This is a genomic window from Rhodococcus daqingensis (genome assembly GCF_042665615.1).
Classification (GTDB): Bacteria; Actinomycetota; Actinomycetes; order Mycobacteriales; family Mycobacteriaceae; genus Rhodococcus_G; species Rhodococcus_G daqingensis.
Map to the genome: position 1 here is coordinate 55,760 of NZ_JBHTCS010000012.1, position 57,671 is coordinate 113,430.

Consider the following 57,671-nt stretch of genomic DNA (forward strand, 5'->3'; position numbering starts at 1 on the left):
ACTCGACCCGACCGAGGCGTTCGCCAGCGAGCTCGCGGCGCTCGACCAGCCCTACGGGTTCGTCTTCCGCACCGGCGACCTGTGCACGGGCATCATCCTCACCGTCGCGGGCGTACTCGGCCTGACGCTGCGCCCGCGCCGGGCGCTCACCACCGTCGGATGGGCGGCGCTCGTCGTCTTCGCGATCAGCACCGCCGCCGATTCCCGGATGCCGCTCAGCTGCGCCGCGCACGCGAGCGCGCAGTGCGCGGCGCTGGAGGCGGCGGGCCTGAGCGAGAGCGCCCGGCTCCACGCCGTCACGAGCTGGTTCGCGGCGGTGTCCGCGGCGGTCTCCGGCCTCGCGTTCATCGCCGCCGCATTCCGCTACCGGTGGCCGCGGGGTCAGCGGGTGTTCGGTGTCGTGCTGCTGTGCGCCTACCTGGCGGGCACGGTGTGGCTGTACTTCGCGACCGGTGGCGGCGACGTCTGGGGTCTCGGGGTGGCCCAGCGGCTCCAGCTTGCCGCCACCACCGGCTGGCTGATCTTTGTGGCGCTGCACACGTCTCGGGGGCTGCGGGAGGGTTCCACGTGAAACCACCCGGCACGTTCGTCGAGGTCGGGGGCCGATCCGTGCACGTGCTGGTGGAGGGATCCGGTCCCCCGGTGGTCCTCGTCGGCGGCCTCGCCGGCAACTGGTTCGACTGGGACGCGGTCGCGGCGCTGCTCACCCGGGTCTGCACCGTGGTGCGGTTCGACCGGCCCGGGTTCGGGCTCAGCCCCGCCTCCGGTGAGTCGCCGACGGTCCGCAGCGAGGCCGACCGGATCGGCGCGGTGCTCGACGCGGTCGGCGTGCGCGCACCCGCAACGGTGGTGGGGCACTCGATGGGTGGCTGGTACGCCGAGGCGTTCGCGCGGTTGTACCCGGAGCGGGCCGCGGCGCTGGTGCTGCTCGACACCAGCATCCCCGCCCGGCACCCGGTCGCGCTCCCCCGCCGCTGGCGGTTCGGGCTGGCCGCCGCGCTCGCGAGGAGCGCCTCGGCGAGCGGCCTGCAGCGCCGGCTCGGTCCGGCGGTGCGCCTGCTCACCCACGGCGCGCCCGATCCGGGTGCCGCCGACTGGATTCGACCGACCTTCACCGCCCCCGACTACCTGCGCGCTGCGCTGATCGAGAACGCGGCGTACCCGTACCTGGGCGCGGAACTGGAGCGGCTCCGCCCGCTCGGTCCGCTGCCCCCGACCTTGGTCGTGGCGGCCGACTCCGGCCGGTCGCGGCGCTGGGTCCGCAAGCAGCAGCAGCTCGCCCACCGGCTCGGTGCCCAGTTCGAGTCGCTCCGACCGGCCCGGCACAACATGATGGCGGACCGTCCGGCCTCGGTCGCCGCGCTCATCGCGGGCATGACAGTCTGACCGGGTGCAACTGCTGCTGATCCGTCACGCGCTGCCCGAGCGCATCCTCTCCGCCGACTCCGCCGACGGGGCGGATCCCGGCCTCACCGAGGACGGCCACGCACAGGCCGGACGGCTACCCGACGCGCTCGCCCCGTACCCGATCTCCGCGATCGTCAGCAGCCCGCAACGACGGGCCCTCGAGACCGCGGCCCCGGTCGCGGCGGCCCGCGGGCTCACCGTGTCTGCCGACCCGGGGCTCGCCGAGTACGACCACCGGCGCGCGCACTACGTGCCGATCCACGAGGCCAAGACGATCGCCCCGGACGCCTACGCGCGCATCCTGGCCGGACACCTCCCCGAGTTCGTCGACGAGCCGGAGTTCCGGTCCCGGGTCCACGAGGGCCTGAACCGGGTGGTCGCGGGGGCCGACCACGACAACACCGTCGCCGTGTTCGCGCACGGTGGGGTGATCAACGTGTACCTCCAGGGCCTGCTCGGACTCGACCGCCCGCTGACCTTCCCGATCGACTACGCATCGATCACCCGAATCCTGGTCTCCCGCAACGGCAACGCGCGGGTGGCGTCGGTGAACGAGACCGGCCATGTGCGGGACCTGCTGGTCAGGCACCGCCCGTAGCGACCCGGCGCGATCGCCGGACTCAGGCCCCGATCGGCGTCAACGGGTGGATCTGCGGCGCACCCGCCAGGTGTGCGCCGAACGTGCCCATGGCGGCCTGCAGATGCGGCGTCGTCATGTGCGCCTGCAGCGCCTCCTGACCGGTCCACGTCTCGACGGTGACAAAGGTGCCGGGGGCCGCTGACGATTCGTACAACTCGTAGCCGAGGCAGCCGTCCTCGCCGCGGCTGGCGGCGGCCAGCGTCGACAGGCCGTCCCGCACGATCTCTTCCGACCCGGGCTTCGCGGTGATGGTGGCCACCACCTTCAGATCCGACATCGACTCCCTTCCCACGGCCCGCCCCGTGCGGCCCGTTCCGGTCACGCTGCTTGCCCGCGAGCACCGTCCGCGGGGTTATCCAAACCCCGAACTGGACGCTTGTACGTAAAAACTGGACGCTCAGTACAGAAGCGGGCCGATTTCTCGTACGGGCAGGCCGGTGGCAGGCCCGGCGATCCGCCCTAATGTCCTTGAACATGCCAGTGACCGCCATCACATATTGACCGCGCAGAGCGGCGTCCCCGCCGCGCGCACCGATGACGATCGCGTTCCCTGCGAAGCCCAAGGATGTCCACGTGACCAGCAGTGAAGTTGTGGAGTTTGTCAGTGCCGGCGACCGCGAGTTCGGTTCGACGCCTGCGCGGTTCGTCGACGGCTCCGCCGCGCCACAGCCGGGCCACCTCCCGACCACGGTCGATCGCCAGGAGATCCGCGGCACCAGCATGCAGTCGCGGATGCTGGCCCAGGCACTGCGAATGACGGTCCGGCCGGTCATCTCGATGTGGGCCAGGGCATCGGCGCTGCCCTGGCCGATGAAGTACCTCGACGACATGAGCGCCCGGGTGCACCCGCCCATCGAGGGGACCCGCAGCCACACCATCCTGCTCGACCACTGCAGCGCGCAGTGGGTCAAGGCGGACGGCGCCGACGGTGATCGCGTCATCCTCTACCTGCACGGCGGCGGATTCCTGTTCTGCGGGGTCGGCACCCACCAGCGCCTGGTCTCGCGGATCTCGGCCGCCGCACAGGCACCCGTCCTGATGGTCGACTACCGGATGCTCCCCACACACAGCATCAGTGACGCCGTCGACGACGGGGTCAACGGCTACCGCTGGCTGCTGGCCAAGGGCTACCGGCCCGACCAGATCGTGATCGCCGGCGACTCGGCGGGCGGCTACCTGTCCTTCATGATCCCGCTCGCCCTCCGCGACCACGGCCTGCCCGGCCCCGCCGGGATCGTGGCGCTCTCGCCCCTGACCGAGATGGACCCCGCCCGCAAGACCGAACACCGCAACGCCGGTCGCGACGCCATGCTCCCGAGCCACGCCCTCGACGAGCTCGCCAGGATCTCCGATCGCGTCGACTCCCGGTCCGGGGCGGTCCGCGACCGGATGTGCCCGGTCGACAGCGACCTGCGGGGATTGCCGCCGGTCCTGATCCAGGTCGGCTCCCACGAACTGCTGCTGCCGGATTCCGAGCTGATGGCCGACCGGCTCGCCGAGGCCGGCGTGCCCTGCGAGCTGCAGGTGTGGCGTCGCCAGGTGCACGTGTTCCAGGCGGCCGCCGATCTGGTGCCGGAGGCGCAGCGCGCCATCGAGGAGATCGCCTACTTCGTCCGGACCGCGACGCCGGAGCCGCTGAGCGTGGTCCGTTAGCCACCCGTGCCCGGGGCGGGCGTGTCAGGTCCCGCCTCGAGCACGGCCGCGCCGAGCCAATGACACAGCGCCAGCGCGATCTCGAGGTCGAGACGGCCGTCACGGAGCTTGTGCCCGAGCTGGTCCTCCGCCTTGCGGAGCCGATAGACCACCGAGTTCTTGTGCATGTTCAGCTGTTCCGCGGTCGCGGTGTAGCTCGCGCCGTTCGCCAGGAACACGCGGATCGTCTCGCGCAGCCGCTCGCTCGCGGCGTCGTCCACGGCCAGCGGGCCGAGCATGTCGCGCACCCACATCCGGGCCGCCGGCACGTCCGCAGCCATCAGGGCGACCGCCCCGACCTCCGCACTCGAGACGACCAGGGGGCCGCGGCGCGCGGAGTTCTGCGCCACCACCTGCGCCGACATCGCCTGCTGGTGAGTGCGCCGGAATCCCGCCGCCCCCTCGGCCGGCGCCCCGACCGCGAGTTTGACCGGCTGCTCCCACCCCGCCACGATCTGCCCGATCGCCGAGATGTCGACCGCGGGCCCGACCGCCAACCAGGCCCACGCCTCGTTGTCGGCGCGGGGCAGTATCAGCGGCGCCGCCGTGCACCCCAGCTTGTCCGCGAGGGCACCGACCGAGCGCTCGAGGAAACCCGTATCGTCCGCGCGGGACTCGGTCGGCTCGGTCCACACCGCCAGGGCGAGGTGCCGCTGGCCCAGCCGATACCCGAGGGCGAGTTCGGCGGCGGGCAGGTCGGTCGCCCGTCCCGTCAAGAGCTGCCCGATGCAGGCCTCGCGGGAGGCGTTGCTGCGGCGCAGCCACAGCTCACGCTCGGCCTCGTAGGCGGCCGCCAGCTGGTGGGCCACCCGATCGCCGAAGCCGGCGGTGTCGGTCATGATGAGCAGCGCCGCCTGGGAGACGACCGTCGCGTCGTCGCTGAGCAGTTCCATCTGTTCGAGGCACCACCGCATCACGGTGTCACTGGACAACCGATTCGCCCGCTCCATCGCGGCGGGCGAGACACCACGCTGGGCGAGCCTGCGCGCGTGCTCCACCGCCGTCGCCGGCACATCGGTGCGTCCCGCCTCGATCCGGTGCTGCAGGATCTGACGGATCGCCGCCAGCGACTCCACGGTGGCGGCGGCCTGCATGGTGGCGACCAGCGGATCCCGGGCCTCCTCCATCTCGGAGGTCAGCCGATCGATCACCCGCGCCTTGAGTTCCTCGCTCTGCGCCTCCATCACCGAGGCGAGCGCAACGACGAGCTCCCGCGCGGCCGAGGCCGAGTCACCTGAAGATCGCATGCCGCCGCTTCCCTCGCGCCCGGCCACATGGCCGGGCTGTCCGCCGTGTCGCAGGGCATTGTGCCGGACCCTCGGCCCCGTGGCCAGAGAATCTGGTGTCGCCCCTGGCCGGGGCGGGTCGATCACGGCGACGATGTCCCCGCTCCGATCGCACCCGGTCGCCGGCTGCGCTGGCCCGCGATCAGGAGCACGAGCAGCACCACCCAGGCGGCGAGGAAGGTGAGTACGCAGATCGAGGTGAGCGTGTTGCTCACCGCGATCGTGCCCGAATTGACCCCCACGACCTGCGTGAACACCGACTTCTCGGCGTCCGCGTCGTCGCCGACGTCCACGAGAAAGAACCCGAACCCGAACATCGCCGCCCACACCACCAGGTGGGTGGCCCACTTCGGCGGGGTGAGCCGGCCCGCGCTCGCGGGCACCCGCTGCGTGATCGCGAGGATGGAAGACAGTCCGAGGGCGAGGATCAGCACCGGGACCGCGGTGTAGGTGAGGATCACGATCCACCACCCGCCCGCGCCGAGGAACGCGCGGCCGATCCAGACCCACAGGACGAGTAGCAGGTTCAGCGGGATCATCACGTAGAAGGTGAACGCCCTGAGCTCGGTCATCGCCCGAATCTAGCCCGGCGGGCGCGCCCACCCACGACGATGGCGCGCCCGGAACAGCGGGCGCACCTCTGTCGGCCGCGGTCAGGAGCCGAACAAGCCCCCGATTGTCGCTGTCCCATGGCCCGAAGCGTCGAAGACCGCGCGGGCGGTGGTGCCTCCTTGACCGTCGATCTGTGCGCCGCAGAAGGTCCCGGTGGAATCCGAGACGATGCCGTCGAAGGTGACGGTAATGCTGCCCCGAACACGAATTTCTTTGAAAGCCTTCAGATTTGAGGGCTTCGTGGTTCTTCGAACACCTACCAGCCTCATGGATGAAAGAGCCGGGAGCCATCACCAGCGGGGCGGGAAGCCCTCACCCCTGCGGGGCAGATCAGGCCTTGGCGCGCAGCCAGCCCGCCAGCCACGCGGTCGGGGTGCTGCCCGCCGCGTCGACGGCGTAGCCCTGATAGTTCTGGTGGGCACCCGAACCGTAGAACGCCGCGAGCTCGTCGCGGCGCTGCGCGTTGGCCTGATCGCTCAGCTGGCCCTGCAGCGTGGGAACGCCACCGGCACCGAGCAACTCGTTCCAGAGCGCACCGGCATCCGGGCGTTTGAGCAGCTCGTCCACCGAGCCGGCGTCGGAGTTCTGGACCGTGACGCCCGCGATCCGGGTCACGAAGTCGTCGCGCTCGGTGGCGCAGTACAGGTCGCCGGGCGCGCAGAAGGTGACCGTGCGGTCGCCGACCGCGCCGAAGCCGCCCATCCGCGGACCGCCCGAGCCGAAGCCCGGAACCGGCGGGCCGATCAGCACGTCGGTCGCCGCGCGCCGCGGGTCGGAGAGCAGGCCGACTCCCGCCACCCTCTCGGGCCGCACCGGACTCAGACCGGAACCGATCTCCGCGGCCAGATCGCCCGCCGCGTCAGCGCCCTGGCTGTAGCCGACGATGCCGAACCGCGTGTTGACGCAGGTCCGCTGCATCGTTTCCAGCAGGCCGCGCGCATTGTCGACGGCCTGCCGCTTCGACGCCGCGTAAACCTGTGTCTCCCAAGGGAATGCGGTCGCGGCGTAGGTCACGTAGTCGGTTCGGATGGTCGGCGAGGCCAGCGCGCCCGTCACCGCGCCGAGCATGCCGGGAGTCGGCTGCCTGGCTGGTCCCGTCTCCCAGGTGCCCGGGATGGACACCACGTAGAGGCTCGGGCAGCCGGCACCGGGCGAATCGGCCTGGGCCACTCCCGCGGAGATGCCGATGGTGGCCGCGGCGACGGCGGACGCCAGTGCGAGGGTCTTCTTCAGGCTCATGGGTGGCGCTCCGTGGGCTCGTGGCAGGCGGATCGGGCACCTTCAAGCCTGATCGGCGGCGCGCACGGCAACCATCGCCACTGGGGTGGAGATCACTCACCCGTGGCGGGTTGCCCCGTTCCCCGGGGCAACCCGCGATTGGGTCACGCGCGGTCGCGCAGCCAGCCCGCCAACCAGGCGGTCGGCGTGTTGCCCGCCGCATCGACGGCGTACCCCTGGTAGTCCTGGTGGGCACCCGAGCCGTAGAACTTCTCGAGCTGCTTCCGACGGCCCTTGTTCGCCTCGTCGGTGAGCTGGTTCTGCAGCGTCGGGATGCCACCGGCGCCGAGCAGGTCGTTCCAGATCATCGTGGCCTCGTCGTCGTAGCTCGGCGAATCCGAGGAACCCGGATCCGAGTTCTGCGCGAGGAATCCGGCCATCCGGGTGACGAAGTCGTCGCGCTCGGTCGCGCAGTACAGGTCGCCCGGCGCGCAGAAGGTCACCGTGCGATCGCTGACCCAGCCGAACCCACCGATCCGCGGGCCTCCCGAGCCGATCCCCGGCACGGCCGGGCCGATCAGCACGTCGCTGTCCGCTCGCCTCGGATCGGAGAGCAGCCCGACGGCCGCCACCTTCTCGGGACGGATGGTGCTGGTACCGGTGCCGATCTCCGCGGCCAGATCACCCGCCGCGTCCGCACCCTGGCTGTAGCCGATGATGCCGAAACGCGTGTTCGCGCAGTCCCGCTGCATGGCCTCGAGCATGCCGCGCGCATTGTCGGTCGCCTGCTTCTTCGACGCCCCGTATACCTCCGCCTCCCAGGGGAACGCGGTCGCCGCGTAGGTGACGTAGTCGGACCGGATCTTCGACGCGGGAAGCGCGTTCGTCACCGCCGCGAGCATGCCCGGGCCGGGCCGCTTGTCGGGCGCGGTGGAGGTCTCCCAGGTTCCGGGGATCGCGACCACGTACATGCTCGGGCAGTTTCCTGCCGGAGCGGCCTGGGCGGTCGCGCCGGAGATCACCGTGCCCACCGTGGCAGCGGCGAACGCGGACAGGACCGCGATGGTCTTCTTCAGGCGCATTGTGCGAGCCCCCTCTTTCCTTCCGATTCCCGGTCCGGCCAGCACATGCTGCCATCGGGAGGTATCAAAAAGATGCACAGACGATGAACGAGACGGTACCGCAATCACCGGTGATCTCGCGCACCGATCCCACCCTCTGCGACGCCTTCGGGCCGGCCGCAGGCGAGACCCCGCTGCCGGGCAGAATCGGACCATGGTCGACACCCCCGTGATCCTGACGATCGTCTCCGTCTGCGTCGGGTTCGTCCTGTTCGTGACCGCCGCCAGCGGCGCCCGTGGACGCTGGCGCCGCGGCGTGGTGATCGCTCTCTTCGCGGCCGCGATCTGCTTCCTCACCGTTGTTCCGCTGACCGTCGCGCTCACCGCGGGCATCTAGGCGCTGACGCGCAGTGGCGCGGTTGCGGAGTGTGGGGACTCCGTAACCGCACCACTGCGGCGCAGCCGCATATCAGGAGCCGAAGAGGCTCTCCAGGCTGCCCAGTCCGCCGCCGTTCCCCGGACCGGTGGCGCCCGGCACCGTCAGCGTCTGCGGGGCCGAGGCGGAGCTGGTGAACCCGGCATCGCCGGTGAACTCCGCCGTGACGTTGTAGGTACCGGAGTTGTGGAACGTGGTGGGCAACGTCGCCACACCGTCGACCACGTCGACCGGTCCACCGATCAGCGAGGTGCCGATCTTGAACTGCACCTTGCCCTTGGCGTTGGCCGGGTCGACCGTCGCCCTCAGCGTCACCGGGACGTTCTTCTCCACGGTGCCGGGCGCCGCGAGGGTGGTGGTCGTCTCCACGTCAGCGGGCGCGGGCGTGGTGACGCTGACGGGGAACGCCAGGGAGGTCGACGGCGCGAAACCCTGAGCGCCGCTGAACTTTGCGACCACCCGATGGGTTCCGGTCGTGGTGAAGGTGTACGGCGCCACGGCGATCCCGTCGGTGCCGACCATGCCGGTCACCGGGGCCCCGCCGTCGACGATGAAGTTCACCGTGCCGCCGGTGCCCGCGGGGGTGACCCGCGCGGTGAGGTTCACGTCCTGGCCCACCTTGGCGTCGGCCGGGGCCTCTACCGTGGTGGTGGTCGCCGTGTCCGGCGGCGCGTCGGTGGTGACCTTGACGAGCTTGGCCGCCGAGGTGGATCCCACGAATCCGGACGCGCCGGAGTAGACCGCGGTGATCGAGTGATCGCCGTCGGTGGTGAACGTCGTCGTGATGGCCGCGTTGCCGGCTGCCAGCGGGATCGGGTCGCCGAGCGGGGCGTCACCGTCCTTGAACTGCACCGTGCCGCCGGTCGCCGCGGGCGCGACGTTGGCGGTCAGCGTGACCGGGGTGCCGTTCTTGGCGGTCCCCGGGCCGGCGAGGGTGGTGGTCGTGTCCTTGTCCGCCTCGGTGATGCCGGTCGTCGCCAGCGGGCCTGCGCCCGCGTTCAGGGGCGCGGTCGCGCTGTCACGCGGGGTGCACTGGGTCGGGGCCCACGCGGTGACGAACAGCGCCGTCGCCTTCGGCAGGAACGTCAGGAAGTTCGCGTCGTTGGCCCACTGCCCCGCGGACCCACCGGTCCGGAGCTTGATGTCGACGTTGCCGGACGCGCCGGCCCGCAGCCGGGCCTTGACCTTGGGCAGTTGGAAGGTGGTGTTCGCGCCGCCCGCCGCGGGCGCGACGATGCCGCCCTCGGAGCTCTTGCTGGAGGTGGGACTGTTTCCGATGACCGCATTGTTGCCCGAGAGCCGGATCACGGTCCCGTTCGGGTCGACGACGCCGTTCTCGTTGACCCGCAGCACATTGGGTGCGACGCCGCTGAGCCCGGAGCTGGTACCGGGCACGATGTCCGCGCCGAGGAACTCCGCATTCTGTGGGACGGCGACGTCGATCTTGATCCGCGAGACGTTCTGCACGTTCGCTCCCGACACCGAGTTGGGATAGGTGATCGGCGGGGGCGCGATGGTGACCTCGTACTCCTGGCCGGCGTCGACCGTCGTGGGGGCATCGATCGTCACCGAGGACGGCTGCGACTGCGTGGTCGGTCCGGCGACGGCCGAAGGGGTCGCGAGGCAGGAAGCTGTGAAGTTGGTGGTGACCGGGGCGGCCTGGGCGGGCACGCCGCCGAAGACGGTGATCCCGACGGCGGCCGCTGCGGTGATCGGAGTCGCCAGCCGCCGAATTCTCTTGTTCTGCATGAATTCTCCTGGGATAGGGAAGGCCTGGGACCCACCCGGACCGGGGCGTGCGCGCGGCACGCCCCGGGACCGGTCGTGGGTGTGGGTCGGGCTAGCTGCCGAACAGACTGGTGAGCGAGCCGGTGTCGAGGCTGCCCGTGCCCCCACCGGGGGTGCCCGCGGCCGCGACGTTCACGACGGACGGACCGGACACCGAATCCTTGAAGCCGGCGCCCCCGATGAAGCTGGCGGTGACGCCGTAGGTGCCCTCCTCGGCGAAGGTGTGCGACAGGGTGGCGACACCGCCCACGACGGCGACGGGGGCGCCGATCGGAGTGGTGCCCACCTTGAACTGCACGGTGCCGTTGGCGCCCGCGGGGGCCACGGTCGCCTTGAACTGCATGGCCTGTCCGACGGCCGCGTTGCCGGTGACGGCGAGAGCGGTGGTGGTGGCCTCGCGCGTGTCCGGCTCGGTCACGGTGACGGTGAAGCCACTCGAGGTGGACCCGGTGAAGCCGGTGGTCCCGGTGAACTCGGCGACCACGTTTGCGGTGCCCGCGGCTCCGAAGGTGTGCGGCAGGATCGCGACGCCGTCACCGGTGCCCACGGGTGCGGTGCCGACCTCCGCGCCGTTGACGAGGAACTTGACGCTGCCGCCGCTCGGGATCGGGTGCACGGTGGCCGAGAGGTTCACCGACGTGCCGACGACCGCGGTGACCGGCTCCAGGACGGTGGTGGTGGTGCCCCAGTCGGCGTCCTTGACGGTCAGCTCGGCCGGCGGCGACACCGAGTCGGTGTAACCGGCGGTGCCGGTGAAGACTCCGACGAAGCTGTGGGTGCCCGCCTCGTCGAACTTGCGGGTGATCGAGGCCGTGCCGCCCACCACGGGGACCGGTTCGCCGACGTTGGTCTCGCCGTCCTTGAACTGCACGGTGCCGACCGCGGTCGCGGGGGTGACCGTCGCGGTGACCTGGACGTCGTCGCCGACGAGCGCGGTGGCCTGGACCTGGATCGCGGTGGTGGTGTCGGCGGTGACGTCGACGGTCTTCACCCCGGAGGCCGAGTTGTGGAAGCCCGCACCCGCGGTGAACACTGCCGAGATGTTGTGCGCGCCAACCGAGTCGAAGGTGTGCGACAGGGTTGCGTTGCCGTTCGCCACACCGACGGGGCCGCCGATGTTCGCGTCACCGTCCTTGAACTGCACGGTGCCGACCGCGTTGGCGGGCCCCACGTTCGCGGTGAGGTCGACCGGGGTCCCGGTCTTGGCGGTGGCCGGGACCTGCAGGTCCGTGGTGGTGTTGACATTGGGGTCGACGACACGCACCCACGCGCCTGCCGGGTTGGCACCCGACTGCGTGCTGAACGCGTACACGTCGAACACGAAGCCCGCGTTGTAGTCGCCGAAGGCCTGGGTCGTGGGGATCTTGTAGGTGACGTCGAAGTTCACGTTGTCGAGGTAGCCCTTGGTGCCCAGGATCGGCACCGAGTTGCAGCCGCCGCCGGTGCACGTCGCCTTGACGCCCGCGGCGCCCTCGTTGGTGACGTTCGACTGCTTGCTGATCGTGTGCGAGAGGTACTCGAAGCCGGCGGGCTGGATCTGCCGGATCGCAGTCATGTACCGGCCGATGCCGGCGGTCTTCCAGATCTTGGCGGTGTAGGTCACGGTGTCGCCCGGGTGGACGACGTTGACGCCCGGCGTGGCGGGGTTGACCGCGGTCCCGTTCACGGCGGTCAGGCTGAGGTTCCACCGCAGGTTGTCGGCCGTCTTGTCGCCCGACGACGCGGGCGGCGGCGGTGTCGGATCGGCGGCTGCGGTGCCGGCGGCACCGCCGAGCAGCAGTCCCATCGCGGCCACGGCCGCGATGATCGGTGTCGCAGCGCGACGGGTCTTGGACAAGAGCACGGTTACCTCCTGGAGGGCCCACCGGAGCGGGCTGCAGTGGCGTGACTCACATCACAGATCGCGCGAAGCCTAACCGTCACAAAACGGATACGTCCCCCATTTTCTGAACATTCGTCCAAATGACCGACAGCACGAAAATGCCCATTACGCAGCAAACCCGCCGCCCCAACTGTCGGGGCGGCGGGTTGCCGTTCAATTGCAGGCCGTTACCGGCCAGTGATCATCGCTGCGGTGCCGCCGTGGGAACGATCGGCGACGGAAGCGAGGTCTCGCCCTCGAGGAACGTGTCGACGGCGGCCGCGCACGCGCGGCCCTCCGCGATGGCCCACACGATCAGCGACTGACCTCGACCCATGTCGCCGGCCACGAACACGCCGTCCACGCTGGTCGCCCACTCGCTGGAACGGGTCACGTTTCCACGCTCGTTCAGGTCGACACCCAGGTCGGTCAGCAGGCCCGGCTTCTCCGGCCCGACGAAGCCCATCGCCAGCAGCACCAGGTCGGCCTCGAGCTCGAAGTCGGTGCCCTCCTGCTTCTCGAAGCGGCCGCCGACCATCTTGACCTCGTGGGCCTTGAGCCCGGTGACCTTGCCGTCGGCGCCGTTGAACTGCTCGGTGTTGACCGCGAACACCCGCTCGCCGCCCTCCTCGTGCGCCGAGGACACCCGGTACATGAGCGGGTACGTCGGCCACGGGGTGGAGTCCGCGCGCGCCTCCGGCGGGCGCGGCATGATCTCGAACTGGTGCACGAGCTCCGCGCCCTGGCGCAGCGAGGTGCCCAGGCAGTCCGCGCCGGTGTCGCCGCCACCGATGATGACGACCTTCTTGCCCTCCGCGGTGATCGACGGCGCGTCCGCATCGCCGAGCTGCACGCGGTTGGCGATCGGCAGGAACTCCATCGCCTGGTGGATACCGTCCAGCTCGCGGCCGGGGATCGGCAGGTCGCGCGCCTCGGTGGCGCCGCCCGCCAGCACCACCGCGTCGAACTGCTCGCGCAGCTCGTCGGCCGTGATGTCCACGCCGACGTTGACGCCGGGCCGGAAGATGGTGCCCTCGGACTCCATCTGCACCAGGCGCCGGTCGATGTGGCGCTTCTCCATCTTGAACTCGGGGATGCCGTAGCGGAGCAAACCACCGATGCGATCGGCCCGCTCGAACACGGTCACCGTGTGGCCGGCCCGGGTGAGCTGCTGCGCGGCGGCCAGGCCGGCGGGCCCGGAGCCGACGATCGCGACCTTCTTGCCGGTCAGGCTGGACGGCCGCACCGGCTTGACCCAGCCCTCGTCGAAGGCGCGGTCGATGATCTCGACCTCGACCTGCTTGATGGTGACCGGATCCTGGTTGATGCCGAGCACGCACGACGCCTCGCAGGGCGCCGGGCACAACCGACCGGTGAACTCCGGGAAGTTGTTGGTCGCGTGCAGGCGATCGATGCTGTCGCGCCAGCGATCCTTGTGCACCAGATCGTTCCACTCGGGAATCAGGTTTCCGAGCGGGCAACCGTTGTGGCAGAACGGGATACCGCAGTCCATGCACCGGCTGGCCTGGGTGCGGAGGGTCTTCGAATCGAAGTCCTCGTACACCTCCTTCCAGTCCATCAGGCGCAGCGGCACCGGCCGCCGGACCGGCAGTTCGCGCGAGGTGTGCTTGAGGAAGCCGCTTGGATCACCCACGAGCTGCCTCCATGATTGCCTCGTCCACGTCAGTTCCGTTCTTCTTCGCGGTGTCGATCGCCACGAGCACCTTCTTGTAGTCGCGCGGCATCACCTTCACGAAGTGATTCACCTGCTGAGACCAATCCGAGAGGATGCGTGCGGCAACCTCCGACCCGGTCTCGTCGCGGTGCCGTTCGATGGCACCCTTGAGCCAGCCGAAGTCCTCGTGCTCGAGGTCTTCGAGATCGACGAGCTCGGTGTTGAGGTCCTTCTCGAAGGACTTGTCCGGGTTGTAGACGAACGCCACGCCGCCGGACATGCCCGCACCGAAGTTGCGTCCGGTCGCGCCGAGCACGACCACCTTTCCGCCCGTCATGTACTCGCAGCCGTGGTCGCCCACGCCCTCGACCACCGCCGTGGCGCCCGAGTTCCGGACCGCGAAACGCTCACCCGCGATGCCGCGGATCAGGGCCTCACCGCCGGTGGCGCCGAACAGGATCACGTTGCCCGCGATGATGTTCTCCTCGGCGACGAACCCGTCGGCGGTCTCCACCGGCGGGCGCACCACGATGCGTCCACCCGACAGGCCCTTGCCGACGAAGTCGTTGGCGTCGCCGTGCAGGCGCAGCGTCATGCCCTTCGGGACGAAGGCGCCGAAGCTGTTGCCCGCCGACCCGGTGAAGGTGATGTCGATGGTGTCCTCGGGCAGACCCGCGCCGCCGTACACCTTGGTCACCTCGTGGCCGAGCATGGTGCCGACCGTCCGGTTGACGTTGGTGATCTTCGACTCGAACTTCACCGGCTGACCGCTGTCGATGGCCGCACGACTCTGTGCGATCAACTGCTGGTCGAGAGCCTTCTCGAGGCCGTGATCCTGCGAACCGGTGCAGTACAGGTCCTGGTCCATGAAGGCCGACTCGGTCTTCGCCAGGATCGGCGACAGGTCGAGCTTCGACGCCTTCCAGTGCTCGAGCGCCTTGGTGGTGTCCAGTGCGTCGACCTGGCCGACCGCCTCGTTGATGGTGCGGAAGCCGAGCTCGGCGAGGAGCTCACGCACCTCCTCCGCGATGAACATGAAGAAGTTCTCCACGAACTCGGGCTTGCCCGCGAAACGCTTGCGCAGCACCGGGTTCTGGGTCGCGACGCCCACGGGGCAGGTGTCGAGGTGACACACGCGCATCATGATGCAGCCGGAGACCACCAGCGGCGCGGTGGCGAAACCGAACTCCTCGCCGCCGAGTAGCGCGGCGATGACCACGTCGCGGCCCGTCTTGAGCTGACCGTCGACCTGTACCACGATCCGGTCGCGAAGACCGTTGAGCAGCAGCGTCTGCTGGGTCTCGGCGAGGCCGAGCTCCCACGGCGCGCCCGCGTGCTTGACCGAGGTCAGCGGGGTGGCGCCGGTGCCGCCGTCGTGGCCGGAGATCAGCACCACGTCGGCGTGCGCCTTCGAGACACCCGCCGCGACTGTGCCGACACCGACCTCGGAGACCAGCTTCACGTGGATGCGGGCCTGCGGGTTGGCGTTCTTCAGGTCGTGGATCAGCTGCGCGAGATCCTCGATCGAGTAGATGTCGTGGTGCGGCGGCGGCGAGATGAGGCCGACGCCCGGGGTGGACCCGCGCACCTCGGCGACCCACGGGTACACCTTGTGCGGCGGCAGCTGGCCGCCCTCGCCGGGCTTGGCACCCTGCGCCATCTTGATCTGGATGTCGGTGCAGTTGCTCAGGTAGTGCGCGGTCACGCCGAACCGGCCGGACGCGACCTGCTTGATCGCGGACCGGCGCCAGTCGCCGTTCGCCTCGACCTCGAAGCGCGACGGATGCTCGCCGCCCTCACCCGAGTTGGAGCGACCGCCGAGACGGTTCATCGCGATGGCCAGCGTCTCGTGCGCCTCGGCGGAGATGGAGCCGTAGCTCATCGCACCGGTCGAGAAGCGCTTGACGATCTCGGAGGCGGGCTCCACCTCGTCGATCGAGATCGGCTGGCGCACACCGCTCTTGAACGCGAACAGGCCACGCAGGGAGGCCAGGCGCTCCGACTGGTCGTCGACGAGCTTGGTGTACTCCTTGAAGACCTCGTACTGACCGGTGCGGGTGGCGTGCTGGAGCTTGAACACCGTGTCCGGGTTGAACAGGTGGTATTCGCCCTCACGGCGCCACTGGTACTCGCCGCCGACCTCGAGCTCGCGGTGCGCGCGCTCCTCGGGGCGGTTCAGGTACGCGGCCGCGTGCCGGATCGAGATGTCCGCGGCGAGCTCGTCCAGGCCGATGCCGCCCAGGTGCGAGTTCAGTCCGGTGAAGTACTCGTCCACCAGCTCCTGCGACAGGCCGATCACCTGGAACAGCTGCGCACCGGTGTAGGAGGCGAGCGTGGAGATGCCCATCTTGGACATCACCTTCAGCACACCCTTGCCCGCGGCCTTGATGTAGTTCTTGACCGCGTCCTCGAAGGTGATGCCGGTGAGGTCGCCGCCCTCGATCATGTCCTCGATCGTCTCGAAGGCCATGTACGGGTTGATGGCCGCGGCACCGAAGCCGACGAGCGTGGCCATGTGGTGCACCTCGCGGGCGTCACCGGTCTCGATGACGAGTCCGACCTTGGTGCGCGAGCGCTCCCGGACCAGGTGGTGGTGCACGGCCGAGGTCAGCAGCAGCGACGGGATCGGGGCGAACGTCTCGTTCGAGTTCCGGTCGGAGAGCACGATGATCCGGGCCCCGCCCGCGATCGCCTGCGAGACCTGGAAGCGGATGTCGTCGAGCGCCTTGCGCAGGCCCTTGCCGCCGTCCGCGACCCGGTACAGGCCGGGCACGACCACCGAACGCAGGCCGGGGAAGTCACCGTCGTCGTTGACGTGGACCAGCTTCGCGAGGTCGTCGTTGTTCAGGATCGGCTGCGGCAGCGCGAGCAGGCGGCAGGACGCCGGGCCCGGGTTGAGCAGGTCGCCCTCCGGTCCCATGCTGCCGCCGAGGCTGGTGACGACCTCTTCGCGGATCGCGTCCAGCGGCGGGTTGGTCACCTGTGCGAACAGCTGCGAGAAGTAGTCGAACAGCAGGCGCGGACGAGCCGACAGGACCGCGATCGGGGTGTCGGTGCCCATCGAACCGAGCGCCTCACCACCGGTCTTGGCCATCGGCGCGATGAGGACGTTCAGTTCCTCGTTGGTGTACCCGAACATCTGCTGACGGATCAGCACCCGATCGTGGTTCATGTGCACGTGGTCACGCTCGGGCAGGTCGCCCATGTGAACGAGCCCGCCGTCGAGCCACTCCTGGTAGGGGTGCTCGGCCGCCAGCTCCGACTTGATCTCGTCGTCGCTGATGATCCGGCCCTGCGCGGTGTCGACCAGGAACATCCGGCCCGGCTGCAGGCGGACCTTCTTGATCACCTTGGCGGGGTCGATGTCGAGGACGCCGACCTCGGACGCCATCACGACCAGTCCGTCGTCGGTCACCCAGATGCGGCTCGGGCGCAGACCGTTGCGGTCGAGCACCGCGCCGATGACGGTGCCGTCCGTGAAGCACACCGAGGCGGGGCCGTCCCAGGGCTCCATCAGCGCGGAGTGGTACTCGTAGAACGCCCGGCGGGCGGGGTCCATGCTCTCGTGCCGCTCCCACGCCTCGGGGATCATCATCAGCACGGCGTGCGGGAGGCTGCGGCCACCGAGGTGCAGCATCTCGAGCACCTCGTCGAAGCGCGCGGTGTCGCTGGCGCCCGGGGTGCAGATCGGGAAGATCTTCTCGAGCGCACCCTCGCCGAACACGTCGGACTCGATGAGCGACTCGCGGGCGCGCATCCAGTTCTCGTTGCCGGTGACGGTGTTGATCTCACCGTTGTGCGCGACCCGCCGGAACGGGTGCGCCAGCGGCCACGACGGGAAGGTGTTGGTGGAGAAGCGCGAGTGCACCAGGCCCAGCGCCGACTCCATCCGATCGTCCTGGAGGTCGAGGTAGAAGCTCCGGAGCTGCGGTGTGGTGAGCATGCCCTTGTAGACAAAGGTCTGGCCGGACAGGCTCGGGAAGTACACCGACTCGCGACCCGTGGCGCCCTCACCGGATCCGGCCTCGCCGAGCTCGTGCTCGACCCGCTTGCGGATCACGTAGGCGCGCCGCTCCAGGGCCATGCCGGTGACCGACGCGTCGGCCGCGGCGACGAAGACCTGCCGGAACGTGGGCATCGCGTCGCGCGCCATCGCTCCGAGCGAGGAGTCGTCGGTGGGGACCTCGCGCCAGCCGAGAACCGTCAGGCCCTCCTCCGCGACGATCTTCTCGACACCCGCGGCGGCCTCGTCGGCACCCGCGGCGTCCTGCGGGAGGAACCCGATACCGGTCGCGTAGGCGCCCTCGGCGGGCAGGTCGAAGTCGACGACCGCGCGCAGGAACGAGTCCGGGACCTGCAGCATGATGCCCGCGCCGTCGCCGGTGTTCGGCTCGGAACCGGCAGCACCACGGTGTTCGAGGTTCACCAGCGCGGTGATGGCCTTGTCGACGATGTCGCGGCTGCGGCGCCCGTGCATGTCGACGACGAACGCGACACCACAGGCGTCGTGCTCGTTCGCGGGGTCATAGAGGCCCTGGGGTCCGGGAGACCTGTGGCCTGGAAATTGCTTCATACCTAGCCTTCGTGTGCGTCAGATGCACAGACGACCAGCAACGCTGATGGCCATCACGTGGCAATACGAGCGCCGACGCAACACTGGGCCGGCGCGCCCATTCAGCTGCGGCGGCAGACGGTGATCGGGATGTGTCCCCGGCTCCGCCGACGTGGCTGAGTGACTATCTGGACGGTTGTGTGTCCAGCATGTTCCGAACACGATAATTCAGAACCCCCGGGCAGTGCCAACTTAGGTAAGCCTTTTTTGCTGCCTGACCAGTGCATAGGTCCGGATTCACCGGCGATCGGACACCCCCCGGGATCCACGCCCACGAGTGCGCGCGTCGCCGCGCCGATCTCGGGCGTGAGATCGAATTGCACTGTGGGCGTGGACAACCGGGAAGGATCCTCGTCTCACGGGGTCCCGCGGGGGCCTCGGTCAGGCGCCGACGTAGGCCGCGAGGTGCTCGCCGGTGAGGGTCGATCGCGCACCGACCAGGTCGGCGGGTGTGCCCTCGAACACGATCCGACCACCGTCGTGGCCGGCACCGGGACCGAGATCGACGATCCAGTCCGCGTGCGCCATCACCGCCTGGTGGTGCTCGATCACGATCACCGACTTGCCGGAGTCGACGAGACGGTCCAGCAGGCCGAGCAGGTTCTCGACGTCGGCGAGATGCAGGCCGGTGGTCGGTTCGTCGAGGATGTAGACGTCGCCCTTCTCGGCCATCGCGGTGGCGAGCTTGAGCCGCTGGCGCTCACCGCCCGACAGCGTGGTGAGCGGCTGGCCGATCTTGATGTACCCGAGGCCCACGTCCGCCAGCCGGACCAGGACTTTGTGTGCGGCCGGCAGCTTCGCCTCTCCGGAACCGAAGAACTCCTCGGCCTGCGCGACCGACATCGTGAGCACCTCGCTGATGTCCTTGCCGCCGAACGTGTAGTCCAGCACCTCGGCCATGAACCGCTTGCCCTCGCACACCTCGCACGGGGTGGCGACGCCGGCCATCATCGCCAGGTCGGAGTAGATCACGCCGGCGCCGTTGCAGTTCGGGCACGCGCCCTCGGAGTTGGCGCTGAACAGTCCGGGCTTCACGCCGTTGGCCTTCGCGAACGCCTTACGGATCGGCTCGAGCAGACCCGTGTAGGTCGCGGGGTTGCTGCGCCGGGAACCCTTGATGGCGCCCTGGTCGATCGACACGACACCGTCCCGCCCGGACACCGACCCTTGGATCAGCGAACTCTTGCCCGAACCGGCGACGCCCGTGACCACCACGAGCACCCCGAGCGGGATGTCCACGTCGACGCCGCGCAGGTTGTGGGTGTCGGCGCCGCGCACCTCGAGCGCCCCCGAGGGGGTTCGCACCGAAGGCTTCACCGACGCGCGGTCGTCCAGATGCTTGCCGGTGAGCGTGCCGCTCGAGCGCAGCTCCTCCACGGTGCCCTCGAACACGATCTCGCCGCCCTCGGTGCCTGCGTGTGGGCCGAGATCGACGACGTGATCGGCGATCGCGATCGCCTCCGGCTTGTGCTCGACGACCAGCACCGTGTTGCCCTTGTCGCGCAACTGCAACAGCAGGTCGTTCATCCGCGCGATGTCGTGCGGGTGCAGGCCGATCGTCGGCTCGTCGAAGACGTAGGTGACGTCGGTCAGCGAGGAGCCGAGATGACGGATGAGCTTGGTGCGCTGCGCCTCGCCGCCGGACAGCGTGCCCGCCGGCCGGTCGAGGCTGAGGTAGCCCAACCCGATGTCGACGAACGAGTCCAGGGTTTCGCCCAGCGACGTGAGCAGCGGTGCCACCGACGGCTCGTCCAGCCCCCGCACCCAGTCGGCCAGGTCGCTGATCTGCATGGCACAGACGTCCGCAATGCTGACGCCGTCGATCTTCGACGACCGCGCCTCGGCGCTGAGCCGCGTGCCCTCACAGTCGGGGCAGGTCTGGAACGTGATCGCCCGGTCGACGAACGCCCGGATGTGCGGCTGCATCGCCTCGCGGTCCTTGGACAGGAACGACTTCTGGATCTTCGGGATCAGACCCTCGTACGTCACATTGACGCCCTCGACCTTGATCTTGGTCGGTTCCTTGTACAGCAGATCGTTCAACTGCTTCTTGGTGAACTTCGCGATCGGCTTGTCGGGGTCGAAGAAGCCGCAGCCGCGGAAGATGCGGCCGTACCAACCGTCCATGCTGTAGCCGGGGATCGTCAGCGCACCCTCGTTGAGCGACTTGCCGTCGTCATACAGCGCGGTCAGGTCGAAGTCGGAGACGTTGCCCCGGCCCTCGCAGCGCAGACACATGCCGCCGGTGATGCTGAAGCTGCGACGCTCCTTCACCTCCCGGCCGCCCTTCTCCATGGTGATCGCGCCTGCGCCGCTGACGGAGGCGACGTTGAAGGAGAAGGCCTGCGACGATCCGATGTGCGGCTTGCCGAGCCTGCTGAACAGGATGCGCAGCATCGCGTTCGCGTCGGTGGCGGTACCCACCGTGGAGCGCGGGTTGGCGCCCATCCGCTCCTGGTCGACGATGATCGCCGTCGTCAGCCCCTCGAGCACGTCGACGTCCGGCCGTGCCAGCGTCGGCATGAAGCCCTGCACGAAGGCGCTGTAGGTCTCGTTGATCATCCGCTGCGACTCCGCGGCGATCGTGGCGAACACCAGCGAGCTCTTGCCCGAGCCCGAGACGCCGGTGAACACCGTCAACCGCCGCTTGGGGAGTTCGAGGCTGACGTTCTTGAGGTTGTTCTCGCGCGCACCGTGCACGCGGATCAGATCGTGGCTGTCGGCGGCGTGCAGCCCGGTCGACTGCATTGTCGTCGTGGCCATGCTCACGTTGTCTCCATCCGTTGAGCGGAGCCGCCTTCGCGGCCTGCGGTCTGTGTGCCTACCCGAACACCTTTATACGGACGCGGCCTCCCACGCGAAGCCGTCCGGGTCCATGAAGGGACCCGCTGCGCTGCCGATGGTGATCCGGTGCGACCCGGATCCGTCCGGGGCGGCACCGGCGTCCTTCGCGAGGGCACGGCGCCCGTAGAGCGCGAGCTTGACGTTCGCCGGCGGCGTGGCGAACTCGACGTACTTGCGGCCGAAGCTCTTCGCCACCTCCATCCCGTGGTCGACGTAGAACTGCCTGCTCGCCTTCACGTCCTCGACGCCGAGCAACAGCACGATGTCATCGATCTGACGGCTGGCCGGGCCGGTGTTCTTCTTCGACGACGTCGCGACCTTCCAGATCGCCCCGTCTGGGGCCTGCACGACGCCGCCGTAGCCCCAGAACCCCTTCTTGGCAGGCTTCAGCGCCGTGGCGCCGCCGTCGAGGGCGGCCCCGATGAAGGTGTCGACGATGTTCGGCTGGGACACCACGAGCGAGAGCGTGTATCCGCGGAATCCGGTCGTCGGTGCCTCCGCGGCGCGCACGCGCACGTGGGCGCCGACGCCGAAGGAGTCGTAGAAGGCCTCGGCCGCCGTGGGGTCGGGCACGTCGAGGGTGATGGACGCGATGGTGGTCGGCATGTCAGCGCACCTCGTTGATGCGGAGCAGGTTGCCTGCTGGGTCCCGCACCGCGCAGTCGCGGATGCCGTACGGCTGCTCGATCGGCTCCTGGACGATGTCCGCGCCGCTCGCCGCCAGCTTCGCGAACGTCGCGTCGAGGTCCGGGGTGGCCAGGGTGAGGATCGCGTACGTGCCCTTGGCCATCATCTCGGTGATCGTGCGGCGTTCGTCGTCGGTGATGCCGGGGTCGGCGGCAGGCGGATGGAGGACGAGCGACGTGCCGGGTTGGTCCGGGTGGCCGACGGTGATCCAGCGCATCCCGTTGTATCCGACGTCCTTGCGGACCTCGAAGCCGAGGGTGTCGCGGTAGAAGGCCAGGGCGGCGTCCGGGTCGTCCTGCGGGAGGAAGCTCGAGTAGATGGTGATGTCCATGACGATCACGCTAGGTGCGGCTGGGTGGCCGGCGCTTCTCGATTCCTGATCGGTCTGGTCACCTGCTGCGCCACGCACGAGGGCATCCCCGCCGTCGCGCGCCCCGCCTCGCGTCGATAGACGCTGGGCGGCACGCCGACCAGCTCGGTGAAGCGGGTGCTGAAGGTGCCCAGCGACGAGCACCCGACCGCGAAGCAGACCTCGGTGACGCTCAGGTCACCTCGACGCAGCAGCGCCATCGCGCGCTCGATGCGCCGGGTCATCAGATAGGCATAGGGGGACTCGCCGTAGGCGAGCCGGAACTGGCGGCTGAGGTGCCCCGCCGAGATGTGCGCGTCGCGGGCCAGCGCCTCGACGTCCAGCGGCTGCGCGTACTCCCGGTCGATCCGGTCACGAACCCGACGCAACCGGGCGAGATCGCTCAGCTGCTGCGCCGCGTCTGGTCTGCTGGTCACCTGCGCGATCGTTCCGGGTCACTGCGGAGTTGTCCAGCACCGCCGGCACCGGCGTGCTGATGCGGTCCCTGCAAAAAACTACTGGCCGCAGCGATTGAATCAGCTGCGGCCAGTGTGGTGGGCGAAGGGGGACTTGAACCCCCACGTCCCGAAGGACACTGGCACCTGAAGCCAGCGCGTCTGCCATTCCGCCACTCGCCCGAGCGACGCCGGAAACATTAACACGTCCCCACCCGGAATGACGATTCGCCCCCCCGACCTGCGAAGGAAGCGATCACCCACACGGGCACCCGGCGAAGGTAGATATCATGCAGGGGCGGCGTCGAGGCCGCGACACGCCACCGGGACCGGAGAGGAGCCATCATGGGAATCGTCCAGCGATTCGAGCGCAAGCTGCAGGGCGCCGTCGGGGATGCCTTCGCCCGGGTGTTCGGTGGCGGCGTGATGCCTCAGGAGGTGGAATCTGCACTGCAGCAGGAGGCCACCGACCGGGTTCAGCATCTCGACGGTGGACACCTGCTGGCCCCCAACATGTACGTGATCACGATCAACGAATCCGATCACGACGAACTGGCGACAGACCGGGACTTGACAGTCAAGGCCTTCGCCCGACACCTTGAGGGCTTCATCCGCGACCAGGGATGGCAGACCTATGGCCCCATCACCGTGCGGTTCGAACCGAGCCATGCACTGCACACGGGCCAGTTCCGGACCAGCGGGACGGTGGACCCCGATGCGGGGCGGCCACCGGCTCGCGGCCCCGGCCCGGAAGTGCACGCAGTCCCGCTACCTCGACCCTCCGCTCATCCGAACCCAGGAGCTGGCCCCATGACGCAGAACTCAGGCTACGACGCCAACCGCGAGCCCGCGGACAACGAGGGCCGGCCCGAATACCAACCGGCCTACGCCTCGAACGGATACGCCAACGGCAACAGCTACCCGAGCGAGCAGCCGCGCAACAACGGCTACGCGAGCGAGCAGCCGCGCAACGGCTACGAGCGGCCGTACGGCGGCGGTTTCCAGGACCCCTACGCCCAGGGCGCCGGCGACCCGTACGCGCAGGGTGGGAACGACCCGTACGCGCAGGGTGGGAACGACCCCTACGCGCAGGGTGGAAACGACCCCTACGCACAGGGCGCCGGCGACCCGTATGCCCAGGGCGGGAACGACCCCTACGCACAGGGCGGCTACCAGCAGGGCGCGCCGGTCTACCCGCCGCAGTCCCCCGCCTACCCGCCCCAGCAGCAGAGCTCCGGCTACCCCGCTCAGCAGGCCCCGCAGGGCTACGACTACCAGCAGAACGCGTACGGCCAGGACTACCCCGCATACGACCAGCAGCCCTACGGCGCCGGCGGATACTCGGGCTTCGACGCCGACCGCACCTTCACGGTCACCCTGCAGCTCGAGGACGGGAGCGGCCGCAATTTCCAGCTCCGCGAGGGCCGCAACGTGATCGGCCGCGGACAGGAGGCACAGTTCCGGCTGCCCGACACCGGGGTCTCGCGCCGGCACATCGAGATCCGCTGGGACGGCCAGGTCGCGATGCTCTCGGATCTCGGCTCGACCAACGGCACCACCGTCAACGGCGCACCGGTCCAGGACTGGCAGCTCGCCGACGGTGACGTGATCCGCGCGGGCAACTCCGAGATCCTGGTCCGTATCCTCTGACCGCCACGGCGGTGACAACCGAACCAGCGGAATCCTCTTCGGATTCCGTATGGTGGTTGCGCACGCATAACGCGATCGACACAGGCTGCATCGCCATAAGATGCTGCCAGTAAAAGGCCGGAGTTCGGGACCACCCGATCGCCACGAAAGAGGAGGTGGACCGCCGTGCAGGGACTCATCCTGCAGCTGACCAGGGCGGGCTTCCTGCTGCTGCTGTGGCTGTTCGTCTGGGCTGTGCTCCGGACCCTGCGCAGCGACGTCTACGCCGCCTCGGGAGTGCGTGTGCCGCCCCGCTATTCGGGGAGCTCGTCGGTGCTGCCGTCGTTCGGCAAGCCGAAGGTGGCAAAGTTCCTCGTCGTCACGCAGGGCGCGCTGGCGGGCACCCGCATCACCCTCGGCACGCAGCCCGTTCTGATCGGCAGGGCCGACGATTCCACTCTCGTGCTCACCGACGACTACGCCTCCACCCGGCACGCCCGGCTCTCCCAGCGCGGAACCGACTGGTACGTGGAGGATCTCGGATCCACCAACGGCACCTACCTGGACCGGGCGAAGGTGACCACCGCGGTCCGTGTACCGCTCGGCACCCCGGTTCGCGTCGGCAAGACCGTGATCGAGCTGCGCCCGTGACCCTTGTCCTCCGATACGCGGCGCGCAGCGACCGCGGCCTGGTGCGCTCGAACAACGAAGACTCCGTCTACGCGGGTGCCCGTCTGCTCGCGCTCGCCGACGGCATGGGCGGGCACGCCGCGGGCGAGGTCGCCTCGCAGCTGATGATCGCCGCCCTCGCTCACCTCGACGACGACGAGCCAGGCGAGGACCTGCTCGGCAAGCTCGAAGCGGCCACCCGCGCCGGCAATGCCGCCATCGCGGACCAGGTGGAGGAGGAGCCCGAGCTCGACGGCATGGGCACCACGCTGACCGCAATCCTGTTCGCGGGCAGCAAGCTCGGCCTGGTCCACATCGGCGACTCGCGCGCCTACCTGCTGCGCGACGGGGCGCTCACCCAGATCACCCGGGACGACACCTTCGTGCAGTCCCTCGTCGACGAGGGCCGGATCACCGCCGAGCAGGCGCACACCCACCCGCAGCGTTCCCTCATCATGCGGGCACTGACCGGCAACGAGATCGAGCCCACGCTCACGGTCCGGGAGGCCCGCGCCGGCGACCGGTACCTGCTCTGCTCCGACGGACTCTCCGATGTCGTCAGCGACGAGACGATCGCGGAGGTGCTGCGCGAGGGCGGGCACGGCGAGGCCGCGGACCGACTCATCGAACTGGCCCTGCGCAGCGGCGGACCCGACAACGTCACGGTGGTCGTCGCCGACGTCATCGACCTCGACTACGGCCAGAGCCATCCGATCGTCGCGGGCGCCGCCTCCCACGAGGACGAGGACGACGCCCCGCCCCCGGACACCGCCGCCGGGCGGGCCGCCGCCATGCGCCCGCCCCGGGCGACCCCGCGCCGGGTGACCGGCCCGGTCGACACCTCGGCCGCGAAGCCGAAGCGCCGACGACTGACCTGGATCCTGGTGGGGCTGGGCCTGATCGCCGTCGTGGTGGCGGCACTCGTGATCGGGCGCGGCCTGATCCGCAGCAACTACTACGTGGGTGCGGACGACAGCAGGGTGACCGTGCTGCGCGGCGTCCCCGGATCCGTGTTCGGCTACTCGTTGCAGGAGGCGAACCTCGTCGGCTGCATCACCAACAGCGGATCGCTGAGTCTGGTGACGCCGGACGCCGAGCCGACGAACTGCACCCTGCTGATGGTCGACGACCTCCAGCCCTCGGCCCGCGAGCAGGTGCGCGCCGGTCTCCCGTCGGGGAGCCTCGACGACGCCAAGCGGCAGATGAGCCGGCTCGCCACCGCCGACCTGCTGCCCGTGTGCCCGAGCACCGCGACCGGGAGCACCACTCCCCCGGCGACGGGCGGCCCGACCAGCCCGGCACCACCCACCAGCCCCGCCGTGCCGCCCACCGAGCCCGCGCCTGCCGCCGCGACACCGACGCCCGGTCCCACGGCGGCGGTGCCGCCAATTCCCTCCGAGTTGGCCCAGGCACACGTGCCCGGGCAGAACTGCAGGACCGGCCGCTGATGTCTGTCTCCGCGGCACAGTCGGGGCCGTCTTTCCCGAGTCCGGCGGGAGGGTTCGCACCCGCACCCGTTCAATCGAACCGGCGCAACGCCGAACTGCTGCTGATCATCGGCGCGATCGCGATCACCATCCTGTCCCTGGTGCTGGTGGAGGCCAGCCAGGAGCAGAAGATCACCCTCGACCTGGCCAAGTACGCCCTCGCCTACACCGCCCTGTTCGTCATCGCCCACCTCGCGGTACGCAGGTTCGCCCCGTTCGCCGACCCCCTGCTGCTGCCGATCGTCGCGCTGCTCAACGGTCTCGGGCTGGTGCTGATCCACCGACTCGATCTCGCCGACGCCGCGACCGCGGCCTCCTTCGGCTGGGAGATCCCCTCCCCCGACGCCAACCAGCAGGTGCTGTGGACGGCGCTCGCGATCGCCGGGTTCATCGCGGTGCTGGTGTTCCTCGAGGACTACCGGCTGCTCGCGCGGTTCAGCTACACCCTCGGCCTCGCCGGGTTGGTGCTGCTCGCCATCCCCGCGTTGCTGCCGTCGTCGATGTCGGAGGTGAACGGCGCGAAGATCTGGATCAAGTTGCCGTTCTTCAGCATTCAGCCCGGCGAGTTCGCCAAGATCCTGCTGATCATCTTCTTTGCCTCCGTGCTGGTGTCCAAGCGCGAGCTGTTCACCGCGGCGGGCAGGCACTTCTTCGGCATGGACCTGCCGCGCGCCCGTGACCTCGGGCCGATCCTCGTCGCCTGGGTCGTCTCGATCGGCGTGCTGGTGCTCGAGAAGGATCTCGGCACCTCGTTGCTGCTGTTCGGCACCGTGCTGGTGATGCTCTACATCGCCACCGAGCGGGTCGGGTGGCTGCTGATCGGCGGCGGCCTGCTCGCGCTCGGGTTCGTGTTCGCCTACCAGCTCTTCGGACACGTCCGGGTCCGGGTGAACACCTGGCTCGACCCGCTGGCCGACTACAACAACACCGGATATCAGATCTCGCAATCGCTGTTCGGCCTCGCGACCGGCGGGCTCGCCGGAACCGGCCTCGGCAGCGGGCGTCCGTCGCAGGTCCCGTTCGCGAAGACCGACTTCATCGTCGCGACGATCGGCGAGGAGCTCGGGCTGGTCGGCCTCGCCGCCGTGCTGATGCTGTTCCTGATCTTCGTCATCCGGGGGCTGCGGACCGCGCTGGCCGTGCGTGACAGCTTCGGCAAGCTGCTGGCCGCCGGGCTGTCCTTCACGGTGGCGATCCAGGTCTTCGTGGTCGTCGGCGGCGTCACCAAGCTGATCCCACTGACCGGCCTGACCACCCCCTTCATGTCCTATGGCGGCTCCTCGCTGCTGGCGAACTACCTGTTGCTGGCGTTGCTCATCAAGATCTCCGACTCCGCGCGAACGCCGGCGAAGCCGACGAAGAAGGGACCCGCCCCCATCGCGGACGCACCGACCGAAATGCTGAGGCGCCCATGAACACGCCGCTGCGCCGCGTCGCGATGGCGGTCATGGTGATGGTGGTGGCGCTGCTCGCCAACGCCACCTACGTGCAGGTCATCAAGGCCGATGACCTGCGCACCGACCCCCGCAACTCGCGCGTGCTCCTGGACGAGTACTCCCGTCAGCGCGGACAGATCTCGGCCGGCGGCCAGGTGCTCGCCGCGTCGATACCCACCGATGACCGGTACAAGTACCTCCGGACGTACCCGCCGAACCAGGCGGCGCCGTCCAGCCCGTTCGCCAACGCGCCGGTCACCGGCTTCTACTCGATGCTCTACGGCAGCACGGGACTCGAGCGGACCGAGGATCAGGTGCTCAACGGCTCCGACAACCGACTGTTCGGGCGACGGTTCTTCGACCTGGTCTCCGGCCGCGACCCGCGCGGCGGCAACGTGGTCACCACCATCGACCCGGTGGTCCAGCAGGTCGCGTACGACCAGCTGACCGCGAAGGGCTACACCGGCTCCGTGGTCGCGATCCGGCCCAGCACCGGCGAGGTGCTGGCGATGGCCAGCACGCCCAGCTACGACCCGAACCTGCTGGCCAGCCACGACGGCGCGGTCAGCACCCAGGCCTGGGAGACGCTGAACGAGGACGAGGACAAGCCCCTGCTCAACCGGGCCATCTCGCAGACCTACCCCCCGGGCTCCACGTTCAAGGTGGTGGTCACCGCCGCCGCCCTCAGCAACGGGGCCAACCCGGACGACCAGCTGACCGCGGCGCCGAACATCACCCTGCCCGGCACCAACACCACGCTGGAGAACTACAACGGCAGCACCTGCGGCAACGGCCCGACGGCCTCGCTCCGGGAGGCGTTCGCCCGATCCTGCAACACCGCGTTCGTCGAGCTCGGCATCAGGACCGGCGCGGACGCACTGAAGGAGGAGGCCGCCGGGTTCGGCGTCCAGCCCGATTCGCCGGGCATCCCGATGCCGATCGCGGACGGCACCGTCGGATCGATCCCCGACGACGCCGCGCTCGGCCAGTCCAGCATCGGCCAGCGTGACGTCGCCCTGACCCCGCTGGAGAACGCCGTGATCGCGGCGACCGTCGCCAACGGCGGTGTCCGGATGCAGCCGCACCTCGTCGCCCAGCTGCAGAGTCCCGACCTGTCGAACCTCGCCACCACCCACCCCGAGTCGCTGGGCCAGGCGGTGTCACCGCAGGTGGCGGCGACGCTCACCGACCTGATGGTCGGCTCGGAGAACAACACCGGCGGCGGCAACAAGATCCCCGGCGTCCAGATCGCGTCCAAGACCGGAACCGCGGAGCACGGCACCGATCCCCGGAACACCCCGCCGCACGCCTGGTACATCGGGTTCGCGCCCGCGGCGAACCCGGAGATCGCGATCGCGGTGCTCGTGGAGAACGGCGGCGACCGCGCCCTGGCCGCAACCGGCGGCTCGGTCGCGGCACCGATCGGGCGGGCCGTCATCGAAGCCGGATTGCGGCAGGGGGGCTGAGAGATGAGTCTGAACAACGGCGCGGTGATCGCGAACCGGTACCGACTGCAGCGGCTGATCGCCACCGGCGGCATGGGCCAGGTCTGGGAGGGCACCGACAACCGGCTGCACCGCCGGGTGGCGGTCAAGGTCCTCAAGTCGGAGTACTCCGCCGATCCCGAGTTCCTGGAACGCTTCCGCACGGAGGCACGCACCACGGCCCAGCTCAACCACCCGGGCATCGCGGGCATCTACGACTACGGCGAGACCCTCGACAGCGTCGGCCAGCCCACCGCCTATCTGGTGATGGAACTGGTCAACGGCGAACCGCTGAACGCGGTGCTCGGGCGGGTGGGCCGACTGGCGCTGCCGCACGCGCTCGACATGCTCGAGCAGACCGGCCGCGCCCTCCAGGTGGCGCACGAGGCGGGCGTGGTGCACCGCGACGTCAAGCCCGGCAACATCCTGATCACGCCGGCCGGCCAGGTGAAGATCACCGACTTCGGCATCGCGAAGGCCGTCGAGGCGTCCCCGGTGACCCGCACGGGCATGGTGATGGGCACCGCCCAGTACATCGCTCCCGAGCAGGCCCTCGGGCAGGACGCCTCGCCCGCGAGCGATGTGTATTCGCTCGGTGTGGTCGGCTACGAGGCACTGGCCGGCCGTCGGCCGTTCACCGGCGACGGCGCGCTGACGGTCGCGATGAAGCACGTTCAGGAGGTGCCGAGCCCGCTGCCCGCGGACCTGCCGCCGAACGTGCGCGAGCTGATCGACATCACGATGGCCAAGGATCCGGCCGCCCGGTACGGCAGCGGCGGGGAGTTCGCCGACGCGGTCGCCGCGGTCCGATCCGGGGCGAGGCCGCCGCTGCCCGGTGCGGGCCTGCCGCCGCGGCCGGGGACAGGGCAGCTGACGGGGGCGGTGCCGCCGATCGTCGGGACCCAGATGATGCCGACATCCCAGCGCGAATATGCTGGCCCCGATTCCGGGTCGGTGCCGGCGGTGGCGACGGGCATGACCAAGGGACAGAAGATCCTGGCCTGGGGCGGCGGCGGGTTGCTGCTCGCGGCCCTGCTGATCTCCGTGGGCATCCTCCTGTTCGACGGTGACGGCGCGCCGGGTGATCCGACGCCGCCGCCGGTGACGACGACGCGGCCGGTGGTCACCACCACCAGTCGTCCGCCCGTGACCACCACGACCACGGAACCGACCACCACGACCACGGAACCGACGACCACCACGACGGAACCGACCACCACCACGACGACCACGGAACCGACGACCACCACGACGGAACCGACCACCACCACGACGACCACCACGACGACGACCCGCACCACCACCGCCACGACCACGCCGGAGGAACTCGAGCCGGCCCCGCAAGGACAGCCATGACCACACCCCGCAAGCTCTCTTCCCGCTACGAGCTGGGCGAGATCCTCGGCTTCGGTGGCATGTCCGAGGTGCACCTCGCCCGCGACATGCGCCTGAGCCGGGACGTGGCGATCAAGGTGCTGCGCGCCGACCTCGCCCGCGACCCCACGTTCTACCTCCGATTCCGTCGCGAGGCGCAGAACGCGGCGGCCCTGAACCATCCGGCGATCGTGGCCGTCTACGACACCGGCGAGGCCGAGACCGACGGCGGGCCGCTGCCGTACATCGTGATGGAGTACGTCGACGGCGAGACGCTGCGCGACATCGTCCGCACCGAGGGACCCATGCAGCCCCGGCGCGCGATGGAGGTCATCGCCGATGTCTGCGCGGCGCTCGATTTCAGCCACCGCAACGGGATCGTGCACCGGGACATCAAGCCGGCGAACATCATGATCAACCGCGCCGGCGCGGTGAAGGTGATGGATTTCGGCATCGCGCGCGCCATCTCCGACGCGTCCAGCCCGATGACCCAGACGTCCGCGGTGATCGGCACCGCCCAGTACCTCTCGCCCGAGCAGGCCCGCGGCGAGCAGGTCGATGCCCGCTCGGACGTCTACTCGCTCGGCTGTGTGCTGTTCGAGATCCTCACCGGGGAACCGCCGTTCAAGGGCGATTCCCCCGTCGCGGTCGCGTACCAGCACGTCCGGGAGGATCCGGCGCTGCCCTCGAGCGTCAATCCGAACGTGCCGCGCGAGCTCGACTCGGTGATCCTCAAGGCGATGAGCAAGAACCCGGCCAATCGCTACCAGAGCGCCGCGGACATGCGGTCGGACCTGGTGCGGGTGCTCGGCGGCCAGCGTCCGGGCGCGCCGATGGTGATGAACGACGAAGACCGCACCACCATCCTCGGGGCCGTGGACGCACCCAACCGGTACGGGACGCCTCCCCCGCCCCCCGCACCGGCGGCGCAGATGGCGGCAGCCGCGCCCCAGGGCGACCAACCGCGCAGCCGCAAGGCCGTGCGCGCGGTTCTGCTGTCGGTCGCCGCCCTGGCGGTGATCGGCATCGTCGGCGCCTTCCTGTGGTCGCTCGGACCCGGATCGAAGGCCGCCCAGGTCACCGTCCCGAACGTCACCAACCAGACCTCACAGGACGCCCAGAACGCGCTGCAGAACCTCGGTTTCCGGGTGCAGACCCAGCCGAAGCCCAGCGATGAGGTGGCCTCGGGCAACGTCATCGCCAGCATCCCTGTCGCAGGCACCAGGGCCGACGAGGGCACCACCGTGACCCTCGACGTGTCCACCGGTCCGCAGGAGGTGGAGGTGCCGACGCTGACCGGCATGTCACAGGCGCAGGCGGCTCAGGCACTGAACGCGATCGGGCTGCGGCTGGACCCGACGGTCGGCACGGCCGCGTCGACGCCCGAACAGCTGGACAAGGTGGTCGGTCAGAAGCCGGACGCCGGGTCGAACGTGGCCCTGGACGGCACCGTGAAGATCACCCTCGGCAGCGGACCGGAACAGATCCGGATCCCGAACGTCGTCGGCCAGACCCTCGACGTCGCGCAGCCGAACATCGAGGGTGCCGGGTTCAAGGTCCAGGTCGAGAACATCGACTCCGGCAAGCCCAAGGGCGAGGTGGTCTCCACCGACCCGACGGGCGGCAGCGCGGCGGCCAAGGGTGCCACCGTCACGATCCGGGTGTCGAACGGCAACATGGTCACGATGCCCAACCTGAACAACCTGAGCGTGTCGCAGGCGCTCGATGCGCTGCGGCGCGCGGGCTGGACGGGATCCTCGAGCCAGCTCGATCAGCATCCGGAGGCCACCCTGGAGACCGACCTGGTCGGCAAGGTCGTCACCCAGGCGCAGCCGGCCGGCTCGGAGATCTCCAAGACCGCGACCATCTCGGTCGGGATCGGCCAGCTCGGCATTCCCCGGTAGCCGGGACCGCCTCACCGCTCCGGGTCGGACAACTGAGTTCGCCGCCAGCGGAGCGGTGAGGTGGCGAAGCGTTTCCGGAAGGCCCGGCTGAACGCGGCGTCGGACTCGTAGCCGACCATCGTCGCGATCGTGCCGACCGGCGTGGAGCTGTGCCTGAGCAGTTCGGTGGCCCGGTCCAGTCGGCGCTCGGTGACGTAGGCGCCCGGTGTCTGCCCGACGAGGCGGGTGAACCGTTCTGCGAAGGCCGATCGGGACAGCGCCGCCAGGTGGGCCAGCGCCTCGACGGTCCAGGCGCGGGCCGGGTCCCGGTGGATGGCCTCGAGCGCCTTCCCCACCTGGGGGTCCATCGCGGCGGTCAGCCAGCCGCCCTCGGCGACGCCGCTGCCGGCCCAGGCCCGCAGGATCTGGACGAAGAGCAGGTCCAGGATCCGGGAGACCATCACGGCGGATCCCGGCTTCGGATTGGTGATCTCCTCGGCCAGCAGCCTGCCGCTCACGTCGAGCCATTCCAACGGATCGGTGGGGTCCTGGTGCACCTCGATCACGGTCGGCAACACCGCGAGCAGCCGGCCGGCGGGCACCTCGTCGAGGGTGAACGTTCCGCACAGCCACCGAGCGGCGTGGACGCCGCGTTCGTCGCCGAGTTCGATCGAATGGGCCGACCCGTGCGGGAGCAGGGCGACGTCCCCGCGGCCGAGCCGGATGGGGTCGGCCCAGCCGGCCAGCAGGAGGTCGATCTCCCCGTGCTCGACGATGTACAGCGCGCGCATTTCGGCAGGTACCTGTATGGCGAAGGGGGCGGACGGTTCGCACCGGTGGACCTGGTCGCCGCGAAGGCGAACGGCGTCGAGCACCTCGGAGAGCGCGTCCGCGCCGGGCAGGACGTCCTGATGTCCGGTCAACACTGCCTCCAGTCCTGTCGTTCGAGCATCCACGACACCGCGATACCCACCGCCAGGCCCCAGAAGGGGGCTCCGATGCCGAGTAGCTTCACGTCGGCGACGGTGACGAGCAGCGCGACCAGCGCGCCCATCGTGTACCTGCCGCCGAACGCCCCGGTGAACGAGGTCTGCAGCGCCCGCAGCAACGCCAGCCCGCCCAGTGTGGCGACGAAGGCCGCGGGCATGGCGAGCATGAGCCGCACGAAGACCGGCGCGAAGACCCCGAAGACGAGGGCGAGGACTCCGCAGACGACGCCGGCCGTGTACTGGCGCGCGCGGGCACCCGATCCGGTGAGCAGCGCGTTGGTCGGTCCGGTCAGGCAAGTCGAGACCGCGCCGACGCAGGACGCCGCCAGGGACCAGAGCCCGCAGGCGATGGTCGCCGCGTTGATCGGCGGGTGGTGTCCCGCCGCCCGGAGCACCGCCACACCCTGCCCGTTCTGCACGACGAGCACGGTGATGACCAGCGGCACCACGAGCTCGACCATCGCCTGCCAGGACCAGTCGGGCGCGGTGAACACGGGCCGGGCGAACACCCCCGAGGCGGGACCGGGGTCGAAGCGCCCGGCCAGCAGGGTGGCCGCGACCCCGACCAGCAGAGCCCCCAGCGTCGCGGGCATCCACCTGCCCAGCGGGGTGCAGGCGCTCAGGATCACGAACACCGCGACCATGGGCACGGCCACGGCCGGGTCGACACCGACAGCCAGCACGAGCTCGACGCCGAAATGCAGGAACACCCCGGCGACCATCGCGAGCACGATCGGCATCGGCAGCGCCTCCATCACCGGGCGAACCCAGCCCGTCAGCCCCAGCAGCAGGATCACGAGCCCGCTCACGATGAACGCGCCGATCACCTCCGGCCAGCTCAGGTCGGCGAGGGCTCCGCCCACGACGACGGTGCCCGGGATCGTCCAGAAGAAGGCGAGGGGCTGGCGGTAGGCCCAGCTCGCCGCGATCGTGAGGATTCCGTTGAGGAAGAAGACGCCGAAGATCCACGATGCGAGTTCCGCCTGGGTGAGGGCCCCGCTCGCCCCGGCGGCCAGAATCACCGCCACCGGTCCGGTGCACGAGAAGATCAGCCCGACGAGGCCGTTGGCCGCGTACGCGCCACCGAGGTCGCCGGCGAACCTGCGGACCCCGGTCAGCGGCAGCGCCGGGCGCTCCACCAGTCGGCGTTCGGATGTCGCGCTGTGCGGGTCGAGCGCCGTCACGATGGTGTTCCTCATTCTTGTTCGCGGAAATGTGCGGCGAGCTCACTGCGAGAACGGATCCCGAGCTTCGCGTAGATCCTGGTCAGGTGATACTGAACGGTCTTGACCGACAGGAACAGCTCACCGGCGACGTCCTTGTTGCTCCGGCCCGCCGCAACCAAATCCGCCACCGCCTGTTCCTGCGGTGTGAGGTCGGCGCGGTTCGGTCCCGTCCGCTTGATGTGTAGTCCGCCGGCCTTCAGCTCGCGGTCGCACCGCTCGACGTAGGTGGTGGCGCCCAACGTCGCGTACAGCTCGCGGGCGGACCGCATCACCGCGTCGGCCTCCCGGCGTTTGCCCGCTCGGCGCAACGTCTGGCCGTACGCAAAGGTGACCCGGGCCCGGTCGTAGGGCAGCGGCAGAATCGAAAGCTGTTGCAGCGCTGTCTCGAACACCTCTCGCGCGGCATCGATGTTGCCGCGCGCACCCTCGATCCGGCCGCGCGCGTACCCGAGCCTCGCCGACGCCGAGCGGTGGCCGCGGCGTGCGGCGAGCCGTTCGTGGGGCCGGAGGAATTCATCGGCCTCGTCCACCCGCCCGGTCATCACCAGCGCATTGGCGTACAGATCGGGCCAAGGCCAGGTGCCGGGTTCGTCCAGTCCGCCCCGCGATTGCAGCGCGGTGAGCGGTCCGAGGAAGCGGATCACGCTCTCGTAGTCGGCGACCACCTCCGCGCACTGCGCTCGCGCCAGGCAGGCGGGCACGAGCATGATCTCGTAGTTGTTCGTCGCCGCGTCCGCGCGGTTCAGGTGATCGCGGGACTCGGACCAGTTGCCACGCAGCGCATGGGTGACCGCCCCCGTCCAGTGCACCAGCGGCCGAACCAGTTCCAGCCCGAGGTCATCGATCTGGGCGGCGGCGCGGTTCACGGTGGCGATGGCCTCGTCCCAGGAGCCGAGGACGAAATGGGCTCGCGCCAACCACGCCTGGGCCCAGAGGGAGATGCGCACCGAGCCGCTCCGGTAGACCGTCGGCACGGCGCTCTCCAGTTCGCGGCGCGCCGTCTCCGGGTCGTCCAGGGACAGGTCGAGCCAGCCCTTGCCCATCCGGAACCGCTGGGCCTGTGCGCCGAGTCGGGCGCGGGTCTCCAACTCGGCGTAGGCGGCCCTCGCGTCGTCGACCCGGCCCATGGCCGCCAGCCCGAGACCCTTGATCGCCTCCGACTCGACCGCCGCGGGATCGTCGATGTCCACCAGCGCCACGGCGCGATCGACCCACTCCACCAGCTCGGCACCGCGGAGCCTGCCCAGCGAATGCAGCACCATGCGCTGCGCGATGAGCGCCGCGGTGTCCGGGTCGCGGACGGGGTCGCACTGCTCCCACGCCTTGCCCAGCAGTCGCTCGGCCTCCGCGGGCCTGCCCCGGAGAATCGCGAGGTAGCCCAGGACGGCGTCCCGCCTGGCCCCGCCCCGCCCGCTCCCGATCTCGGGCTCGAAGGCGAGGGCCTGCGGCAGGTCACCCGCGCCGACCAGGGCGTCGACCCCTCGCACCAGCCGGTCCTCGCGGTCGGAGGTGTCCGGGCTGAGCCGGCTGGCGGTGATCAGCGCGTCCGCGACCTCGGACCACGCACCGACCGAGGCCTGACGCCGGGCATAGTCCACCAACCGATCCGCGAGGTCGGCGTCGGTGACCGTGGTCGCGGACACGAGGTGATGGAGCCGCCCGCCCTCCGTCTCCACGAGATCGGCGGCCCTGATGTGCAGGTCCTGTCGCCTCGCGGGCAGGACCTGCGCCTCGACCGCCGCCTTGACGATGGGATCGGGGAACCGGACGGTGGTCTCGCCGCGGCGGTTACGCACGACCAGGACCCCGGCCGCGCTCGCCTCGTCGAGGGCCGTCATCGGTTGGTCGACCACGGACAACCGTGCGACCTCGGAGAACGTGCAGTCCTGACCCAGGACGGCGGCCGACTCGATCACGGATCTGGTTGCGGGAGAGAGTGAATGGAGAGTCCTGCGCACACTCGCCGCGATCGCACGCGGGACCGGAAGGGAGGCATGCCATTCCAGCCATCGCTTGTGCGGGACCTCGTCCAGCAGTTGTCGCAGCAGCCGCGGATTGCCCTGGGTGTGCTCGCAGAGCTGCCGAGCGGTCCGGCCGGACAGATCGACCCCGATCAGCCTGCGCGCGAGAGCGGCGACGTCGGCTGCGGTGAGTGCGCCCACGTGCACGCGGTGCGCGTGATGCTCGGCCAGGAATTGCGCGACGCCGTCGGTGACCGCCTCGGGTGGTTCGTCGGGAACGATCAGGATCACCAGGAGCCGATGCGAGTGGGCGCGACGGACCGCCGACGAGAGCGCCTGCAGCGATTCGAGGTCCGCCCAGTGCGCATCGTCGACTGCCAGGATCGTGGTCCCCTCGCACAGTTGCAGGAGATCCGGTGCCACCTCGAACGGGTCCACCCGTTGCACGGGCCCGCGCAGCAGCTGCTCGGCCACCGCGTACGGATGGTGGGCCTCCCACCGGGCGCCGCCCGCCGACGCGACGGTCAGGTCGGCGTGCCGGTCCAGAAAGTGGTGCACCAGTGTGGATTTTCCTGTCCCCGAGGAACCCTCGACGATCGCGAGCAGCGAGCCCGTGCGGGTCTCGTCCAGCAGCTGCTCGAGCTCGTCCAGTTCCTTCCGGCGACCGACCAGGAGTCCACTACCGGTCATCCGTCCACCGTAACCCCGGCCACCTCGTCGGTGCGGCGTTCGGCGGACCCCGGTTCGTCCGTGGGGACGTCGAACGATGCGGCACGATTCCTGGGCACCAGGAAGGTGACCACCATCCCGGCGACCGCGACCCCCGCGAAGATGTAGAAGGCGATCCGGTTGCTCAGGCCGGCCCCGATCAGCACGCCACCGATGATCGGTCCGAGGATTCCGCCGAGGCGGCCGAATCCCGCACACCAGGCGACCCCCGCGGCCCGCGCCTGCGTCGAGTAGTAGTTGGCGACGAATCCGTAGACGAGCACCTGGGTGCCGATCGTGCCGACGCCCGCGACGGCGACACTCAGGAGCAGCACCGGCAACGGGAATCCGAAGGTGAGCAGGACCAGGGCGAGCGCGGCCAGGCCGAACGTGGTCGCCACCACCCGCTGCGGGCCGGTGGTGTCGGCGATCCTCGAGGCGAGCAGTCCGCCGAGGATGGCGCCGCCGTTGAGCACCAGCAGGAACCAGAGCGAGCCCTTGGCGTTGTAGCCGGCGTTCTCCATGATCTTGGGCAGCCAGGTGTTGAGCCCGTAGGTGAGCAGGAGCCCGGCGAAACTCATCAGCCCGAGCAGGGCGGTCGCCGGGGCGTAGCGGCGGGTGGCCAGCGCGGCGTATCCGACCTTGCGATCGGTGGGGTCGGCGGCGGGCGCCACCGGGAGCAGCGGGATACCGAACCGATCCGAGACCTCCGTGGCCCGATCGGTCCTGCCGCGGGCGAGGTACCACTGCGGCGATTCGGGCAGCTTGACCAGTGCGATCGGGAGCAGCACGACGATCGGCAGGGCGCCGATCCAGAACAGGCCGCGCCACCCGATGGCGTCGCGCAGGACGATCGCGAGCAGGGAGGCGAGCACGCCGCCTGCGGGGACGCCGCTGTAGACGATGGCGTTGTAGAGGTTGCGCTTGCCCGCGGGCGCGAACTCGGCGACCACGGCGCCCGCCGTGGCGACCAGGCCGCCCACCCCGATGCCGGTGAGGAAGCGCCAGAGACCGAAGGTGGCGATGCTCGAGGTGGTCGCGGCGGCTCCCATCCCGATCGAGAACCACGCGATGTTGACGAGCATCATCTTGCGGCGTCCGACGTGGTCGCCGATGGCGCCGGTGGCCAGGGCCCCGACCATGACGCCGATCAGGGCGTAGGAGCCCAGCGCTCCCGCCTGCTGCGCGCTGATCGCCCCGATCTGAGAGGGATCGGCCATGAGGGTGGGCAGGATGGTGCCGTAGACGACGAGGTCGTAGCCGTCGAAGACGATGGCGGCGGTGGCGATCGCCACCACCCAGTTGACCGTGCTGCGATGCCGCGGGCTGGCCCACGTCGTGTTCTTCGTGTCGGACATGTCAGGCTCCGGTGAGTGTGAGGTGTGCGCGGATGTCACGGCGAAGTGCGTTGGATCACAATTGAATTCGGATAGAAGAGGGGCCTCGCCGGTGAGCCGAGGGAGCCCACCGGCGAGGCCGGATCGGGTCGGTGACCGTCAGCCGAGGTCGCCGCCGGCGGCTGTCAGCCCTGGTCGCCGCCGGCGACGGGGAGCACCGATCCCGTGATGTAGCCGGCCTCGTCGGAGGCCAGGAAGGTGATCGCCGCGGCCTGTTCGTCGAGCGTTCCGTAGCGCTTGAGCAGGGAGGAGCCGACGGTCTGGTCCACGATCTGCTGGTACCAGCGCTTGTCCTGCTCGGTCTGCGCCGCGGGACCGCGCGCGACCCGCCGGGCCGGGGCCTCGGTCCCGCCGGGCGCGGTGGCCACCACCCGGATGCCGTACTGCGCGACCTCGAGCGCCAGCGAGGCGGTGAGCGCGTTCACGCCGCCCTTCGCCGCGGCATAGGGCACCCGGTTGACCCCGCGGGTCGCCACCGACGACACGTTGACGATGGTGCCGGAGCGCTGCTCGATGAGGTACGGCAGCACCGCCCGGCAGGTCCACAGCGTCGGGAACAGCGAGCGCTGCACCTCGGCCCGGATCTGGTCGGGGGTGTAGTGCTCGTACGGCTTGGCCCAGATGGTGCCGCCGACATTGTTGACGAGTACGTCGATTCGCCCGTGCTGCTGCCGGGCCTCGTCGATCGCGGCCTGCGCGCCGTCGAACTCCTCGAGGTCGGCGGTCACCGAGTGCGCATGGGCGCCGCCCTCGCGCAGTTCCTTCGCGACGTCGTGGACGAGCTCGGCGCGGTCGACCAGCACCACCGCGCCGCCCTCGGCCGCGATGCGGGCCGCGACCGTGAGGCCGATGCCCTGCGCCGCGCCGGTCACGGTCACGGCCTTGCCGGTGAATCGGCCGGCATGCACCGCCGCGCTCATGCGACACCGGCCGGGGTCGGCGAGTCCGCGATCGCGCGGCGCATGGTCGCCTTGGCGTGCTCGGCGTGCGAGACGATCAGGTCGCGGGCCGCCGCCCGGTCCCCGCGCTCGAACGCCCGCACGATCTGCAAGTGGTCGTCGGGCACGAGCTCGTCCACCCACTGGGCGGTGCGCAGGACCCGGCGCATCAGCTGGGTGACCTCCAGCCGGGTGTACGCCTCGAGCAGCACCGGGTTTCCGCAGCAGCGGAACAGGAACTCGTGGAAGGCGGCGTTGGTGTCCGTGAACGCGGCGGCGTCGGTGAAGTGGTCACGCTCGATCGACGCGGTGGACGCCTCCGCGAGGATTCGGTACTCGACGAGCTGTTGTTCGGTGAGCCGCCCGATGGTCAGTTCCAGTGCGCCGAGTTCGAGCGCCATCCGCGCGTCGAACTGGGCGTCGGACTCGGCGACCGGGGCGTGCTCCTCCCCGATCTCGTAGCCGGCGATCGCAGGCTCGGTGACCGCGCCGCCCGGGCTTGCCGAGTTGTTGAACTTCTCGAAGTAGAAGTTGGCCGGGGCGATGCCCTCGCCATCGAGGTGTGCACGCACCGACTCGACCATCGGGGGCGGACCACACAGGTAGATGTCGACGTCGCCGTCGTTCAGGTGCGCCGGCTCGAACAGGCTCGTGACGTAGCCCCTGTTGAGCGCGACCGAATCCGGATCGGACACGCAATGGTCGAACGTGAAGTTCGGCAGTGCGGCCGCGTAGGCCTCGAGCGTGTCCAGTTCCACGAGGTCCTCGTCGCTGGACACCCCGTAGATCAGGTGCACCGGGAGCGCGTCGGAGGCCGCCTCGGCCTTGATCTTCGCGAGGATCGACAGCAACGGCGCCAGGCCGGTGCCGCCCGCCAGCAGCAACGCCGGCCGCCTGCGCTCGCGCAGGAAGAAGCTGCCCAGCGGGCCGGTGAAGGTCAGCTCGTCGCCGACCTGCGCGCGCTCGCTCAGGTAGTCGGACATCAGGCCGCCCGGCGTGATCTTCACCAGGAACGACAGCTCGGCATCGGTCGGCCCGGTGCTGAACGAGTACGACCGCGTCTGGTCGGTGCCGGGCACGGTGATGTTGACGTACTGGCCGGGCAGGAAGACCAACTCGTCGCGGTTCGGGATCGTGGCGGTGAAGCCGATCGTGCTGGCCGAGAAGCGCCGGATGCCGGTGACGGTCGCGGTGAAGGACGCGGCCGCGGTCTTCGCGACGTCCGACGAGGTCGGGATCTGCAGCACGAGGTCGCTCTGCGGCGTCATCTGACACGGCAGGCAGTACCCCCGCTCGGCCTCGTCGTCGGTGAGCGCCTCCTCGATGTAGTCGCCGCCGTCGTAGCGGCCGGACTCGCAGAGCGACTTGCAGGTGCCGCAGGCGCCGTCGCGGCAGTCCAGCGGGATGTTGATCCGGGCCTTGTACGACGCGTCGGCGACGGTCTCGTTCGGTCCGCACTTGATGAAGCGGGTGACCCCGTCCTCGAAGCTCAATGCCACCTGAAAGGTCATGGCACAGTTCTCCTTTCCTACTCGGGGTCGATCAGACGTGATAGATGTCGACGACGTGGTGGATGTAGTCGTTCTTGAGAACGATCTTCTTCCGGCGGATGACCGGGCTCGGTCCGCTCACGTCGAGCGTGATGAACGTGGTGCCGAAGTACGTGTCGGTGGTGTTGTAGCGGAAGTACAACGAGAACCAGTTGTGGCGCAGGTCGATCTCGTTTCCGCGACGCTCGATCACCTCCACGTTCGTGACGTTGTGACCGGTGCGCGGTTCGGGCAGCGAGGTGGCCGAGGAGCGGTCCGTGCGGATGCGGAACACCCGGTCCTCGAGCCCGCCCCGGTTGGGGTAGTAGACCAGCGAGATCTCCGACTGGGGGTCCTCGGTGATCTCGCCCGCGTCGTCCCATGCGGGCATCCAGTACTCGGCGTCCGGGTGGTAGCACTCGAGCCACTTCTCGAACTCGCGGTCGTCGAGCAGGCGCGCTTCCCGGTACAGGAACTGCTCGAGGTCGGTCTGGGTCAATTCGATTGCGGTGGTCATGATCTCGTCTCCTCAGCGCTCGTCGGCGGACTCGGCCGCGGCACCGTTTACGGCCGCGCGCATCGTCTCCAGCCAGTAGCCGTGCTGGATCGGGTACAACCCCTCGTCCTCGGTCTTCACGCCGCTCGACAGCACGCCGGTCATGCCGAGGTCGGTCGCGACCTGGTCCGGGCCGGTGAGCTGATGGGCGACGCCGCGACTCAGGTCGTTCCACGGTGCCGCGGTGGCCAGGTAGGTCTTCTGGCAGGAGCGGAACTCCTCCAGGTCGTCGGGCGTCGCCATCCCGGTCGCGTTGAAGAAGTCCTCGTACTGGCGGATCCGGTTCGCGCGGGCCGCCGCGCTCTCGCCCCTGGGGGCGATGCAGTAGATGGTCACCTCGGTCTTGTCCACCGAGATCGGCCGGAAATGCCGTATCTGGCTGGAGAACTGATCCATCAGGTACACGTTCGGGTAGAGGCACAGGTTGCGCGACGCGCCGACCATGAACTCGGCCTTCTTCTCGCCGAACTGGGCGGCCAGCTCGCCCTTCCTCTCGAAGAGCGGCCGGTCCTCCGGGTTGCCCCACCACATCCACAGCAGCAGGTGGCCGTTCTCGAACGAGTGGTACCCGCCGCCCTGCTTGCCCCAGGTGCCTGCGTCCATCGCCTTGGTCTCGTTGGCGGATTCGCCGGAGCTGCGCCGCGCGGTGGTCGCGGCGTAGTTCCAGTGCGTCGCGGACACGTGGTAGCCGTCGGCGCCGTTCTCCGCCTGCAGCTTCCAGTTGCCGTCGTAGGTGTAGGTCGACGAGCCCCGCAGCACCTCCAGGCCCTCCGGGGACTGGTCGACGATCATGTCGATGACCTTGGTCGCGTCGCCGAGGTGTTCCTCGAGCGGCGCGACGTCGGGATTGAGGCTGCCGAAGAGGAAGCCCCGGTAGCTCTCGAAGCGGGCGACGCGGGTGAGGTCGTGACTGCCGTCGGTGTTGAACTGTTCGGGGTACCCGGCCTCGCGCGGATCCTTGACCTTGAGCAGCTTGCCCTTGTTGTTGAACGTCCACCCGTGGAACGGACAGGTGAACGTGGTGCGGTTGTCGGTCTTGCGCCTGCACAGCATCGCCCCGCGGTGACTGCACGCGTTGATGAGGCAGTTCAGCCCGCCTTCCTTGTCGCGGCTGATCACGACCGGCTGGCGCCCGATGTGGGTGGTGAAGTAGTCCCCCACGTTCGGGATCTGACTCTCGTGCGCGAGGTAGATCCAGTTGCCCTCGAAGATGTGTGTCATCTCCAGGTCGAAGATCTCCTCGTCGGTGAAGATCGAGCGGCGCACCTGGTGGCGGCCGGTCTCGGCGTCTTCGACCAATGCGTCGGACAGTTTTGCGCACAGGTTGCCGCGCGTTTCGGTCATGGGGGTAACTCCACTTCTCGGGTGCTGGGCACCCGGCTTCGGACTTGGGCTGCGTCCGGTTCTGTGTTCAACGATCGCACCGTGTGTCCCCGGTCACACCGGGTAAATGCCTAGTCCCCACCAGGACGTGGGCTCGCGTCAGAAGGGGAAGGCCTGCGCGGTCGGGCGGCTGGTGCGCCACTGCCACTGGGTGAACTCGTCCCAGCTGGTCTGGGTGCCGAAACGGGCGTGGTTGCCGGAGGCGCCGACCCCGCCGAACGGCGCGTACGCGTCGTTGTTCAACGTCTGGTCGTTGATGTGGACCATGCCGGTCCGCAGCTGGTCGGCGACGCGGGTGCCCCGGTCGACGGACCCGGTCTGGATGGCGGCGACCAGGCCGTACTCGCTGTCGTTGGCCACCGCGATCGCCTCGGCCTCGTCCCTGACCACGGTGACCGGCGCGACGGGGCCGAAGATCTCCTCGCGGAACGCGGGCATCGCGGTGGTGACACCGGCGAGGACGGTGGGCCGATAGAACAGGCCCTGGTGGGTGCCGCCGGTGCGGATCTCGGCGCCCTCGGTCACGGTGCCCTGGACGATGCGGTCGACATGGGCCAGCTGCTGCGCGTTGATCAGGGGACCCAGCGCCACGTCGGCGGTGTTCGGGTCGCCGACGGGCAGCACGGCGGCCCGCCGGGTGAGGCGGTCCAGGTACTCGTCGGCGACGTTCTCGAGGACGATGTGGCGGCCGGCCGTCATACACACCTGCCCTTGATGCAGGAACGACCCCCACGCGCCCGCCGAGCTGGCGGCGTCGAGGTCCGCATCGTCGAGGACGATGAGGGCGTTGTTGCCGCCGAGCTCGAGCGAGACCCGCTTGAGGGTACGGCCGGCGGCGGCGCCGACGAGCCGGCCGACGGACGTCGACCCGGTGAACGAGATCATCGCGATGTCGGGGTTCTCGGTCAGCGCCTGCCCGGGCTCGGCTTCGCCTGCGAGCACGTGCAGGACACCCTCGGGCAGCCCCGCCTCGCGCAGCAGCTGCGCGATCACGACGCCACCGCTGATCGCGGTGTGGACGTCGGGCTTGAGCACAACGGAGTTGCCGAGCGCGAGAGCCGGTGCGACCGCGCGCATGGCCAGCAGGAACGGGAAGTTCCACGGGCTGATGACGCCGACGACTCCCAGCGGAACGCGGCGCGCGATGCTGGTCCGTCCGTCCTGACTGGACGGCAACAGCAGTCCCGACGGCTGGGTCGGCAGCGCGGCCGCTTCCCACAGCTCGGACAGGACCAGCTGGACCTCGAAGGCCGCCTTCCCGGGGACGGACCCGCCCTCGCGGATGAGCCAGCGCTCCACCTCGGCGCGGTTGGCCTGGAGCGTGAGCGCGGCACGGCGCAGGACCTGGGCGCGCTCCTCGCCGGTGCGGGCCGCCCAGCCCGGCTGCGCGGCGGCGGCGATCCGGGCCGCGGCATCGACATCCGACGCCGAGGCGTTGCCGACCTCGCCGAGTACCGCGCCGGTGGCGGGCTCGGTCACCTTGATCGCCCCCGCGCCGGGGTCCTTCCACCGGCCGTCAAAGATCTTGCCGTGCCAGGATTCGCCTGCGAGTAGCTCGGCCATGGGATGCCTCATTTCATCGACGATGGTGTGGAGTCGCCCGATGTCGGTGTCATCACGTGGACCGAGGTCGAGCGGCGTGCAACACACTGTTGCTCAGTTCGTCGACGCCTCGTTGTCCGTGCGCGACAGGATGTTTGGCCTCAGGCGACAACCTGCGTGACGCCCGCCCTCGCCTGGGACGGCGAGACCCCGTACTCGCTGCGGAACGCGCGGGTGAACGCGGGCGCGTCCGTGAACCCCCACCGGGCCGCGACCGCCGCGATGGTCCGGTCGGCCAGCCGCGGATCGCCGAGGTCCCGGCGGGCTCCCCGCAGGCGCACTCCCCGGATGACCGCGCGCACCGTGTCGCCGGACTCCTCGAACTGGCGTTGCAGGGTGCGCGGCGACATGTGCAGCGCGGCCGCGATCGAGACGACGGAAAGATCGGGGTCGGCGATGTGCAGTCGAACGTGACGCAGCGCCCGCTCGCGAATCGTCGAGGAGGTGGTCCGTCCTCCTCGCGGTGTCAGCACCGCGCGCGCCAGATCCAGGCCGGCGTCGCCCAGGAGGGCGGTGGTCGAGTCCGCCAGCGCTGCGGCCTCGTCCACCGCGGACGAGACGAAGCCCCGCAGGAGCGCTCCCGGACCGGAGCGGACCTCGTACGGACGTTGCATCGTCCGCGTGACATCGTCGGGCGAGAGGCCGAGCGCGGCCCGCGGAAAGGTCATGACGGCACACGCCCACGGGCTGTCGAAGTGCAGTTCGTACGGTCGCTCCACGTCGTAGACGACCAACTGTCCCCGCTCGACGACGACGTCCCGCTCGCCTTGCACCAGCACTGCCCGCCCCCGCGTCATCATGCAGACCTTGAGGGCCTCTGCGGGTTGTCGCCTGGCGGCGCGGGACGTCCGGCGCATCGACTGCGGCGTTCCGGAGATGCTGAAGGCCTCGACCTCGCCGAGGCTGATCCCGCGGATCCGGCCGGTCAGGGCCTCGTCCGGCGCCGGGGCCGGGAGCAGCCCACCGAACTCGTCGGACAGGGTGACACGCCAGAGTTCGGCCGGGTCCTCGGCGCTCTCGATCCGGTCGGATACGACGGGCATCTCCACCACCTCGCCTCTCACTCGGGCACCGAGTCGACCATCGCACCCGGACGCCCGCGGCGCACCGGACGTTTGCCCGGTCCTGGCCAAGGGTCGCCGCTGCGCTACCGGAACGCCGGTTCCACGAACCGCTCGACGATCCGGCGTTCCACCGCCGGGTCGCCCGCGGGCGCGGTGAGCAATGAGATGACCACCCGCACAATCCATTGCGCGGCGTCCGCGTCGGGCGCGATGCCCGTCAACGCGGTGGCGACCCGGCCGAGCTCGGCAGACGACGCCAGGTAGTCGTCGCCCCGGCCGGGCCGTGAGTTCGTCAGCCACTGGGACAGCGCTGGGTCGGCGCGCACGGCCGCGACGGAGATCAGGATCGCCTCGACGATCCGGCGGGAGCCGCTCAGCGGCTCCACCGCGGCCGCGACCTGCTGGGCCACCGCCGCCGCCGCCGCGGACACGACGCCGCCGACCAGCGCGGACTTGCCCCCGACGTAGCGGTAGAGGGTGGCCCGTGAACACCCCGCCCTGGCCGCGACATCCTCGACGCTGACCTGGTCGAGTCCCCGCTCCAGAAACAGCTCCGCGGCGGCGGCGTGGATGCGCGCCACCGCGATCTCGCGCCGGTTACCGCCGGTCAGCCAGTCCGATCCCGCGCCCGAGTCACGCACGGAACACCTCCCGAGAGCTGTCTCGAATTCGTCTCAGACTGAGACAGATTTGCAGAAAGTCTACAACGAGAGCCGCGTGGCGGCGCCGTGAGCTGCGGCGGAGCGACACCGGATCGAGGGCGTGAGATTTCCCGTTCGGGCAGGTCACACGGCCAGATCTCATCTTCTCCAACACCCTTGACAGGCCATCGCACCGGGTGGACGGTGGTGTCGCTGAAACAGGTTCTACTACCGGTGGGAGATTCGATGACCGCGTTGCCGCTCGAGGGGATCGACATCTTCGATCCGGAGAATCTCGACGACCCGAACCGCCTGTACCGGGCGCTGCGGGAGAACTCGCCCGTCCATCGGGTCCCGGGAACCGACTTCTTTCTCGTGTCCACATGGGACCTCGTCACCGAGGCGGCGGCCCGCGTCGACGACTTCTCCTCCAACCTGACCGGTATCCTCGTCCAGCAGCCCGACGGGCCGCCGCTGACCTTCGACATGGATGGGGGCGGTCAGGCGATCCACGTCCTCGCGACGGCCGACGATCCGACCCACGCCCACCACCGCAAGCTGGTGCTGCAGACACTCGGCAAGAGAATCCGGGCGCTGGGCCCGACCGTCGACCTGCTGGCCGATCGGCTGTGGGACGAGGGCCTGCGGGACGGCCGGATCGACTATGCGGCCGATATGGCGGACAAGCTGCCCCTCGCGCTGATCGCCAACCTCGTCGGACTGCCCGATAGCGACGTCCCGCAGCTGCTGACCTGGGCGTACGACAGCACCGAGCTGCTCGGCGGAGTGGTCACCGCGGATCGGCTCGGCCAGCTCGTGACCTCGTCCGTCGAGCTCGCCGGATACCTGCACACCCAGTTCGTCCGGGCGAAGAAGGACCCGCAGGACGACTTCATGGGCGTCCTCGCCGGCGCCTGCGCTGCCGGTGACCTCACCGACGACGTGGCGGTCCTGATCCTCGTGCAGCTGGTCGGTGCGGGCGGTGAGTCCACGGCCGGGCTGATTGCCAACTCGGCGCGCCTGCTCGCCACCCACCCGGAGATCCAGAGCCGGCTCCGCGACAACCCCGCCCTCATCGACCATTTCCTGGACGAGGCGCTCCGGCTGGAATCCCCGTTCCGGGCGCATCACCGGCACGTCGTCGCGGACACCACGCTGGGCGGGGTCACGCTGCCGGCGGGCAGTCACGCGCTCCTGCTGTGGGGTGCGGCCAACCGCGACCCGGCACGATTCGATCGTCCCGACGAGGTCGTCCTCGACCGCCCGAGCATCCGCTCCCACCTCGCCTTCGGCAAGGGCACCCACTTCTGCGTCGGCTCGGCGCTCGCGCGGATGGAGGCGCTCGCCGCCGTCACCCTGCTCATCAAACGCAGTTCCGACATCACCCTCGCCGACGACGCGGCCTGGGTTCCGAGCATCTTCGTGCGGCGACACCTCAGTCTGCCGCTCCAGATCAACTGACCCACAACTCGATCCGGCCACAAGGACAGGACCACGAATGACCTCCACCCAGGACGCGAGCACCCCGGTGCACCCCCACACCGACCCGAGCGAGCTCGTCACCGCATTCTGCGCCGAGTGGAAGGCGGGCGACGCGGCGACCATCGCCGGCTACTTCAGCGAAGACGCTGTATACCACAACATTCCGATGGAGCCACTGTACGGACGTGCGGCCATCGCGGACTTCCTGCACGGCTTCATCTCGGCGTTCGGCGGAATCGAGTTCACCATCCACCACCAGGCGGCGAACGGAACCGTCGTCCTCAACGAACGCACCGACCGGTTCGATCTCGGGGACAAGCACGTGGAGTTGCCCGTGATGGGTGTCTTCGAGATCGAGGCAGGCGAGATCACCTCCTGGCGAGACTATTTCGACATGGCGCCGATCACGAAGCTGCTTTCCGGGGAGGCGAGCTGACGCAGCCCAGGATCACCCGATGGCGCTCCCGTGCTTGGTCAGCGGCATGATCTCGATCGTCATGTAGGGGAACAGAGGCAGGTTCCACAGGATCTCGTGCAGCTCGTCCGCCGACTCGACGTCGAAGATGCTGATGTTGCTGTACTGGCCGACAATCCGCCACAGGTGCGCCCATGTGCCCTGCCGTTGCAGGTCTTGTGAGTACGCCTTCTCGCGGGCGATCGTCTCGTCCCGGAGGTCCGGGGCCAGGTCGCGAGGGATGTCGACGTCCATTCGGACGTGAAAGAGTGCCATGTCGGGTGTGTTCTCCTGTCAGTTCCTGGTCCAGGTCTTGACCGCGTCCATGTTCAGCTCGACGCCGAGGCCCGGCCCGTCGGGCAGGTGCAGTTGACCCTCGGAGTACCTGAGCGGCTCCTGGAGGAGTTCCTCGCTGAACAGCAGCGGACCGAAGAGCTCCGAGCCGTAGTTGATTCCCGGTTCCGCGCACGCGAAGTGCAGCGACGCCGCGGTGCCGATCGGGCCCTCGATGGAGGTGGCCCCGTGACAGGCGACCCCGGCCGCCTTCGCGATCGCGACGACCTCCCGGCTTCGTTGCAGGCCACCGCATTTGGTGGTCTTGAGCGCGATCACGTCCGCCGCGCCCCTGCGGACCACCTCGAGCGCGTCGTGCGGGGTCTGCACGCTCTCGTCGGCCATCACCGGGACCGGAAGCAGGTGGTTCAGCTCGGCCAGGACCTCGATCTGCTCCCCCGGCGTCGGCTGCTCGATCAGCTCGACGCCGCCGTCGGCGAGCCGCGGCAGGTACCGCAGCGCGGTGAACCGGTCCCAGCGCGCGTTGATGTCGACCCGCACTCCCGCCTTGCCGCGCAGCGCCTCGGCGATCTGCACGATCCGGCGGGTGTCGGACTCCGGATCCAGGGCGCCCATCTTCAGCTTGAAACTGAAGTTCATCCGTGCGTCCAGCTTGGCCTGCGCCTCCTCGACGATCTCGGCGGCGGGGGCCGCACCGAGCGCCCAGGTGACGTCGATGCTCCGGCGGAAGGCGCCGCCGAGCAGCGTGTGCACCGGCACGCCCAGGCTGCGGGCCCAGGCGTCGTGCAGCGCCACATCGACCGCGGCCTTCGCGAACCGCGCGTTCGCGACGACGCGCTCGAGGTCGAGCATGATGCCGGTGACGTCGTCGACGTTGCGCCCCAACAACACCGGCGCGAGATAGCGCTCGACGATGGCCTGCATGGTCTCCACCGACTCGCCGCCCCACCACGGCCCCCCCGGCACCACGCCCTCGCCGTGGCCGATCACTCCCGCCTCGGTGCGGATGGCCACCAGCAGCAGCGGCTGGGCGTCCATGGAGGTGGTGGCGAACTTGTGCGGACGGACGAGGGGTACGTCGAGGATCGTCGTCTCGACGGAGACGATCGTCAGGTCGGTCATCGAATCGCTTTCTCGGGTGGCAGTTTTACTGCGCGGCCGGGTCGAGGACGAAGTCGTAGGTGACCCGGTCGACCCCGTCGGCGCCCGGCTTCGGGTCGAGGATGAGCTCCGGCTTGGTGGCGGTCGCGACGTCGTTCTCGAGCCAGTCACCGCCGGCGAAGTACAGCTGGGTGGTGATCGTGCGCTTGCCGGGCGCCTTGACCATCAGGTGCAGGTGCGCGGGCCGCCAGGGGTGCCAGCCCGCCTTCTCGATGAACCATCCGGTGGGGCCGTCGGTCGGGATCTGGTACGGCGCCGGCTGGACGGTGGTGATCTCGAAGCGGCCGTCCTCGTCGACCTCGATCGTCCCGCGGAGGTTGCCGTCCGGGATGTGCGGCGCGAAGTGCGAGTAGTAGCCCTGGTCGTCGGCATGCCACAGTTCCACGGTCGCGCCGCTCAGTCCGTTGCCGTCGAGGTCCCGGACCTGGCCTTCGAACACCAGCCTGGTGCCGGCCTCGTCCTCGCGCATCGGCAGCGTGCACCGGGCGGGGAGGGACGTGGTGCCCGCGACGTAGTACGGGCCCTCGATGCTGCCCTTGGTGCCGCTCTGGCCGCGGTACGCGACCTCCTCGATGTTGTGCTCGACGAAAACGTCCAGCCACAACGGCCATTCGCCGTACTGACCGACGTCGATGAGCCACTGCTTGAGCACGCGGTACTCGGGATAGGTGATGCCGTGCTTGTCGACGATCTGGGCGAGGGCGTCGAGCACGTCCGTCGCGATGGCCGAGAGCCGCTCCGGCGGAGTGTCTGCGCTGACCCGCTCCTGGCTGAACTTCTCGGTGGCGGCGGTACCCGATCCGGCTGCGGTGGGGCTCTCGGTCGTGGTCATCGGTGTCCTCCTCGGGACCGTGTGGGAATTCCGGCGTGCCGCGTCGCGCGGGCTGTGCGCGGTGGGCACCGGATCGATCGATGGCGTACGCTATGCGTACGTCCTTCACGCTGTGCGTACGCTGATACTGTGCGCCCAGTCACAAGGTTTGTCAACCACTGCGTGACGCAGCATCGAGATCCACCGGCGGAGGACCTGTGACGGAGAACGACCGCGACTACATCCAGAGCATCGAGCGGGGCTTCGCGGTGCTCCTCGCCTTCGATGCGAGCCAGCCGAACCCGACCCTCGCGGAGTTGGCCACGGCGACCGACCTCTCCCGCCCCGCGGTGCGCCGGATCCTGCTCACCCTGCAGAAATTGGGCTACGTCGCCGGCCGCGACGGACGCTGGTCCCTGACCCCTCGCGTGCTCAGCATCGGCCAGCACTACTCGGCGTCGCACGCGTTGACCGACGCGGCACTGCCGGTGCTGGTGGAGATCTCCGAGGCCACCCGCGAGTCCGCATCGCTCGGGGTCCTCGACGGAACCGAGGTCGTCTACGCCGCGCGTGTGCCGGTGCGGCGGATCATGAGCATCAACGTCTCCGTCGGCACCCGTGTGCCCGCGTATGCCACGTCGATGGGACGGGCGCTGCTGGCGTGGGCGCCCGCCGAGGTCCTCGAGTGGGTCATCGAGAACACCGAGTTCGATCGGCTGACCCCCGACACCGTCTGCACCCCCGACGGGCTGCGCGCCGCCCTCGAGACCGTGCGTCGCGACGGATACGCGCTCACCTCCGAGGAGCTCGAGCAGGGCCTGATCTCGCTCGCCGCTCCGGTCCGCGACGCCACCGGGGCGGTCGTCGGCGTGACCGCCTGCTCCACCTCCGCGGGCAGGTCCACGCCCGAGCGATTCCGCGCCGAGGTGGCGCCCCTGCTGGTCGAGAAGACGAACGCGCTCAGCGCACAGCTCGGCTACCGCGGCCGCTGATCGGTATCCCGCCCTGGGGATTTCGGGTGGGGTTAACCCAGATCCCGGTGACCTAGCGGAGCCGTTCGAACACCGCCGCCAGACCCTGGCCGCCGCCGATGCACATGGTCTCGAGCCCGTACCGCGCCTCGCGCCGGTCCATCTCGCGCAGCAGGGTGGCCAGGATCCGGGCACCGGTGGCGCCGACCGGGTGGCCGAGCGAGATGCCGGAGCCGTTGGGGTTCAGCCGGGGGTCGGTGGGGTCGAGGTCCCAGGTGCGCAGCACGGCGAGCGCCTGCGCCGCGAACGCCTCGTTCAGCTCGATCACGTCCATGTCGGCCAGCGTCAACCCGGCCCGGGCGAGGGCCTTCTCGGTGGCCGGCACCGGGCCGATGCCCATGGTCCGCGGCGGCACCCCGGCGACCGCCCAGCCGGCGAGCCGGGCCATCGGCCGCAGCCCCAGCTCGCGGGCCTTCGCCTCGGTGGTGACGATGCAGACCGCGGCGCCGTCGTTCTGACCGCTCGCGTTGCCCGCGGTGACGGTGGCCTCTGGGTCGACCTTGCCGCGGATCGGGCGCAGCTTCGCCAGCGACTGGACGCTGGTGTCGGCGCGCGGGTGCTCGTCGGTGGTCACCACGATCGGGTCCGACTTACGCTGCGGGACACCGACTCCGACGATCTCCTCGGCGAACCGGCCCGCGGCCTGTGCCGCGACCGCGCGCTGGTGCGACGCGGCCGCGAGGGCGTCCTGGTCGGCTCGGCTGATCGAGAACTCGGCCCGCAGGTTCTCCGCGGTCTCGATCATGCCGCCGGGAACGGGAAAGTTCTTGCCACCGGCGGTGACCCGGGCGCGGGCGAGGCGGTCCATCAGGGCGACGCCCTCGCCCTTGACGCCCCAGCGCATCCCGGTCGCGTAGAACTCGGCTTGGCTCATCGATTCGACGCCGCCCGCCAGGATCAGGTCGCTGCCACCGGTGGCGACCTGCATGCAGGCCTGGATGACCGCCTGTAGCCCGGACCCGCAGCGACGGTCGACCTGCAGCCCGGGGACGTCGATACCGAGCCCGGCGTCGAGGGCCGCGATGCGCCCGATCGCGGGGGCGTCACCGCCCGGGGATGCCTGACCGAGGATCACGTCGTCGACCTGGGACCCGGTGATTCCGGTGCGTGCGAGCAGTTCCGCGATCACGGTCGCGGCGAGCGTCTCGGGCGCGATGTCTCTGAACACTCCGCCGAATCGGCCGACCGGAGTGCGGAGCGGTTCACAGATGACGGCCTCGGGCATGCGGGTCTACCTCTGATTCCTATGGATGTGATTGTGTGCGTGTGAGATCCAGGCCGATTGCCGCGACGGTGTCGAGCAGCGCCGGGAGCAGTTCCTTGCGGACCGCCGTCGCGGTGTAGCGGGCGGCCTGGGTGGAGATGTTGGCGGCGGCGATCACCGCGCCCGTGCGGTCCTTGATGGGCGCCGCGAGCGAACGCAGCCCCTCCTCGAGCTCCTGGTCGACGATGCAGTACCCGTCCGCGCGCACCCGTGCGATCTCTTCGCGCAACGCATCCCGGGTCGCGATCGTGCGCCCGGTCAGCGGGGTGAGGCTGACCCTGGACAGGTACTCCTCGAACTCGGACTCGGGCAGACCCGCCAGCAGGACCCGGCCCATCGAGGTCACGAACGCGGGGAACCGGGTGCCGATGGTGATGGCCACGGTCATGATCCGGCTGACCGGCACACGCGCCACGTACACCACGTCGTCGCCGTCGAGGATCGACACCGAGGCCGATTCGCGGACCCGCTTGGCGAGTGATTCCAGGTGCGGGCCCGCCACTTCGGGCAGCGTGAGGCTCGACAGGTAGCTGTACCCCAGCTCCAGCACCCGCGGGGTCAGCGCGAAGACCGAGCCGTCGGTCCGCACGTAGCCGAGCTCGACGAGCGTCAGCAGGAACCGTCGCGCCGTCGCCCTGGTCAGGTCCGTGGACTTCGCCACCTCACTGAGGGTCTGACGCGGGCGCTCGGCGTCGAAGGCGCGGATGACGGACAGCCCCCTGGCCAGTGACTGCACATAGTCGGGCGATGGTTCGCTCATGGTCCGTCCTGCTCCCTATCACCGTCGGTGCCGGCCGATCCGGCACCACCCGTGCCAGCATTCTCACCGAAACCCGACCCGCCCCCGACCCCGCCCGCCCCCGCGACGTGCGCGGCGATCAGCCGGGTGACGCGGTCTGCCTGCTCGGTGCTCGCCAGGTGTGCGGCCGGATCCAGCACGTGCAGTACGGAATCGGTGATGCCGTCCGCGATGACCTGCAGGTCAGCCGGAGTGGTCGCCGGGTCCTGCGCGCCCGCGATCACCAGTGTCGGAGCCGCGATCCGCGCCAGGTCGGCCCGCCCGTCCCAGCCGGCCAGGGCCTCGCAGCAGCCGGCGTAGCCTTCGTCCGCGGTGGCCGCGACCATGGCCCGGGAGCGCGCGATCAGCTCCGGATCCCGCGCGGCCAGGCCCGCGGTGAACCAGCGACCGACCACGGCGTCGGCCAGCGAGCCGGTGCCGTCGGCCCGGACGGTGGCGGCGCGGTCGAGCCAGGGCTGGGGCTCCCCGAATCGGGCCGAGGTGCACAGCAGCGTCAGCGTGCGGACCCTGGTCGGGTTCCGGGCCGCTATCCACTGCGCCACCGCGCCGCCGAGCGAGAGGCCCACCAGGTGCACGGCCGCGAGATCCAGCCGGTCCAGCAGCGCCAGCACGTCACCCGCCAACTCCGCGATCGTGTACGGACCTGCGGGAGTGGGTGATTCACCGTGGCCACGGTGGTCGATGGCGAGCACGTTGAGGTCCGTCGACAGGCCACGGAGCTGCGGATCCCACATCGACCGGTCCGATCCGAGCGACCCGAGCAGCACGATCGTCGGCGCTCCCGGACCCGGTCCGGAGATCTGGTGGGCAAGGTCGACAGTCACGGCGCCTCCTCCTGTTCGGTGTTCGCTATTCGGATACATGTTCACAATACGCACATCCCGCGCTATGGTGGACCGCGTGATGGACAAAGTCATTCCCACGGCGTCCCTGGCGGTCGCCGACATCCCCGACGGCGCCTCCCTGGCGGTCGGCGGCTTCGGCCTGGTCGGCGTGCCCGAGGTGCTGATCAACGCGCTACTCGCACAGGGCGCCACCGACCTGGAGACGGTGAGCAACAACTGCGGCACCGCCGGCTTCGGCCTCGGGGTGCTGCTCGCCGAACACCGGATCCGGCGCACGATCGGTTCCTACGTCGGCGAGAACAAGGAGTTCGCGCGCCAGTATCTGGCCGGCGAGCTCGAGGTCGAGCTGACCCCGCAGGGCACGCTGGCGGAACGACTACGCGCGGGCGGGGCAGGCATTCCCGCCTTCTTCACCCCGGCGGGCGTGGGAACGCAGGTTGCCGAGGGCGGACTGCCGCTGCGCTACGACGGCGAGGGCGGCATCGCCCTGGCCAGTCCGCCGAAGGAGACCCGCGAGTTCGACGGCGTCACGTACGTGATGGAGCGCGGCATCGTCACCGACTACGCGCTCGTGCACGCGTGGAAGGGCGACCGCCACGGCAACCTCGTGTACCGGCGCAGCGCGCGCAACTTCAACCCGCCCGCCGCTGCCGCGGGCCGGATCACCATCGCCCAGGTCGAGCACCTGGTGGAGCCGGGCGAGATCGACCCGGACGAGGTGCACACCCCCGGCATCCACGTGCAGCGCGTGGTCCACGTCGGCAAGGTCGAGGTCGGAATCGAGAAGCGGACGGTGCGGGCATGAAACTGACACGCGACCAGATGGCGGCCCGGGTGGCCCGGGAACTCGAGGACGGGCAGTACGTCAACCTCGGCATCGGGATGCCGACGCTGGTCCCGAACCACGTCCCCGAGGGCATGACCGTGGTGCTGCACTCGGAGAACGGTGTGCTCGGGGTCGGGCCGTACCCGACCGAGGACGAGCTGGACCCGGAGCTGATCAATGCCGGCAAGGAGACCGTCACCGTGCTCCCCGGCGCGTCCTACTTCGACTCCTCGCAGTCCTTCGGGATGATCCGCGGCGGGCAGGTGGACGTCGCGGTGCTCGGCGCGATGCAGGTGAGCGCGCGCGGCGACCTGGCCAACTGGATGATCCCGGGTCACATGGTCAAGGGCATGGGCGGCGCCATGGATCTCGTGCACGGCGCCGGGCGGGTGATCGTGATGATGGAGCACGTCTCGAAGACGGGCGAGCCGAAGCTCCTCGAGGAGTGCACGCTGCCGCTGACGGGAATGCGCTGTGTGCAGCGGATCATCACCGACATGGCCGTGCTGGACGTGACCGAGGACGGCCTCCGGCTCATCGAGACCGCGCCCGGCATCACCGTCGAGGACGTGCTGGCGGCCACCGCGGCACGGGTGATCGTGGAGTCCGCGCTGGTCTAGGACCCACGGACGCGCTGGAGGCGCGCCGGCGTCCCTTCACCCTGGACGCCGCCAGGACTAAACTGCAAGGGCACTGAGTAGTTGACAAGCGTGTGCGCTGCGCGCTCAAGTTCGACCTTGCGAGGCCGCCGCTGCGCCCACCACCTAGGCCGGACACGGGTTCGACGCTGAACTTGCGGTTCCTGTGGGGAGAGGGGCTCGAGATGAGCCGTCGCCAGCCCAAGGGCTCCGCTCACGCCGCCAAAGCGGCCGAAAGCATGGACTCGCGGTACCACCTCGCGGCCGGCGTGCGCCGGCAGATCAACAAGGTCTTCCCGACCCATTGGTCCTTTCTGCTCGGTGAGATCGCGCTCTACAGCTTCATCGTCCTGCTCATCTCGGGCGTGTATCTGACGCTGTTCTTCGACCCGTCGATGGCGGAGGTCATCTACAACGGCGAGTACCAGCCACTGCGCGGCGTCGAGATGTCCCGGGCATACGAGACCGCGCTGAACATCTCGTTCGAGGTTCGCGGCGGTCTGTTCGTGCGACAGATCCACCACTGGGCCGCGCTGATGTTCGCCGCGGCCATCACCGTGCACCTGCTGCGCATTTTCTTCACCGGCGCGTTCCGGCGCCCGCGTGAGGCGAACTGGGTCATCGGCAGCCTGCTGCTGATCCTGGCGATTTTCGAGGGTTTCTTCGGCTACTCCCTCCCCGACGACCTGCTGTCCGGCACCGGCCTTCGCGCCGCACTGTCGGGCATCACGCTGAGCATCCCGGTGGTCGGTACCTGGATGCAGTGGTTGATCTTCGACGGCGACTTCCCCGGCCAGCTGATCATCCCGCGCCTGTACGTCGCGCACGTGCTGCTGCTGCCCGGCATCATCCTGGCCCTGATCGGCGCACACCTGGCGCTGGTCTGGTACCAGAAGCACACCCAGTTCCCCGGCCCCGGCCGCACGGAGCAGAACGTCGTCGGCGTCCGCATCCTGCCCGTCTTCGCGGTCAAATCCGGCGGGTTCTTCTCAGTGGTCTTCGGCGTGCTGGCCCTGATGGGTGGCCTGCTGCAGATCAACCCGATCTGGAACCTGGGCCCGTACAACGCCTCTCAGGTGTCCGCCGGCGTGCAGCCCGACATCTACCTGATGTGGACCGACGGCATGGCGCGCCTGTGGCCGGCGTGGGAGGTGTACCTGTGGAGCACATACACCATCCCCCCGGCGTTCGCGACCGCGATCATCATGGGCCTGGTGTTCACGGTGCTGATCGCCTACCCGTGGATCGAGAAGATATTCACCAAGGACGACGCTCACCACAACCTGCTGCAGCGTCCGCGCGACGTGCCGGTGCGCACCTCGCTCGGCGCGATGGCCATCGCGTTCTACACCGTGCAGACCCTGTCCGGCATGAACGACATCATCGCGTACAAACTCAACATCTCGCTGAACGCGACGACGTGGATCGGTCGCATCGGCCTGATCCTGCTGCCGCCGCTCGCCTACTTCGTCACCTACCGGTTCTGC

47 protein-coding genes, 1 tRNA gene and 1 pseudogene (2 of these 49 running past the window's edge) are annotated in these 57,671 nt (G+C 69.7%); 18 read left to right on the plus strand and 31 right to left on the minus strand.

Features of this window, described 5'->3' with window-relative positions; all coding sequences use genetic code 11:
• The 3 genes in view from ACFQS9_RS10540 to ACFQS9_RS10550 are tightly spaced (at most 4 nt apart) and all read left to right on the plus strand, a layout consistent with a single transcriptional unit that may run on beyond the window.
• Positions 1-571, plus strand: the 3' portion of a protein-coding gene (locus ACFQS9_RS10540) for a DUF998 domain-containing protein (protein ID WP_378404275.1). The gene continues 116 nt to the left of window position 1, outside the view; the window shows 571 of its 687 coding nt (coding positions 117-687); the start codon falls outside the window, past its left edge; the stop codon is at positions 569-571.
• On the plus strand, positions 568-1,386 hold the full coding sequence (locus tag ACFQS9_RS10545; protein ID WP_378404277.1) for an alpha/beta fold hydrolase: 819 nt from the start codon (positions 568-570) through the stop codon (positions 1,384-1,386). Before ACFQS9_RS10540 ends, ACFQS9_RS10545 begins: the two co-directional genes overlap by 4 nt.
• Positions 1,387-1,390: 4 nt before the next feature.
• Positions 1,391-2,005 (plus strand): histidine phosphatase family protein, encoded by a 615-nt coding sequence (locus ACFQS9_RS10550; protein ID WP_378404279.1) that lies wholly within the window; start codon positions 1,391-1,393, stop codon positions 2,003-2,005.
• A 22-nt stretch (positions 2,006-2,027) separates the two neighbouring features.
• Here ACFQS9_RS10550 and ACFQS9_RS10555 read toward each other — a convergent pair whose 3' ends face one another.
• The gene (locus tag ACFQS9_RS10555; protein WP_378404281.1) at positions 2,028-2,324 is read right to left on the minus strand and encodes a putative quinol monooxygenase; all 297 of its coding nucleotides are present in this window, start codon (positions 2,322-2,324) and stop codon (positions 2,028-2,030) included.
• 443 nt (positions 2,325-2,767) lie between these two features.
• Here ACFQS9_RS10555 and ACFQS9_RS10560 point away from each other — a divergent pair, with 443 nt between their 5' ends.
• Positions 2,768-3,700, plus strand: coding sequence for an alpha/beta hydrolase (locus ACFQS9_RS10560; protein ID WP_378404612.1), 933 nt, complete (start codon positions 2,768-2,770; stop codon positions 3,698-3,700).
• On the opposite strand, the gene ACFQS9_RS10565 is transcribed toward ACFQS9_RS10560, so the two are convergent.
• The 4 genes from ACFQS9_RS10565 to ACFQS9_RS10580 form a co-directional block, all read right to left on the minus strand.
• Positions 3,697-4,986, minus strand: coding sequence for a PucR family transcriptional regulator (locus tag ACFQS9_RS10565; RefSeq protein ID WP_378404283.1), 1,290 nt, complete (start codon positions 4,984-4,986; stop codon positions 3,697-3,699). The genes ACFQS9_RS10560 and ACFQS9_RS10565 overlap by 4 nt on opposite strands.
• A gap of 122 nt (positions 4,987-5,108) precedes the next feature.
• Entirely contained in the window at positions 5,109-5,597 is a 489-nt protein-coding gene (locus ACFQS9_RS10570) for a hypothetical protein (protein ID WP_378404285.1), read from the minus strand.
• A 370-nt stretch (positions 5,598-5,967) separates the two neighbouring features.
• Positions 5,968-6,876, minus strand: coding sequence for a cutinase family protein (locus tag ACFQS9_RS10575; protein WP_378404287.1), 909 nt, complete (start codon positions 6,874-6,876; stop codon positions 5,968-5,970).
• 143 nt (positions 6,877-7,019) lie between these two features.
• Positions 7,020-7,937: a cutinase family protein gene (locus tag ACFQS9_RS10580; protein WP_378404288.1), complete on the minus strand. Its 918-nt coding sequence runs from the start codon at positions 7,935-7,937 to the stop codon at positions 7,020-7,022.
• Positions 7,938-8,130: 193 nt separating this feature from the next.
• Between ACFQS9_RS10580 and ACFQS9_RS10585 the strand changes: the two genes are divergently transcribed.
• A complete protein-coding gene (locus tag ACFQS9_RS10585) occupies positions 8,131-8,313 on the plus strand; it encodes a hypothetical protein (RefSeq protein ID WP_378404290.1) in 183 nt (60 codons plus the stop codon).
• A gap of 72 nt (positions 8,314-8,385) precedes the next feature.
• Here the strand turns inward: ACFQS9_RS10585 and ACFQS9_RS10590 are convergent, their stop codons facing one another.
• From ACFQS9_RS10590 to ACFQS9_RS10630, 9 genes are all read right to left on the minus strand, one after another.
• Positions 8,386-10,101: an Ig-like domain-containing protein gene (locus tag ACFQS9_RS10590; protein ID WP_378404292.1), complete on the minus strand. Its 1,716-nt coding sequence runs from the start codon at positions 10,099-10,101 to the stop codon at positions 8,386-8,388.
• Between the two features lie 91 nt (positions 10,102-10,192).
• Complete coding sequence (locus ACFQS9_RS10595) at positions 10,193-11,983, minus strand: Ig-like domain-containing protein (RefSeq protein WP_378404294.1); 1,791 nt, start codon at positions 11,981-11,983, stop codon at positions 10,193-10,195.
• A gap of 220 nt (positions 11,984-12,203) precedes the next feature.
• Entirely contained in the window at positions 12,204-13,655 is a 1,452-nt protein-coding gene (locus ACFQS9_RS10600) for a glutamate synthase subunit beta (RefSeq protein WP_378404297.1), read from the minus strand.
• Entirely contained in the window at positions 13,648-18,249 is a 4,602-nt protein-coding gene (gene gltB, locus ACFQS9_RS10605; RefSeq protein WP_378404299.1) for a glutamate synthase large subunit, read from the minus strand. The genes ACFQS9_RS10600 and gltB overlap by 8 nt, the downstream gene beginning before the upstream one ends.
• 420 nt (positions 18,250-18,669) lie before the next feature.
• Complete coding sequence (locus ACFQS9_RS10610; RefSeq protein WP_378404301.1) at positions 18,670-21,051, minus strand: ATP-binding cassette domain-containing protein; 2,382 nt, start codon at positions 21,049-21,051, stop codon at positions 18,670-18,672.
• A gap of 72 nt (positions 21,052-21,123) precedes the next feature.
• The gene (locus ACFQS9_RS10615; protein WP_378404303.1) at positions 21,124-21,738 is read right to left on the minus strand and encodes a VOC family protein; all 615 of its coding nucleotides are present in this window, start codon (positions 21,736-21,738) and stop codon (positions 21,124-21,126) included.
• 1 nt (position 21,739) lies between these two features.
• Positions 21,740-22,150, minus strand: coding sequence for a VOC family protein (locus ACFQS9_RS10620; RefSeq protein WP_378404305.1), 411 nt, complete (start codon positions 22,148-22,150; stop codon positions 21,740-21,742).
• Positions 22,151-22,155: 5 nt separating this feature from the next.
• Positions 22,156-22,605 (minus strand): helix-turn-helix transcriptional regulator, encoded by a 450-nt coding sequence (locus tag ACFQS9_RS10625; RefSeq protein ID WP_378404308.1) that lies wholly within the window; start codon positions 22,603-22,605, stop codon positions 22,156-22,158.
• 115 nt (positions 22,606-22,720) lie between these two features.
• Positions 22,721-22,806 (minus strand) — tRNA-Leu (locus tag ACFQS9_RS10630).
• A 162-nt stretch (positions 22,807-22,968) separates the two neighbouring features.
• On the opposite strand from ACFQS9_RS10630, the gene ACFQS9_RS10635 reads away from it, so the two are divergent.
• The 7 genes from ACFQS9_RS10635 (at position 22,969) to pknB (ending at position 32,606) form a co-directional block, all read left to right on the plus strand.
• Positions 22,969-24,273, plus strand: a complete 1,305-nt coding sequence (locus ACFQS9_RS10635) for an FhaA domain-containing protein (protein ID WP_378404310.1) — start codon at positions 22,969-22,971, stop codon at positions 24,271-24,273.
• A 165-nt stretch (positions 24,274-24,438) separates the two neighbouring features.
• Complete coding sequence (locus ACFQS9_RS10640) at positions 24,439-24,903, plus strand: FHA domain-containing protein FhaB/FipA (RefSeq protein ID WP_378404312.1); 465 nt, start codon at positions 24,439-24,441, stop codon at positions 24,901-24,903.
• Positions 24,900-26,369 carry a PP2C family protein-serine/threonine phosphatase gene (locus tag ACFQS9_RS10645; protein ID WP_378404314.1) on the plus strand — a complete coding sequence of 490 codons (1,470 nt, stop codon included), beginning with the start codon at positions 24,900-24,902 and terminating at the stop codon, positions 26,367-26,369. The genes ACFQS9_RS10640 and ACFQS9_RS10645 overlap by 4 nt, the downstream gene beginning before the upstream one ends.
• On the plus strand, positions 26,369-27,823 hold the full coding sequence (locus ACFQS9_RS10650) for an FtsW/RodA/SpoVE family cell cycle protein (protein ID WP_378404316.1): 1,455 nt from the start codon (positions 26,369-26,371) through the stop codon (positions 27,821-27,823). The genes ACFQS9_RS10645 and ACFQS9_RS10650 overlap by 1 nt, the downstream gene beginning before the upstream one ends.
• The gene (locus ACFQS9_RS10655; protein WP_378404318.1) at positions 27,820-29,310 is read left to right on the plus strand and encodes a peptidoglycan D,D-transpeptidase FtsI family protein; all 1,491 of its coding nucleotides are present in this window, start codon (positions 27,820-27,822) and stop codon (positions 29,308-29,310) included. The genes ACFQS9_RS10650 and ACFQS9_RS10655 overlap by 4 nt, the downstream gene beginning before the upstream one ends.
• A 3-nt stretch (positions 29,311-29,313) precedes the next feature.
• Positions 29,314-30,684: a serine/threonine-protein kinase gene (locus tag ACFQS9_RS10660; RefSeq protein ID WP_378404320.1), complete on the plus strand. Its 1,371-nt coding sequence runs from the start codon at positions 29,314-29,316 to the stop codon at positions 30,682-30,684.
• A complete protein-coding gene (gene pknB, locus ACFQS9_RS10665) occupies positions 30,681-32,606 on the plus strand; it encodes a Stk1 family PASTA domain-containing Ser/Thr kinase (protein ID WP_378404322.1) in 1,926 nt (641 codons plus the stop codon). The genes ACFQS9_RS10660 and pknB overlap by 4 nt, the downstream gene beginning before the upstream one ends.
• A gap of 11 nt (positions 32,607-32,617) precedes the next feature.
• Here pknB and ACFQS9_RS10670 read toward each other — a convergent pair whose 3' ends face one another.
• The 11 genes from ACFQS9_RS10670 to ACFQS9_RS10720 all read right to left on the minus strand — a co-directional run bounded on the left by ACFQS9_RS10670 (position 32,618) and on the right by ACFQS9_RS10720 (position 46,579).
• Entirely contained in the window at positions 32,618-33,508 is an 891-nt protein-coding gene (locus tag ACFQS9_RS10670) for an AraC family transcriptional regulator (protein ID WP_378404324.1), read from the minus strand.
• Positions 33,505-34,773, minus strand: a complete 1,269-nt coding sequence (locus ACFQS9_RS10675) for a benzoate/H(+) symporter BenE family transporter (protein ID WP_378404326.1) — start codon at positions 34,771-34,773, stop codon at positions 33,505-33,507. Before ACFQS9_RS10675 ends, ACFQS9_RS10670 begins: the two co-directional genes overlap by 4 nt.
• Entirely contained in the window at positions 34,770-37,451 is a 2,682-nt protein-coding gene (locus ACFQS9_RS10680; protein ID WP_378404328.1) for a helix-turn-helix transcriptional regulator, read from the minus strand. Before ACFQS9_RS10680 ends, ACFQS9_RS10675 begins: the two co-directional genes overlap by 4 nt.
• Entirely contained in the window at positions 37,448-38,827 is a 1,380-nt protein-coding gene (locus ACFQS9_RS10685; protein WP_378404330.1) for an MFS transporter, read from the minus strand. Before ACFQS9_RS10685 ends, ACFQS9_RS10680 begins: the two co-directional genes overlap by 4 nt.
• A 164-nt stretch (positions 38,828-38,991) precedes the next feature.
• On the minus strand, positions 38,992-39,786 hold the full coding sequence (locus tag ACFQS9_RS10690; protein ID WP_378404332.1) for a 1,6-dihydroxycyclohexa-2,4-diene-1-carboxylate dehydrogenase: 795 nt from the start codon (positions 39,784-39,786) through the stop codon (positions 38,992-38,994).
• The gene (benC, locus tag ACFQS9_RS10695) at positions 39,783-41,315 is read right to left on the minus strand and encodes a benzoate 1,2-dioxygenase electron transfer component BenC (RefSeq protein WP_378404334.1); all 1,533 of its coding nucleotides are present in this window, start codon (positions 41,313-41,315) and stop codon (positions 39,783-39,785) included. Before benC ends, ACFQS9_RS10690 begins: the two co-directional genes overlap by 4 nt.
• A gap of 31 nt (positions 41,316-41,346) precedes the next feature.
• On the minus strand, positions 41,347-41,850 hold the full coding sequence (benB, locus tag ACFQS9_RS10700; RefSeq protein WP_378404336.1) for a benzoate 1,2-dioxygenase small subunit: 504 nt from the start codon (positions 41,848-41,850) through the stop codon (positions 41,347-41,349).
• Positions 41,851-41,862: 12 nt separating this feature from the next.
• Positions 41,863-43,233, minus strand: coding sequence for a benzoate 1,2-dioxygenase large subunit (gene benA, locus ACFQS9_RS10705; RefSeq protein ID WP_378404338.1), 1,371 nt, complete (start codon positions 43,231-43,233; stop codon positions 41,863-41,865).
• 138 nt (positions 43,234-43,371) lie between these two features.
• A complete protein-coding gene (locus tag ACFQS9_RS10710; protein ID WP_378404340.1) occupies positions 43,372-44,835 on the minus strand; it encodes a benzaldehyde dehydrogenase in 1,464 nt (487 codons plus the stop codon).
• A gap of 140 nt (positions 44,836-44,975) precedes the next feature.
• On the minus strand, positions 44,976-45,917 hold the full coding sequence (locus tag ACFQS9_RS10715) for an AraC family transcriptional regulator (protein ID WP_378404342.1): 942 nt from the start codon (positions 45,915-45,917) through the stop codon (positions 44,976-44,978).
• Positions 45,918-46,021: 104 nt separating this feature from the next.
• Positions 46,022-46,579, minus strand: coding sequence for a TetR/AcrR family transcriptional regulator (locus ACFQS9_RS10720; RefSeq protein ID WP_378404344.1), 558 nt, complete (start codon positions 46,577-46,579; stop codon positions 46,022-46,024).
• A gap of 246 nt (positions 46,580-46,825) precedes the next feature.
• Between ACFQS9_RS10720 and ACFQS9_RS10725 the strand changes: the two genes are divergently transcribed.
• Both ACFQS9_RS10725 and ACFQS9_RS10730 read left to right on the plus strand, forming a co-directional pair.
• Positions 46,826-48,040, plus strand: coding sequence for a cytochrome P450 (locus ACFQS9_RS10725; protein WP_378404346.1), 1,215 nt, complete (start codon positions 46,826-46,828; stop codon positions 48,038-48,040).
• A 37-nt stretch (positions 48,041-48,077) separates the two neighbouring features.
• Positions 48,078-48,497: a limonene-1,2-epoxide hydrolase family protein gene (locus tag ACFQS9_RS10730; RefSeq protein WP_378404348.1), complete on the plus strand. Its 420-nt coding sequence runs from the start codon at positions 48,078-48,080 to the stop codon at positions 48,495-48,497.
• A 12-nt stretch (positions 48,498-48,509) separates the two neighbouring features.
• Here ACFQS9_RS10730 and catC read toward each other — a convergent pair whose 3' ends face one another.
• From catC to catA, 3 genes are read right to left on the minus strand one after another with little or no spacing between them, the layout of a single operon-like run.
• Positions 48,510-48,791, minus strand: coding sequence for a muconolactone Delta-isomerase (gene catC / locus ACFQS9_RS10735; protein ID WP_378404350.1), 282 nt, complete (start codon positions 48,789-48,791; stop codon positions 48,510-48,512).
• Between the two features lie 18 nt (positions 48,792-48,809).
• On the minus strand, positions 48,810-49,931 hold the full coding sequence (locus ACFQS9_RS10740) for a muconate/chloromuconate family cycloisomerase (RefSeq protein WP_378404352.1): 1,122 nt from the start codon (positions 49,929-49,931) through the stop codon (positions 48,810-48,812).
• A gap of 25 nt (positions 49,932-49,956) precedes the next feature.
• The gene (gene catA, locus ACFQS9_RS10745; protein WP_378404354.1) at positions 49,957-50,802 is read right to left on the minus strand and encodes a catechol 1,2-dioxygenase; all 846 of its coding nucleotides are present in this window, start codon (positions 50,800-50,802) and stop codon (positions 49,957-49,959) included.
• A gap of 197 nt (positions 50,803-50,999) precedes the next feature.
• On the opposite strand from catA, the gene ACFQS9_RS10750 reads away from it, so the two are divergent.
• A complete protein-coding gene (locus ACFQS9_RS10750) occupies positions 51,000-51,773 on the plus strand; it encodes an IclR family transcriptional regulator domain-containing protein (RefSeq protein WP_378404356.1) in 774 nt (257 codons plus the stop codon).
• A 52-nt stretch (positions 51,774-51,825) separates the two neighbouring features.
• On the opposite strand, the gene ACFQS9_RS10755 is transcribed toward ACFQS9_RS10750, so the two are convergent.
• From ACFQS9_RS10755 to pcaD, 3 genes and pseudogenes are all read right to left on the minus strand, one after another.
• Positions 51,826-53,037: an acetyl-CoA C-acetyltransferase gene (locus ACFQS9_RS10755; protein WP_378404358.1), complete on the minus strand. Its 1,212-nt coding sequence runs from the start codon at positions 53,035-53,037 to the stop codon at positions 51,826-51,828.
• A gap of 19 nt (positions 53,038-53,056) precedes the next feature.
• Positions 53,057-53,836, minus strand: a complete 780-nt coding sequence (locus ACFQS9_RS10760; RefSeq protein ID WP_378404360.1) for an IclR family transcriptional regulator domain-containing protein — start codon at positions 53,834-53,836, stop codon at positions 53,057-53,059.
• Positions 53,837-53,919: 83 nt separating this feature from the next.
• Positions 53,920-54,699, minus strand: a pseudogene (gene pcaD, locus ACFQS9_RS10765) (3-oxoadipate enol-lactonase); the annotation flags it as partial.
• 79 nt (positions 54,700-54,778) lie between these two features.
• Here pcaD and ACFQS9_RS10770 point away from each other — a divergent pair.
• The 3 genes from ACFQS9_RS10770 to qcrB form a co-directional block, all read left to right on the plus strand.
• The gene (locus ACFQS9_RS10770; RefSeq protein ID WP_378404614.1) at positions 54,779-55,525 is read left to right on the plus strand and encodes a CoA transferase subunit A; all 747 of its coding nucleotides are present in this window, start codon (positions 54,779-54,781) and stop codon (positions 55,523-55,525) included.
• The gene (locus ACFQS9_RS10775; RefSeq protein WP_378404362.1) at positions 55,522-56,166 is read left to right on the plus strand and encodes a CoA transferase subunit B; all 645 of its coding nucleotides are present in this window, start codon (positions 55,522-55,524) and stop codon (positions 56,164-56,166) included. The genes ACFQS9_RS10770 and ACFQS9_RS10775 overlap by 4 nt, the downstream gene beginning before the upstream one ends.
• A gap of 203 nt (positions 56,167-56,369) precedes the next feature.
• Positions 56,370-57,671, plus strand: partial view of a cytochrome bc1 complex cytochrome b subunit gene (gene qcrB, locus ACFQS9_RS10780; RefSeq protein WP_378404364.1) — the 5' portion only. The gene runs 384 nt beyond the window's last position; 1,302 of the gene's 1,686 nt are visible here — the first part of the coding sequence; it begins with the start codon at positions 56,370-56,372; the stop codon falls past the right edge of the window.

What these genes read in the sequence shown, in the direction of transcription:
- ACFQS9_RS10555 (WP_378404281.1), bottom strand. Translation starts at nt 2,324, where the DNA reads ATGTCGGATCTGAAGGTGGTGGCCACCATCACCGCGAAGCCCGGGTCG.
- ACFQS9_RS10560 (WP_378404612.1), top strand. Translation starts at nt 2,768, where the DNA reads ATGCAGTCGCGGATGCTGGCCCAGGCACTGCGAATGACGGTCCGGCCG.
- ACFQS9_RS10565 (WP_378404283.1), bottom strand. Translation starts at nt 4,986, where the DNA reads ATGCGATCTTCAGGTGACTCGGCCTCGGCCGCGCGGGAGCTCGTCGTT.
- ACFQS9_RS10570 (WP_378404285.1), bottom strand. Translation starts at nt 5,597, where the DNA reads ATGACCGAGCTCAGGGCGTTCACCTTCTACGTGATGATCCCGCTGAAC.
- ACFQS9_RS10575 (WP_378404287.1), bottom strand. Translation starts at nt 6,876, where the DNA reads ATGAGCCTGAAGAAGACCCTCGCACTGGCGTCCGCCGTCGCCGCGGCC.
- ACFQS9_RS10580 (WP_378404288.1), bottom strand. Translation starts at nt 7,937, where the DNA reads ATGCGCCTGAAGAAGACCATCGCGGTCCTGTCCGCGTTCGCCGCTGCC.
- ACFQS9_RS10585 (WP_378404290.1), top strand. Translation starts at nt 8,131, where the DNA reads ATGGTCGACACCCCCGTGATCCTGACGATCGTCTCCGTCTGCGTCGGG.
- ACFQS9_RS10590 (WP_378404292.1), bottom strand. Translation starts at nt 10,101, where the DNA reads ATGCAGAACAAGAGAATTCGGCGGCTGGCGACTCCGATCACCGCAGCG.
- gltB (WP_378404299.1), bottom strand. Translation starts at nt 18,249, where the DNA reads ATGAAGCAATTTCCAGGCCACAGGTCTCCCGGACCCCAGGGCCTCTAT.
- ACFQS9_RS10610 (WP_378404301.1), bottom strand. Translation starts at nt 21,051, where the DNA reads ATGGCCACGACGACAATGCAGTCGACCGGGCTGCACGCCGCCGACAGC.
- ACFQS9_RS10615 (WP_378404303.1), bottom strand. Translation starts at nt 21,738, where the DNA reads ATGCCGACCACCATCGCGTCCATCACCCTCGACGTGCCCGACCCCACG.
- ACFQS9_RS10620 (WP_378404305.1), bottom strand. Translation starts at nt 22,150, where the DNA reads ATGGACATCACCATCTACTCGAGCTTCCTCCCGCAGGACGACCCGGAC.
- ACFQS9_RS10635 (WP_378404310.1), top strand. Translation starts at nt 22,969, where the DNA reads ATGGGAATCGTCCAGCGATTCGAGCGCAAGCTGCAGGGCGCCGTCGGG.
- ACFQS9_RS10650 (WP_378404316.1), top strand. Translation starts at nt 26,369, where the DNA reads ATGTCTGTCTCCGCGGCACAGTCGGGGCCGTCTTTCCCGAGTCCGGCG.
- ACFQS9_RS10655 (WP_378404318.1), top strand. Translation starts at nt 27,820, where the DNA reads ATGAACACGCCGCTGCGCCGCGTCGCGATGGCGGTCATGGTGATGGTG.
- ACFQS9_RS10660 (WP_378404320.1), top strand. Translation starts at nt 29,314, where the DNA reads ATGAGTCTGAACAACGGCGCGGTGATCGCGAACCGGTACCGACTGCAG.
- pknB (WP_378404322.1), top strand. Translation starts at nt 30,681, where the DNA reads ATGACCACACCCCGCAAGCTCTCTTCCCGCTACGAGCTGGGCGAGATC.
- ACFQS9_RS10675 (WP_378404326.1), bottom strand. Translation starts at nt 34,773, where the DNA reads ATGAGGAACACCATCGTGACGGCGCTCGACCCGCACAGCGCGACATCC.
- ACFQS9_RS10680 (WP_378404328.1), bottom strand. Translation starts at nt 37,451, where the DNA reads ATGACCGGTAGTGGACTCCTGGTCGGTCGCCGGAAGGAACTGGACGAG.
- ACFQS9_RS10685 (WP_378404330.1), bottom strand. Translation starts at nt 38,827, where the DNA reads ATGTCCGACACGAAGAACACGACGTGGGCCAGCCCGCGGCATCGCAGC.
- ACFQS9_RS10690 (WP_378404332.1), bottom strand. Translation starts at nt 39,786, where the DNA reads ATGAGCGCGGCGGTGCATGCCGGCCGATTCACCGGCAAGGCCGTGACC.
- benC (WP_378404334.1), bottom strand. Translation starts at nt 41,315, where the DNA reads ATGACCTTTCAGGTGGCATTGAGCTTCGAGGACGGGGTCACCCGCTTC.
- benB (WP_378404336.1), bottom strand. Translation starts at nt 41,850, where the DNA reads ATGACCACCGCAATCGAATTGACCCAGACCGACCTCGAGCAGTTCCTG.
- benA (WP_378404338.1), bottom strand. Translation starts at nt 43,233, where the DNA reads ATGACCGAAACGCGCGGCAACCTGTGCGCAAAACTGTCCGACGCATTG.
- ACFQS9_RS10710 (WP_378404340.1), bottom strand. Translation starts at nt 44,835, where the DNA reads ATGGCCGAGCTACTCGCAGGCGAATCCTGGCACGGCAAGATCTTTGAC.
- ACFQS9_RS10715 (WP_378404342.1), bottom strand. Translation starts at nt 45,917, where the DNA reads ATGCCCGTCGTATCCGACCGGATCGAGAGCGCCGAGGACCCGGCCGAA.
- ACFQS9_RS10725 (WP_378404346.1), top strand. Translation starts at nt 46,826, where the DNA reads ATGACCGCGTTGCCGCTCGAGGGGATCGACATCTTCGATCCGGAGAAT.
- ACFQS9_RS10730 (WP_378404348.1), top strand. Translation starts at nt 48,078, where the DNA reads ATGACCTCCACCCAGGACGCGAGCACCCCGGTGCACCCCCACACCGAC.
- catC (WP_378404350.1), bottom strand. Translation starts at nt 48,791, where the DNA reads ATGGCACTCTTTCACGTCCGAATGGACGTCGACATCCCTCGCGACCTG.
- ACFQS9_RS10740 (WP_378404352.1), bottom strand. Translation starts at nt 49,931, where the DNA reads ATGACCGACCTGACGATCGTCTCCGTCGAGACGACGATCCTCGACGTA.
- catA (WP_378404354.1), bottom strand. Translation starts at nt 50,802, where the DNA reads ATGACCACGACCGAGAGCCCCACCGCAGCCGGATCGGGTACCGCCGCC.
- ACFQS9_RS10755 (WP_378404358.1), bottom strand. Translation starts at nt 53,037, where the DNA reads ATGCCCGAGGCCGTCATCTGTGAACCGCTCCGCACTCCGGTCGGCCGA.
- ACFQS9_RS10760 (WP_378404360.1), bottom strand. Translation starts at nt 53,836, where the DNA reads ATGAGCGAACCATCGCCCGACTATGTGCAGTCACTGGCCAGGGGGCTG.
- ACFQS9_RS10770 (WP_378404614.1), top strand. Translation starts at nt 54,779, where the DNA reads ATGGACAAAGTCATTCCCACGGCGTCCCTGGCGGTCGCCGACATCCCC.
- ACFQS9_RS10775 (WP_378404362.1), top strand. Translation starts at nt 55,522, where the DNA reads ATGAAACTGACACGCGACCAGATGGCGGCCCGGGTGGCCCGGGAACTC.